Annotated in this window: 45 protein-coding genes; 27 read left to right on the top strand and 18 right to left on the bottom strand. The window is 36.5% G+C overall.

Annotated features, from left to right (window positions below):
* Positions 1-112 precede the first annotated feature (112 nt).
* The 10 genes from JF259_RS11635 to JF259_RS11590 form a co-directional block, all read right to left on the bottom strand.
* Positions 113-1,822: an amino acid permease gene (locus tag JF259_RS11635; protein ID WP_199115501.1), complete on the bottom strand. Its 1,710-nt coding sequence runs from the start codon at positions 1,820-1,822 to the stop codon at positions 113-115.
* A gap of 104 nt (positions 1,823-1,926) precedes the next feature.
* Positions 1,927-2,538 carry a hypothetical protein gene (locus JF259_RS11630; RefSeq protein WP_233164236.1) on the bottom strand — a complete coding sequence of 204 codons (612 nt, stop codon included), beginning with the start codon at positions 2,536-2,538 and terminating at the stop codon, positions 1,927-1,929.
* A 381-nt stretch (positions 2,539-2,919) separates the two neighbouring features.
* The gene (locus JF259_RS11625; RefSeq protein WP_199115500.1) at positions 2,920-3,372 is read right to left on the bottom strand and encodes a pyridoxamine 5'-phosphate oxidase family protein; all 453 of its coding nucleotides are present in this window, start codon (positions 3,370-3,372) and stop codon (positions 2,920-2,922) included.
* Between the two features lie 66 nt (positions 3,373-3,438).
* Positions 3,439-5,127: a hypothetical protein gene (locus tag JF259_RS11620; protein WP_199115499.1), complete on the bottom strand. Its 1,689-nt coding sequence runs from the start codon at positions 5,125-5,127 to the stop codon at positions 3,439-3,441.
* A gap of 27 nt (positions 5,128-5,154) precedes the next feature.
* Entirely contained in the window at positions 5,155-5,679 is a 525-nt protein-coding gene (locus JF259_RS11615; RefSeq protein WP_199115498.1) for a hypothetical protein, read from the bottom strand.
* A 66-nt stretch (positions 5,680-5,745) separates the two neighbouring features.
* Positions 5,746-6,981, bottom strand: a complete 1,236-nt coding sequence (locus tag JF259_RS11610) for a DUF6638 family protein (RefSeq protein ID WP_199115497.1) — start codon at positions 6,979-6,981, stop codon at positions 5,746-5,748.
* Between the two features lie 85 nt (positions 6,982-7,066).
* Positions 7,067-7,654 (bottom strand): NUDIX domain-containing protein, encoded by a 588-nt coding sequence (locus JF259_RS11605; protein ID WP_199115496.1) that lies wholly within the window; start codon positions 7,652-7,654, stop codon positions 7,067-7,069.
* Complete coding sequence (locus JF259_RS11600; RefSeq protein WP_199115495.1) at positions 7,635-9,608, bottom strand: AAA family ATPase; 1,974 nt, start codon at positions 9,606-9,608, stop codon at positions 7,635-7,637. The genes JF259_RS11605 and JF259_RS11600 overlap by 20 nt, the downstream gene beginning before the upstream one ends.
* A gap of 71 nt (positions 9,609-9,679) precedes the next feature.
* Entirely contained in the window at positions 9,680-10,732 is a 1,053-nt protein-coding gene (locus JF259_RS11595) for a hypothetical protein (protein WP_199115494.1), read from the bottom strand.
* Between the two features lie 37 nt (positions 10,733-10,769).
* The gene (locus JF259_RS11590; RefSeq protein ID WP_199115493.1) at positions 10,770-12,110 is read right to left on the bottom strand and encodes a microtubule-binding protein; all 1,341 of its coding nucleotides are present in this window, start codon (positions 12,108-12,110) and stop codon (positions 10,770-10,772) included.
* A gap of 508 nt (positions 12,111-12,618) precedes the next feature.
* Here JF259_RS11590 and JF259_RS11585 point away from each other — a divergent pair.
* A complete protein-coding gene (locus tag JF259_RS11585; protein WP_199115492.1) occupies positions 12,619-12,861 on the top strand; it encodes a hypothetical protein in 243 nt (80 codons plus the stop codon).
* A gap of 39 nt (positions 12,862-12,900) precedes the next feature.
* On the opposite strand, the gene ettA is transcribed toward JF259_RS11585, so the two are convergent.
* From ettA to JF259_RS11565, 4 genes are all read right to left on the bottom strand, one after another.
* Entirely contained in the window at positions 12,901-14,592 is a 1,692-nt protein-coding gene (gene ettA / locus JF259_RS11580; RefSeq protein ID WP_199115491.1) for an energy-dependent translational throttle protein EttA, read from the bottom strand.
* 59 nt (positions 14,593-14,651) lie between these two features.
* The gene (locus JF259_RS11575) at positions 14,652-14,834 is read right to left on the bottom strand and encodes a CAL67264 family membrane protein (RefSeq protein ID WP_199115490.1); all 183 of its coding nucleotides are present in this window, start codon (positions 14,832-14,834) and stop codon (positions 14,652-14,654) included.
* A 208-nt stretch (positions 14,835-15,042) separates the two neighbouring features.
* On the bottom strand, positions 15,043-16,389 hold the full coding sequence (locus JF259_RS11570; RefSeq protein ID WP_199115489.1) for a sulfatase family protein: 1,347 nt from the start codon (positions 16,387-16,389) through the stop codon (positions 15,043-15,045).
* Positions 16,390-16,596: 207 nt separating this feature from the next.
* Positions 16,597-16,950: a 4Fe-4S dicluster domain-containing protein gene (locus JF259_RS11565; protein WP_199115488.1), complete on the bottom strand. Its 354-nt coding sequence runs from the start codon at positions 16,948-16,950 to the stop codon at positions 16,597-16,599.
* 188 nt (positions 16,951-17,138) lie between these two features.
* Between JF259_RS11565 and JF259_RS11560 the strand changes: the two genes are divergently transcribed.
* The 5 genes from JF259_RS11560 (at position 17,139) to JF259_RS11540 (ending at position 22,764) form a co-directional block, all read left to right on the top strand.
* Positions 17,139-18,200: an acyl-CoA reductase gene (locus tag JF259_RS11560; RefSeq protein ID WP_199115487.1), complete on the top strand. Its 1,062-nt coding sequence runs from the start codon at positions 17,139-17,141 to the stop codon at positions 18,198-18,200.
* Between the two features lie 73 nt (positions 18,201-18,273).
* Positions 18,274-19,338 (top strand): 3-phosphoserine/phosphohydroxythreonine transaminase, encoded by a 1,065-nt coding sequence (serC, locus tag JF259_RS11555; protein ID WP_199115486.1) that lies wholly within the window; start codon positions 18,274-18,276, stop codon positions 19,336-19,338.
* Between the two features lie 22 nt (positions 19,339-19,360).
* The gene (locus JF259_RS11550; RefSeq protein WP_199115485.1) at positions 19,361-20,311 is read left to right on the top strand and encodes a D-2-hydroxyacid dehydrogenase; all 951 of its coding nucleotides are present in this window, start codon (positions 19,361-19,363) and stop codon (positions 20,309-20,311) included.
* A 108-nt stretch (positions 20,312-20,419) separates the two neighbouring features.
* Positions 20,420-21,058: a DUF937 domain-containing protein gene (locus tag JF259_RS11545; protein ID WP_199115484.1), complete on the top strand. Its 639-nt coding sequence runs from the start codon at positions 20,420-20,422 to the stop codon at positions 21,056-21,058.
* Between the two features lie 137 nt (positions 21,059-21,195).
* A complete protein-coding gene (locus JF259_RS11540; RefSeq protein WP_199115483.1) occupies positions 21,196-22,764 on the top strand; it encodes a sulfatase family protein in 1,569 nt (522 codons plus the stop codon).
* 94 nt (positions 22,765-22,858) lie between these two features.
* Here JF259_RS11540 and ppdK read toward each other — a convergent pair whose 3' ends face one another.
* A complete protein-coding gene (ppdK, locus tag JF259_RS11535) occupies positions 22,859-25,588 on the bottom strand; it encodes a pyruvate, phosphate dikinase (protein ID WP_199115482.1) in 2,730 nt (909 codons plus the stop codon).
* 356 nt (positions 25,589-25,944) lie between these two features.
* On the opposite strand from ppdK, the gene JF259_RS11530 reads away from it, so the two are divergent.
* The 12 genes from JF259_RS11530 to JF259_RS11475 all read left to right on the top strand — a co-directional run bounded on the left by JF259_RS11530 (position 25,945) and on the right by JF259_RS11475 (position 42,836).
* Positions 25,945-27,714, top strand: a complete 1,770-nt coding sequence (locus tag JF259_RS11530; protein ID WP_199115481.1) for an AMP-dependent synthetase/ligase — start codon at positions 25,945-25,947, stop codon at positions 27,712-27,714.
* A 192-nt stretch (positions 27,715-27,906) separates the two neighbouring features.
* Positions 27,907-28,302, top strand: a complete 396-nt coding sequence (locus JF259_RS11525) for a DUF1761 family protein (protein ID WP_199115480.1) — start codon at positions 27,907-27,909, stop codon at positions 28,300-28,302.
* Positions 28,303-28,436: 134 nt separating this feature from the next.
* Complete coding sequence (locus JF259_RS11520; RefSeq protein WP_199115479.1) at positions 28,437-28,892, top strand: MarR family winged helix-turn-helix transcriptional regulator; 456 nt, start codon at positions 28,437-28,439, stop codon at positions 28,890-28,892.
* Position 28,893: 1 nt separating this feature from the next.
* Entirely contained in the window at positions 28,894-31,299 is a 2,406-nt protein-coding gene (locus JF259_RS11515) for a 3-hydroxyacyl-CoA dehydrogenase/enoyl-CoA hydratase family protein (protein ID WP_199115478.1), read from the top strand.
* A 42-nt stretch (positions 31,300-31,341) separates the two neighbouring features.
* Positions 31,342-31,668, top strand: a complete 327-nt coding sequence (locus JF259_RS11510) for a four helix bundle protein (protein ID WP_199115477.1) — start codon at positions 31,342-31,344, stop codon at positions 31,666-31,668.
* Between the two features lie 69 nt (positions 31,669-31,737).
* Entirely contained in the window at positions 31,738-32,928 is a 1,191-nt protein-coding gene (locus JF259_RS11505; RefSeq protein WP_199115476.1) for an acetyl-CoA C-acyltransferase, read from the top strand.
* Between the two features lie 85 nt (positions 32,929-33,013).
* Positions 33,014-34,816 carry an acyl-CoA dehydrogenase family protein gene (locus JF259_RS11500; RefSeq protein WP_199115475.1) on the top strand — a complete coding sequence of 601 codons (1,803 nt, stop codon included), beginning with the start codon at positions 33,014-33,016 and terminating at the stop codon, positions 34,814-34,816.
* A gap of 616 nt (positions 34,817-35,432) precedes the next feature.
* Positions 35,433-35,909, top strand: a complete 477-nt coding sequence (locus JF259_RS11495) for a DUF6265 family protein (RefSeq protein ID WP_199115474.1) — start codon at positions 35,433-35,435, stop codon at positions 35,907-35,909.
* Position 35,910: 1 nt separating this feature from the next.
* Complete coding sequence (locus JF259_RS11490) at positions 35,911-37,245, top strand: M28 family peptidase (protein ID WP_199115473.1); 1,335 nt, start codon at positions 35,911-35,913, stop codon at positions 37,243-37,245.
* Positions 37,246-37,323: 78 nt separating this feature from the next.
* Positions 37,324-38,967 carry a M1 family metallopeptidase gene (locus tag JF259_RS11485; RefSeq protein ID WP_199115472.1) on the top strand — a complete coding sequence of 548 codons (1,644 nt, stop codon included), beginning with the start codon at positions 37,324-37,326 and terminating at the stop codon, positions 38,965-38,967.
* Positions 38,945-39,538 (top strand): YdeI/OmpD-associated family protein, encoded by a 594-nt coding sequence (locus JF259_RS11480; protein WP_233164234.1) that lies wholly within the window; start codon positions 38,945-38,947, stop codon positions 39,536-39,538. Before JF259_RS11485 ends, JF259_RS11480 begins: the two co-directional genes overlap by 23 nt.
* Before the next feature lie 112 nt (positions 39,539-39,650).
* Positions 39,651-42,836, top strand: coding sequence for a VPS10 domain-containing protein (locus JF259_RS11475; RefSeq protein ID WP_233164242.1), 3,186 nt, complete (start codon positions 39,651-39,653; stop codon positions 42,834-42,836).
* A gap of 90 nt (positions 42,837-42,926) precedes the next feature.
* Here the strand turns inward: JF259_RS11475 and JF259_RS11470 are convergent, their stop codons facing one another.
* Positions 42,927-43,604 (bottom strand): Crp/Fnr family transcriptional regulator, encoded by a 678-nt coding sequence (locus JF259_RS11470; protein WP_199115471.1) that lies wholly within the window; start codon positions 43,602-43,604, stop codon positions 42,927-42,929.
* 106 nt (positions 43,605-43,710) lie between these two features.
* Between JF259_RS11470 and JF259_RS11465 the strand changes: the two genes are divergently transcribed.
* The 8 genes from JF259_RS11465 to JF259_RS11430 all read left to right on the top strand — a co-directional run bounded on the left by JF259_RS11465 (position 43,711) and on the right by JF259_RS11430 (position 52,434).
* Positions 43,711-46,107, top strand: a complete 2,397-nt coding sequence (locus JF259_RS11465; RefSeq protein WP_199115470.1) for a heavy metal translocating P-type ATPase — start codon at positions 43,711-43,713, stop codon at positions 46,105-46,107.
* A 117-nt stretch (positions 46,108-46,224) separates the two neighbouring features.
* Positions 46,225-46,410, top strand: coding sequence for a cbb3-type cytochrome oxidase assembly protein CcoS (ccoS, locus tag JF259_RS11460; RefSeq protein WP_199115469.1), 186 nt, complete (start codon positions 46,225-46,227; stop codon positions 46,408-46,410).
* Between the two features lie 10 nt (positions 46,411-46,420).
* Positions 46,421-48,613, top strand: a complete 2,193-nt coding sequence (gene ccoN, locus JF259_RS11455) for a cytochrome-c oxidase, cbb3-type subunit I (protein ID WP_199115468.1) — start codon at positions 46,421-46,423, stop codon at positions 48,611-48,613.
* Positions 48,614-48,631: 18 nt separating this feature from the next.
* Positions 48,632-48,817, top strand: a complete 186-nt coding sequence (locus tag JF259_RS11450) for a CcoQ/FixQ family Cbb3-type cytochrome c oxidase assembly chaperone (protein ID WP_199115467.1) — start codon at positions 48,632-48,634, stop codon at positions 48,815-48,817.
* Positions 48,814-49,698 (top strand): cbb3-type cytochrome c oxidase N-terminal domain-containing protein, encoded by an 885-nt coding sequence (locus tag JF259_RS11445; RefSeq protein WP_199115466.1) that lies wholly within the window; start codon positions 48,814-48,816, stop codon positions 49,696-49,698. The genes JF259_RS11450 and JF259_RS11445 overlap by 4 nt, the downstream gene beginning before the upstream one ends.
* A gap of 30 nt (positions 49,699-49,728) precedes the next feature.
* Complete coding sequence (gene ccoG / locus JF259_RS11440) at positions 49,729-51,153, top strand: cytochrome c oxidase accessory protein CcoG (protein ID WP_199115465.1); 1,425 nt, start codon at positions 49,729-49,731, stop codon at positions 51,151-51,153.
* A gap of 131 nt (positions 51,154-51,284) precedes the next feature.
* The gene (locus tag JF259_RS11435; protein WP_199115464.1) at positions 51,285-51,731 is read left to right on the top strand and encodes a FixH family protein; all 447 of its coding nucleotides are present in this window, start codon (positions 51,285-51,287) and stop codon (positions 51,729-51,731) included.
* Position 51,732: 1 nt separating this feature from the next.
* Positions 51,733-52,434, top strand: a complete 702-nt coding sequence (locus JF259_RS11430; RefSeq protein ID WP_199115463.1) for a sulfite exporter TauE/SafE family protein — start codon at positions 51,733-51,735, stop codon at positions 52,432-52,434.
* 165 nt (positions 52,435-52,599) lie between these two features.
* On the opposite strand, the gene JF259_RS11425 is transcribed toward JF259_RS11430, so the two are convergent.
* Both JF259_RS11425 and hemN read right to left on the bottom strand, forming a co-directional pair.
* On the bottom strand, positions 52,600-53,433 hold the full coding sequence (locus JF259_RS11425) for a universal stress protein (RefSeq protein ID WP_199115462.1): 834 nt from the start codon (positions 53,431-53,433) through the stop codon (positions 52,600-52,602).
* A gap of 170 nt (positions 53,434-53,603) precedes the next feature.
* Positions 53,604-54,968, bottom strand: coding sequence for an oxygen-independent coproporphyrinogen III oxidase (hemN, locus tag JF259_RS11420; protein WP_199115461.1), 1,365 nt, complete (start codon positions 54,966-54,968; stop codon positions 53,604-53,606).
* Positions 54,969-55,100: 132 nt separating this feature from the next.
* Here hemN and JF259_RS11415 point away from each other — a divergent pair, with 132 nt between their 5' ends.
* Complete coding sequence (locus tag JF259_RS11415; protein ID WP_199115460.1) at positions 55,101-55,727, top strand: YceI family protein; 627 nt, start codon at positions 55,101-55,103, stop codon at positions 55,725-55,727.
* Positions 55,728-55,761: the final 34 nt, after the last annotated feature.

The following is a 55,761-nucleotide window of genomic DNA, read 5'->3' as shown; positions in this document are numbered from 1 at the left end:
TTATCGCTTTAATAGAAGCTTCATGAAAGAAAACATTTTTGACAACCTTTTGAACAGAATGGTGAATACCGAACCATGCTTTATCAAAAATATTAGTAGTTAAATGCCTAAGTCAATAATTTAAATTTGAGGTAGTCGTATCTATGCTTACAAAAATTATATTTGGCTTAAAAAAAGCAGCATTTAATGACTGCATACTTACATTTACAGTGGTATTGAAATCAGTATTGTCAATAGTAGTGTAAGAAACTGACAATTCACTTTCCTTAAACTTTTTTACTGCATTTTTAAGAAAATTTTCCAAATTTTTTTGTTCAATTTCATTTTCATGTCGCAAAGCCAATATTTTTATAGATCCTTTAGGATAAATTATTGAATGAATAAGTTTAAATGAGCTTCGAAGTTCTTTGGGCATGCTAACGGGCATTAATAAATCGGGACGCCATGATCTCACTTCCCTTTCTTGTCTTAAATTGTTTGTTTTTTTTGTAGCCCACTCGGCCAATGCTGTAAATAGCCCACTTCTAGAATCTCCTGCAATAGATTTTATATTCATTTTTACCAGATATAGGTAAAACAATACAATAAAACCTAATGAAAATAAAGCTACAATTACGTTAATTACAAACATTATTGTAATGGAACCCAAAGCTCCGATAGCCGGAATAATAATTGGAATCTTAAGCGTTGGTCTGTAACTTGGCAAACCTAATGATTGCTCAACCAGTGCAACAATATTTACCGTTGCATATGTAATCATAAAAAACATGGTAAGAATAGGTGCAACGGTGTTCAAATTTCGTAAAGAAATACCAATAATTACAATTACTGCTGTGATTAGCATGGCGTTAACAGGTTCCCCTCTTTTTGATAATTTAGCTAGCTTTTGGCTTTTTGGCAAAATTCTTTTTTCTGCAAGTGCTGATAAAATTCTCGGAGCCCCCACAAACGAACCTAGTGCAGAAGAAAGAGTTGCTCCTAACAATCCCGCTAATACAATGGGTGCATATAATGATTTGTCTATAAATATATTGTAATTTCCAGCCAATTCACCAGGTGAAGCAATTAGTGCTGCCACAAAAATCAGACTAATATATATTATAGTTGTAATAATAACAGAAGATATTGTTCCATAGGGAATACTTTTTCGCGGGTTCGTTAAATCACCAGACATATTTGCTCCTGCCATTACGCCCGTTACAGCAGGAAAGAAAACTGCAAAAACAATCCAAAAAGACGAGCCATCAAAATTATTCTCTATCGAACCTGGGTACTTTCCAAACCATTCAACACTATAATTCAATTCATTGGTAAAAAGTGCCCCATAAATTGATACTAAAGAAAGGACTATAACACCAAGAATGACATACTGAATTTTAAAGGCAAAACTTGTACTTATAAAAGCTATAAGCATGACAAAGAAAAAAATACTTACATCAAGAATAAAAGGATCTATATCTGGGGTTAGAGTTTGTAGGCCTTCACGAAATCCGAAGATATACATAGCAACTGCAATTGCCTGTGCAAAATAAAAAGGAACCCCAATTGCACCGCCTATTTCTAAACCAAGTGATTGTGAAATAAGACTAAATGCGCCTCCACTTCCTATCCTTACATTAGTTGTGATAGAAGATAAACTAAGTGCAGTTGTAAGCGTAATGGTTACAGATATTAAAACTATGGCTAAAGCCCCTATAACACCTGCATTGCCTACTACCCATGGTTGTCTGATGTACATAATTACACCTAGGATTGTGAGTGTTGTAGGTGTAAATACGCCTGCAAGAGTCCCAAAAGTTTTCTTTTTATGTTTTGCTTCCATATTCATTATAGTAAAAAAAAATTACAATTATGAAATTATATCTCTACTCACTTATACGCTTGCACATAACTACTTAATAAATACAATCAAATATACGTAAATGCTTAGAGACTGTTTAAAATTCGTTTTTGAAATTTGTTAGCCTTTAAAGAATCCAATTGCCGTTGTAGGCGTTCTATGGCTTTGGTTCTCTCATCAGTTTCAGTAAGTGCTTGTATGGAATCGCTTTTTTGCGTTACTAGATCTATATGCTTTGTTGTTTCTATATAGTAATGGTCAATCCCTTCACTGGCTCTCCATGCTTCGTTTAATTGATCGTACACAGTCTTGTCCCAGTTGCTCGGGTGTTTTACATCGATCCATACTACATCGCGATATTCGCTGTCTATTAGGGCAAGATCGGGTGTTGCCGAGCCGTCAAAATTATCAGAGTCATCACGAATGGCTGAGATCGTTCCAAGAAAGAACATACGTTTACGGCCTGCTATATTTTTTATATATGGTCTAAACTCTACGGGCTTGTTTACCGACCAATCAAATTCTTTACGGGATTCGATTACCTTTAATGGCATGGCAGAAACACCGGCATAGCCTTGTTTTTTCGCAGCATGGTCGTAATAATACAAGCTATTAGTGCCATCGGCAGGAATAAATACACTAAAGGTTAAACTGGTACGCTCATCCCCTACCGGTTCCAGACCGAACCAATGGTACAATCCACTGTAGGTATCTACATCGGTATCGGAGAAATCGAAATCGGTTACAAAAGGTTGTTGGTTTTGGTACTAAATTAGTTAAAAAGTGTAGCCCATCGCTTACCCCATAAGTGGTTTTTAGTTTTACCCTAGTACCAAACTCTACAAGTTCTTGTGAAAAACTGATTATTTCTATCGCATCAATGGTCGATGGTTTTAATGATGTAAAAGCATCAGATCGTTTTCAATTACCAGTTCTTTCAAGAAAAATTCTTCGTTATTCACTTAATTGCTTGTAAATACTGTTTTTTGGTTAAGTAAAGATGTTAGCATTTCCGAGTGGATCCTGACGCAGTTGAATACACCATAATTGAGGCTATGAGTAGGTTTTATATTCCTTGTTCATAGTCCATAGGCTTTTTTTGCACTCTCTATTTGTTCTTTTTCGGTAGTTTCGGGATATAGTAAATATTTTGGTGCGATTATTGGCTTTACCTGTTTAACCTTGATTTTTGTTATGGTTGCAAAGGGAAATTTTCTTCCAGTCATTTTAGTCAGTATTTTTTCCATCTCTACAAATTCAGAATCTTTTTTGCCTATTATTTCAGCTCTTCCTTTTATCTGATATCCCTTTTGTACCAAAATATCTATAAAACTCACGCAAACATTTTTGTTTTGTTTGATATTCTGGACGGTTTGCGGTGAAGAAATATTCGCGATAATTATTTTGTCCGATTCATAATGGTTGAATATTTCTTTAGGCGAAACATTCGGTACGTTTTCGATTGATGCGGTCGCAAGCCAGCACAGAACACTTCTGTTTATATATTCCTTGATTTCTGTTGTCAGTTCCATTTATTCAATTTACGCACAATTACTTAATAAATACAATCAAATATACGTAAATTCTTGCTTAAGGTATCATTCACTAGCATTTAAAGAATCCAATTGCCGTTGTAGGCGTTCTATGGCTTTGGTTCTCTCATCAGTTTCAGTAAGTGCTTGTATGGAATCGCTTTTTTGCGTTACTAGATCTATATGCTTGGTTGTTTCTATATAGTAATGGTCAATCCCTTCACTGGCTCTCCATGCTTCGTTTAATTGATCGTACACGGTCTTGTCCCAGTTGCTCGGGTGTTTTACATCGATCCATACTACATCGCGATATTCGCTGTCTATTAGGGCAAGATCGGGTGTTGCCGAGCCGTCAAAATTATCAGAGCCATCACGAATGGCTGAGATCGTTCCAAGAAAGAACATACGCTTGCGGCCTGCTATATTTTTTATATATGGTCTAAACTCTACGGGCTTGTTTACCGACCAATCAAATTCTTTACGGGATTCGATTACCTTTAATGGCATGGCAGAAACACCGGCATAGCCTTGTTTTTTCGCAGCATGGTCGTAATAATACAAGCTATTAGTGCCATCTGCAGGAATAAATACACTAAAGGTTAAACTGGTACGCTCATCCCCTACCGGTTCCAGACCGAACCAATGGTACAATCCACTGTAAGTATCTGCATCGGTATCGGAGAAATCGAAATCGGTTACAAAAGGTTGTTGGTTTTGGTCATCTGGCAATACAGGGATCTTAACCGCCGTTTCCATATTCCAAGGTAAGGGATCACTAAAACCTCCCAGGAACTTTAAGGATTCGGCCTGTAAGCGCGATACCTTTTCGGCTAATGTATTTTGACGGGTTAAGTACGGATGGTTTTTAATGTTTTCGGGACTTATGTACGTGCCTTTTCCTATGAGTATACGTTCTATATAATCCTTAAAGGTGTGTTTCCCACTGTCAATTACCATAACACCTCCAAAGGTTGGATAGGGAAATAAAAAGCCTTTCCATTTTATCAGGCTAACTACTTGTACCCAGTGTCCGCTATCGTTTTTCATATAGAAGGTGTCGCTGGGTTCTATAGTGAACAATTGCAATATGTTAAACCGTTGTACCACGGCATTGTAGGTGTTTCTGCTAAACTTTAGGGATTCGCCTATGGAAAATGTCACAGGAATCCGGTTCTCATTTGAAAATCGAGGAAAGGGCGTTGTGCTGGAAACGGCAAAAACCTCTTCGGTATCGTCGGTAATGCCTTGCCAGACGTATTTTTCGGTAGGTTGTATGACCATGGTCCATTTATTCTCATTGTCTACCCTTACAAGATGGGCCAACGATACGTCTTTAGTCTCTCCCACGCTTTCGTTAGCCATGGAGAAAATATTGCGCAGGGGCTGAATGCGCTCGTTTTGTGTAAGCGGCAATTCGTGAATTTCAATTTTGTTTAGGTTATTAAACACATTGTAGGCCTGCATATAATCGTACATCTTAAAATGCCAGCCTATAGTGTACAAACCTCCAAAGAAAATCAATAAAAAAACAAGGATCATAGCGCGTCTTGCTGAACTTGGGGTATTTCTAAATTTTCGTAAACCAAAAAATAAGACAACAAGACTTAACAGAATGATAAAAATGTATTTCCTAATAAATAATAAGGCAGGTTGGTAGTCGTCACGGAGTACAATCAATGCGATGAGTAAAACGAAAGTCAACAGCAGTACTCTTATTTTTTGCTTTCTTCCTTTATTCCAATAGTTTTTTATCATTAGTTCTGTTAATATTAAACGAATACATTATAAAAGGCCTTTATCTTTTAAGCGTTCCCTAGCGCTTTTCTTTTCTTCCTCGGCAGGGGATTCTACTTCAGGTTCATTTATTTCGGGTTCTTTGCTATCTTTACCCTGTAGCTCTTCAATAAGATCTTTTCCTTTTTCAAGGGTTTCGTGTAGTACATCTTCAATCTTATCGGCTTTTTTATCTATAACTTTTTCAGACTTGAAGACAAAGCCTGCTAGGTAGGTGCCAATAAGTGTTCCAACAACCATGGATGCGAAAAGAGAAACGGTTGCAAGATCTATGGGAATTAAAAAGCGGACAATAAGAATTCCAATCAAAAAAAGGGTGCCAATAAATACCAAACGCAACACAAAGGATTGCTGATACACAAACCCTTTTTTGTCATCTGGCTTCATTTGCAATGCCTTGGCATTAAAAATCTTGTTGAAAAAGCGGTATAATCCGTTCCCTCCGGATTCTCTCCAATACAAAAACATCCCGAATAGTATGGCGGCTATAAATATGATAAGTTCTAAGGTCATGTTTTTAAGTTAAAAGTTAAAAGCCTAAAGTTAAAAGTTCATCAATATAAAATGAGTCTAGTTTAACTAAATATTGTTACGAATGGTTTCTATGGTCCAATCTTTAAAAGAGACATCCCAGTTATCATATGCTTTATAAAAAGTTTCTTTGTCATACCAGAACCAGTACAATACATCTTTGGGCGCAATGTTTACCAGTAACTTCCAAATTAAGTCCTGGTGTTTGGCATCTAGAGAAGAGTGAGGTTCGTGTAAGGCTTCAAATAATTTCAAATCAACGATATCTGCTATTTTATATTGGTTGCTTGTTTCGAGTTTTTCCAAATACCGCTCAACACTCATAATTCTTTTTCGTGTTTCTATGTCCAATTTATTAAGGTAGCTCTTAAATAATACGGGGTCGTTCAGAACGTCTTTAATAGAGTGTTGTACGGCTTTTAAATGCTGTGCCATTTCATATTTCTTAATGCGTTCATAACGCTTTGATTTTACAACTGCTTCTAGGTTGCACTCAACAATTACATAATCCCGTAATTTAACCATAAGTTCTGGTTGTTGTATGTGATAAATGAGTACTTCATGATTTGTGTCCTTAATGGCTTCTTTATGCCATGCTTCGTCTTCAAATACAACAATTGGTGTTATAAAATCGCGAAGCACATAAATACCTCCAAAGGCACCAGTGTAAAATGAATCTGTTACATATTTAATGGCTTCTAAATTCAAATCGCGATGGCGTAAATCGCCATAGTTTTTTGCTGAAGTTAATAAGCGTTCATGTATGGATTCATCTATAAAATTATGGCCTCTGTCAAATAACGCTATCAATTCTAGTTGTTCTTTTTGAACTTTATCCAAATCATTAATAAGATGAAAAGTAATGGTGATAGACTTATACTTTAGCACATCCAAAGGTTCATAAAAGACGTCGATACCTTGATCGAAATCAACGCAAATAGCACAATCCCTAGTAATGTCCCGTATCTTATCTCCATGTGTTTTAAAAATGAGTTTCATCATATCACCATCAAAAGAATGAAATGGCACATACACAGGTTTATTACGCTGTAATGGTGTAATTATAATGGCATGGGGATTGGCGCCACCATTATTTAAGTAATGTAATGTTTTCTTTTCTTCAGCAATCTCGGGACTCCACCCTAGACCATCAATGTAAAAAGAGTTAAGTTTTGTTTTTTCAAGCCCCAATTTTACCAGACAGGTATTATAGCGCTCCACTAATTTTCCACTTATGGGAATGAGCTCGCTTCTATATAAATTGGCTGCTTTTAGTTTTTGCATGTTATGCGTTTTCTATAAATTGTTTTCCTATTCAAATTTCAATATTTTATCGATACCTCATAATGCTCGAGTAATAACCCTAGTTTTATTCCAATAACTTATGGATTTGTGCGTATTGCAGCAGCATGATCGTTCGGGCATCATTTATTTCGCCGGTTGGTATCATTTCCACGGCTTGTTTAAAAGGCATTTCCAACACTTCTATCTCTTCGTCTTCAGCATCTACTCCCCCTCCAGTATCAATGCGATCGGAATTCTTATAGGAACAAACAAAAAGGTGTACCCGTTCCTTAACAATACCGGGTGATAAAAATACAGTCCCAACTGACTTTAAATTTGAAACCTGATACCCTATCTCTTCCCTGGCCTCTCTTTTTACAGCTGTTTCAGGGGATTCATCAGGGTCTATGGCGCCACCACACACTTCTATTGAAAACCCAGATCGTGGATCGGCGATATAAGCTGGCATTCTAAATTGCTTTGAAAGAATGACCGATTTTGTTTCGGGGTTGTAAAGTAAGACTGCTACACCGTCGCTTTTACCATAAACTTCTCGGGATAATCGTTTCCAAGTATTGTTCTTGAATCTAAAATCGTAATCAATACGTTCTAATTTTCCCCAAAAGTGTGATAAAACCTTTGATTTTATATTTTTAATAGGTTCGGTTGCCATGTTCAAATGTATTTCTTGCTGCTGTTTCAATATTCAACTGGTTAATACGTTGTTCTACCTTACGCTTAAAGTCAGTATCGGCAATGGTTGCCACATTATCCAAATAGCGAACAACTTCCTGACGTCTTATTTCAGAAAAGTCCAGACCTTTCATGTTAGTACGCATTAACTCTTGAAGCATATTGAATTTTGTATCGTAATCTTGTTTAAAATAGATCTCAGGGTTTTCAAACCAATCTTCTTCCAAATCGAAGTCGGTTAGGCGCAATGATACCGCACTTTGAATATTACGGACATCACGAGATGAAAAGAACGGAAAGATTTCCTGTATATCTTTATAAAGGTTGGCATAAAATAGGTGTTGGTTTGTTTTAAACTGTTTTTCAACCCTATCATATATATCTTGAACACGTGCTTCGATTGGTTTATCTGATATGCTCAGGATGTCTCCCATATTTTTAGCAAGTCCTTGATCTTGCAAGTAGCTGTAATTTTCAGGATCTTGCATGTTCACAAAATCGGACATGGTATCGTCCAATTTACGCCACCATAAATAGTCCTGATCCAAAAAATCGTTTGCTGTTCGCGCGCCATCGATTTTAAATCGACCTTGCACACGAGAAATGACCGCTTTATCCAGCATTTCTGGAAGGTTGGTAAATAAGCCAATAGAGCTATTACCATAATTAACAGCATAAGCACCTTCGGTATATCTTAAAAACACGCCAATTACTTCTTTAACACCTGCAGAAACGCCTTGGGCTGTACGTTCTTGTAGATTGTTCTCGGCATCGTCAATAGGCGCAAATATTAATTTTGTTGGATCTTGTAAGGGTTTCATCCACTCCACCATTTTTTCTGCCGATCCTCCCTGAAAAGTACTAATAAGGGTATCGGGCATGGGATGGAACAAAAATGGAATATCCAAGGTATCGCAGTGCTCTTTTAGTCGGGTTGCGATAGCTGCTATTAACATACTTTTTCCGGTTCCGGGAATACCATAGCCCATAAAAACAGGCATAAAGCCTCCCAATTCCTGAAACGGATTCTTTTTTGCAATAAAATCGTAGCTCAACATACGTTCGGTTAACCTACGCGCAAAATGCTTGGCATCGCGATTCCCTACAATCTGCTCAAACTTAATTTTATTAAACTCGACACTTTTGGCAGCCCCGGCAAACACATTGTTCCAACCCGAAATGGCAAATTCCGATTTCTCCAGTTTATAAGTTCTGTCTTCAATAGTTTCGGTGTATTCTAAAGTACTTTTACGAAGCTGGATTTCATCGATCAATGCTTCAAAGTATACGACCGTAAAATCGATAACATCCTTGTCTGACTTAATGATCTCTGGATGCCCCAAATACTTATCATAGTAAAACAAGCTACAGGCTATCCCTTTTAATGGGGACATGAAGGACACTTCTGGAATGCCTGCAAACTTTTGTTTCATAACGCTTAGGTCATCGGATGCATGGGGTTTTAAATCATGTAAAATTTTATAAGCCGAAGCGAATAACATAAAAGCGGTGGCTGTATGCATTTTACTTTCAAATTCCCGTTTGCCATCAGCATCTAAAGCAGTTTTGTTTTCGTTTAAACTGGATAAACCTGAAGCATCGTAATAGCTGTCCTTAATCCAGATTCCTAGGGTTAATCCTTCCTGGACGGCATATAAGGTTTGATTTAAATAGACAGGAATGGCAATTGAATCTGGCAACAATCGCTTTTTTAAAGCTAATATGGTTTTAGATACCGAGGTAACTTCAGTAGTGTTAGTACCATTATTAGCGCGTGACAAATACAGCAAAATAGATTCGTCTTTTGCGTTTTTATCCCTGCTCTTTGCGCGCTGTCCTTGCTCCCATTGTATACTTTTTAAATAAGAAGCGGCTTCGTCGCGAAGCATGTCCAGTTCGGTTTGTTTTATAGGAAATGTTGAGTTGTGTTCCATTTGTTTTTGTTTTCAATCATAGCCGTAGCTAGGAGTTCTGTATGCTGAGAGTGTGACTGTTCTCTTTTTAATCAATTTTCAATGCTGCTTATTTCAATAGGTGCTTTAGCTAATTTATTAAGCATGTCAGGTGTCTTATTATACAAAAGTTGTATGATACGGTGCGGAGCAAACACATAACGTTGTTTAATTACTTCATTCCACTTTTGCAAGGTTTGTTTGGTGAAAAAACTACCTTCCTTAAATTCACTGCCTGAAGTAACTTCATCCATTTTTAAAGAAATGGCATACGATTCTAGTGCAATGTCCTTTTTACCTATTCCTTCTAAAATAGCATGGGTTATAACATTCTCATCTTTTGCAAACACATTGTGTAAAGGTCCTAGATCAATACGTTTTATATATTTTGGTGATACTTTGGGAAGTTTCCTGTCAATCGTATACCCCATCGTGTCTAAGGCCATATCCCTATCGGCTGTTGCTTTTAAGACTTCGTAAATAGTGTCTTTATAATCATTAATGCGCGTACCGTCATAATCGAAGTACATAAAGCATATGAAGGGGCGGTTAAGCGATACATCAAAAAAACTCCAGCTTACTAACAAATCGGCTTTGGAACCTTTAGGAGCGGATACAACTTTTCCTTGTACAAAGCGATTAAATATGTATTCTTTCTTTACTGAAGAATAGTATACTATAGAAGCTGCCTGAAATAATCTATTCTTTTTAATTGGCTGCTTTTTATGCATTAGGGTATTTAGGAATTCTTCTTTCAAGGATTCTATACTTGTTAATTTCCCTATGTATTCATCCCGCAATTCCAAATCGTTAAACAGATACCTAAATTCTAGATAGTTCGGAAATCCAGAGTGCGTTAAATCCACTTTCATATTGTCTTCATCATCATACATATACTTAATACGCATGGCCTCGATGGAATATAGCAGCAAGTCACAATATTGTTTAAACAAATTTACTTCAATGGTATTGCAAAGTCCTTGCTGTTGAACGGCAACAATAAGTTCTTTAAATGCAAAATCCACCATTTTATGATAAAACACATAATGCTCCTTGGAATCAAGAATTGCAGAATCTAATGGTGTTGCTATGTGGTTTACAGACATGTAATATATTTAAAACAGTAATAAGCCTAACTAAATTTTAGCTTAATAAGTCTTCTTCACTAGTATCAGACTTTGGTTTTTCTTCTGGGGTAGCCCCATCAGCAGCCTTATTGGGGTCTGCCTTATAGTAATCTTCAAAAATCTCTTTCATATCGATACCGTAACGCTCGGCAAAGTTCTTTTGGATATCATTGTCCTTAGCGCGAATTTCCTGTAAGGCCTCAGCATAGCTACTGTAAACGCCTTGCATTACTTTTTCATGAACGGGTATGTTATCCATCATTTCTTGACGGGCCTTGGCACTAGCAGTATGCATAGAGGCTAAGGTCTCTCCAATGTGCTCATCGGTTTTAACGCCTAAATGCTCTAAGATGGCAGCAAATTCTTGGTCTGTACGTGCTTTTAAGGCAACTACATAGCCATCGTAGTATTTAAGACGTTCTTCTGTATCACTCTTTAGCTTGGCACGGTGTGTTTGCAAATTGCTACGTAGCGATGTAAGTACCTTAATGGTTAAGTTATGTTTGTGTACAAAACTATCCTTACTGGCTGCTAATGTGGTATAGGCATTTTTTAGTCCTTCAAGTTCTTCTACTTTTTGCTCCAAAGCTGTTACTTTGCCTACGGCTTGAGCGTATTCGGCGGATTGCTTATCGGCTATATCTTCCAGTTCTTGACGTGCTTGTTTTAAAAGGGCATACTGTTCCTCTAACTTGTCCTCTACTTCTTTTTTCTTCTCTAAAGCCTTTGTGTGGTTTTTGGTCGCTTCAACGATGGCATCTTGTAGCTTGTCTTCAACCTCTTTAATTTCTACTTCTCGATCCTTTAAGCGGCTAACGGCTGCTTGACTTTTATATGACAATTCACTTAAAAGTGTTTGTATATCAGCTTTTTCAATACGCTCTTGAAACATAGCTTTGGCCTTGTTATCGGCAGCGGCTCTTACTTTTTCGGTTTCTTTTAACGCTTCTTGGGCATTTTTGATTTTGCTTTTTCTGCCCCAAAGGTTATTCCACCAAGTGTCTGGTTTATTTTCGGCATCCTCTAATTCTATTCTTGCACGCTCCAAAGCTTTTTGGGCATCATCAATTACCTTTTGTTCTGTTGCGTTGAGTGAGGAAAACTTTTCAAAAATAATGCCCACTTCTTCTTGGTAGTCGGTTAGATCCTTAATAGCATCCAAAAGGGTTGTTCTGTCCTTCTCTGCCATGTGTACCACATCATCTAGTGTCGCATTCAATATTTTTTGTCTTACTTCGGGATCGTCCTCTTGAGACAATTTAGACTTCATAGTATCAATGGCCTTACCCCAATTGACATCTACTTTTTCAGTTTTTTCGTTAGAACTTGTTTCCAATAAATCAAAATCATCTGACATTTCTTTGTGGTTTTAAGTTGAATAAAATATGTTCGTTAAGCAATTTCGCTAAAAATTATCAATGAAGTGATTTAAACTTCTAGAAATTGGTTGAAAATCGCCATTTTCGCATTATTATTTTGTTTTCATATTATCGCTTAAGCCTGCTACGAGGCTAGAAAAAGCTTTCATCTTGGCACAAATTCAAAAAATTTAAAGTTCTTCAACGTATAAATTAATATTGCTTTAATTATTTGTACATAAAACTAATGAAATGTTACAGCTTTACGAAATATTTCCATAAAGCTTTACTTACACCTTAGTAATGAAGTGAATACAAGTGTTAAAAACATGAAAAGTACTTTTAAACCATTAATTTGTTAGCTTAAAACAGTGTAAGTTTAACAGTATCATTATTTTAAATAGCAGTTGTCTTTTTATTAAATGGCAAGTTGTCATAGCATTTTTAGTTGCTTAGTGAATAAAAAATGATATCTTTGGGGTAGTATTTACCCAAAATGAACAACCTATGCTTTTCATTCTCAAACTTTTTATTTCATTAATAATTCCTTTGGTAACACAAAATGAAATTGTTACCGTACTGTCTATAGTGGTTGTTTTTTTCTTGATTTTATTAATTCTTGGTGTTAGAAAGTCGTACAAGCTTAAAAAAGAGAATGAGCGTTTAAACAACATTAACACGTTACAATCTGAAGAAGATAACAAAACGTACAAGGACTTTACCGAAGGCCATATGTATGACAATAATTAAAACGCCCACTAAATTAGCAGGCGTCTCAGGATATTATTTTTATCGTACTAATTTTTTATACTTAATTCGTTTTGGCATTAAGTCACCACCAAGGCGTTTCTTTTTGTTTTCTTCGTAATCCGAAAAACTACCTTCAAAGAAGTATACTTGACTGTCGCCTTCAAAAGCTAGTATATGAGTACATATTCTGTCTAAAAACCACCTGTCATGAGAGATTACCACGGCACAGCCTGCAAAATTCTCTAAACCTTCTTCCAGTGCTCGCAATGTATTAACGTCTAGGTCGTTCGTTGGCTCATCTAAAAGCAGCACGTTACCTTCTTCTTTAAGCGTCATGGCTAAGTGGAGTCTATTACGCTCTCCCCCAGACAGTAAATTAACTTTTTTATTTTGTTCGCTGCCACTAAAGTTAAAACGACTTAAATAGGCTCTTGAATTTACCTGCTTTCCTCCCATCATTACCAACTCTTGTTCGTCACTAAAATTTTGCCAAATGGTCTTTTCCGGATCAATATTGGAGTGGCTCTGGTCTACATAGGCAATTTTAGCTGTATCACCTACATTAAATTCACCTTTGTCGGGTGTCTCCTCTCCCATAATCATTCTAAAAATAGTAGTTTTCCCTGCGCCATTAGGACCAATAACCCCAACAATACCTGCTTGTGGTAAACTAAAATTTAAATCTTCATATAACAGCTTGTCACCATAAGCCTTGCTAACACCTATAGCTTCAATAACATTGGTGCCTAAACGTGGGCCATTAGGAATGTATATTTCCAGTTTTTCATCCAACTGCTTTTGATCCTGACTTAACAATTTATCGTAATTCTTTAAACGTGCTTTTTGTTTTGTTTGACGTCCTTTAGCACCTTGACGCACCCATTCCAATTCGCGTTCCAAGGTCTTTTGACGTTTGGAAGCTGCTTTTCCTTCCTGAGCCATACGCTTTGATTTCTGATCTAGCCATGAGGAATAGTTGCCCTTCCATGGAATACCTTCCCCCCTATCCAACTCTAAAATCCAACCTGCTACATTATCTAAAAAGTACCTATCATGGGTTACTGCAATTACAGTTCCTTTATACTGTGCTAAATGATGCTCTAACCAATGTACCGACTCTGCATCCAAGTGGTTGGTTGGCTCATCCAACAATAATACGTCCGGTTCTTGCAACAACAAACGACATAGTGCAACACGACGACGTTCTCCTCCGGAAAGTACACCAATCTTTTTATCACCTTCAGGGGTTCGTAATGCATCCATTGCTATCTCCAGTTTAGTGTCTAGTTCCCAAGCATTGGCTGCATCTATCTGATCTTGAAGTTCGGCCTGTCTGTTCATAAGCTTTTCCATTTTATCTGGATCGCTATAGACTTCTTCTAAGCCAAACATATCGTTTATTTTATTGTATTCATCCAGAATGGCAACTGTTTCGGCTGCACCTTCCTTTACAACTTCCAATACGGTTTTGTTTTCATCCAGTTTGGGTTCTTGTTCCAGATAGCCAACGGAGTAATCTTGAAGAAATACCACATCCCCTTGATAATTTTTATCAACACCCGCTATAATTTTAAGCAAGGTCGATTTACCTGAACCATTAAGTCCTAAAATCCCAATTTTAGCACCGTAAAAAAAACTTAAATAAATATTCTTCAATACAGGTGTGTTGGCACCTTGAAATGTCTTGGTTAATCCAGACATCGAAAAAATCACTTTTTTATCGTCACTCATTTTATTGTATAACTTTTATTGCTATTCAGTCTTTGTTGTCAATTAAATAGTAGTTGCCTTTATACGCGTCCTTTTAAAGCATTAAACACCCATGCGTTAGCGAAAAAGCCAAAACCTACTGCTGCAAATCCCCATCCTGCTACTTCGTCGTACCTAAATGCTCCCAGAGCAATTAAAGCGAGCCCTACAAATATCATTATCCAGGTGGCCCAAGCTAACACCGTATTTTTATTCATTGCCATAATCTTAATTTTATTTATTTATGATAGTTAGTCAAAAAGCAAATATCGTATTTTTAAACACAAATGTAACTATATATCATTTGTTAAAATGCGCACAGAGCTATTTTTATACCCATTCGATTTTAAATTTGATTGAAAGAAAATGATTGATTTTTGCATAGTACAAAAAGATACATGTTATGTGGGTAAACTTGGAATTGAATTAGTATTACTGCCAGGGAACCCTACCTGTTTTTCTTATATGATCCTGTAGTTGGGATCTTAATTCGTTATAAACTTCTACCCCTGATGTATTTAATGGCTGCGTTTCATATTCATCATTTTTAAGATTAAAAAGTTGAATAGGTTCGTAGGGGGTATTTTGTACTATTTTAAAATCCTTATACCGCGCTGCATAATAAGCCTGCCCACCATATTTTCCGCCTTCTCTCCTTACCCAGTAGACATATCGGTTATCCGTTTTTTGGACTCTACCCAATAATATAGGAAGTATACTAATGCCATCAACATTCTTAGAAGTTTGAATTCCTGCTACATCACAAAATGTTGGGAATAAATCCATGAGCATGGCAAAATTACTGGTTTTAGTGTTGGGAGCAATTTTGTTTTTCCAGTAAAAATAAGTCGGAACACGAATTCCGCCCTCATACATGTCTTGCTTACCCCCACGTAATTTGCCATTGCTTTGGGCATACCAAAGCGCCCCTCCGTTATCCGACGTAAATACAACCAAAGTATTATCGTCTAGACCAGTCTCTTTTAAAGACTGCATAACTCTTCCTATATTAAAATCCAGGTGTTCTATGAAGGCAACGTTTTTAGCTCTCTTTTCTGATATATTTGGCTCACGGGCAATGACTTTCTCCAACCATTCTTTTGGTGGTTGAATTGGAAAATGAGGAGCATTGTAAGCAAGGTACATGAAAAAGGGTGCTCTATTTTCTTTATGTTCATTCAAATAATCAATTGCCCAATTTGTAAAAATGTCGGTTGCATGTCCTTTTGGATCGATTTCTTTTTCATTGTATCGCATCCAATTGATTCCGCCTCTCCGATGTGTCCAATAATCATCCATCATATCACCCAAAAAACCTTTAAAGTGATCAAAACCTTTATCGTTTGGGGTATCTGGATTTCCTAGTCCCAAATGCCATTTTCCAATGATAGCCGTTTGGTAGCCTTTGTTTTTTAACACTTCAGATATTAGTAATGAATTATCTGTAAGGTTTCCCCAAGAATCCTTGGAAACTTGTCTTATAACTCCAGGAACACCTACCATCTCTGGATATTTGCCAGATAATAATGCCGCCCTACTAGGTGAACAAACCGTACTGTTGGCATAAAAATTTGTAAAAGTAATCCCTTGACGAGCTATGTTATCTATATTGGGTGTTTGCATATCGGTAGCTCCTTGAATGGACAAATCGCCATAACCCAAGTCATCAACAAGTATGCATAAAATGTTTGGTGCTTTTAAATTTGTTGTGGTTTGACCAGTTGCGTAAAACCAAATCAATATAAACAAAACAGACTTATAAATATAGTTTTTCTTCACGGTTAAAGTTTTAGTTGGTTATTAGATACTTAGCTAATAGCTTCGCTATAAATCACAGTCTCATAAAAATATGAATTATTTATATTACTAATCAGTTAAACAGAAGTTATCATGACTTTCGTGCTCTATTATGATGACCGAATAGGCCTTAAACAACAAATCCCAAGCAAAAGCTTGGGATTTAAATAGTATTTAAAATTTCAATTATTAACCTTCAGGATGCATAAAACGCTGTTTTCCTAACAGTTCTTCCTCAGTTTCCACATGATCTTCATCGGGAACACAACAATCTACAGGACAAACTGCAGCACATTGTGGCTCATCATGAAAGCCTTTACACTCCGTACATTTATCTGGAACAATGTAGTAAATTTCGTCACTTATAGGTTCTTGAGGCTCATCGGCGTCCACTTCGGCACCATTTGTTAAAACAACTTTTCCGTTTAAGCTGGTACCATCTTTATAGCGCCAATCGTCTGCACCTTCATATATAGCAGTATTAGGACATTCCGGCTCACAAGCCCCACAATTTATACACTCGTCTGTTATTATAATTGCCATAGCATTTGTTTCTTGTTAAATAGTTTTTGTCAAAACTAAAAAAATGTGAACAACCTGTTGCATTACACTTTGAAAAATTTATTTTAAAACCAACCCAACAAAAAGTAATTTTAAAAAAATCGTTTGCTTCATTTTTCTAACTTTGCAAAGCAAAAATAACGCCAAAACCGTTCATAACCAAATACAGAATGAATTTACAACAAAGAATTGATGCTTTTGTAAAATTAGGAGATTTTTTAGGTCAATTTTCTAATGAAGTTATCCAAAAAAAAGATAATATTGAACACAACGATTTATTCTTTGATGGCTTCAAGCATCAATTAAAATTAGCCAAAGAACATAACGGCTGGTTTACTCAGGAGAACATGGCATATGCAATTAAAAGTTGGCATGAAGCCCTTACCGAAGCCAATTTAAAAAAATGGCTTAGCGCATACCAAATAAATGAACTTACGCCTAAAACCATTGCAGTTATTATGGCCGGCAACATTCCGTTGGTTGGTTTTCATGATTTTCTTTCTGTATTAATAAGCGGTCATAATGTGCTTGTTAAGCAATCCTCCAACGACAAGCAATTGCTTCCTTATTTAAGTAAATACCTAGAATATATAAATCCTAACTTTAAGGAACGTATAGCCTTCATTGAAGGAGAAATGAAAGGGTTTGATGCTGTTATTGCCACAGGAAGCAATAATACAGCACGTTATTTTGAATATTATTTTAAAAACAAACCTGCAATTATAAGGAATAGCAGAAATTCGGTAGCTGTTTTAACTGGAAATGAATCTGAAGAGGATCTTAAAAAGCTATCTGAGGACATTTTTAGGTACTATGGTCTTGGATGTAGAAATGTATCTAAACTGTTTGTTCCGAAGCACTACAACTTTGATGCATTTTTTAAAGCTATTTACCACTGGCACCCCATTATTGAAGAGGCAAAATATGCCAATAATTATGATTATAATAAGGCTGTCTATCTAATGAGTGAATTTGACATGCTTGAAAATGGTTTTTTAATGATTAAAGAAGATAGTAGTTATGCCTCACCCATTGCAACGGTCTTTTATGAATTTTATGACACCCATTTTCAATTAAAGGAAAAGCTAAACAACGAAAAGCAACAAATTCAATGTATTGTAGCAAAAGGATTCACCGAAAATGAAATTCCCTTCGGAGGTTCACAAAAACCCCAACTTTGGGATTATGCAGATGGCATCGATTCTATTGAATTTTTATTATCAATTCAATAAAAAAATTATTGAATTTACAACGCTTAATACCTAATTAATTAGCAACTTTGTATCTTTAAATTCAACAACACAAATGAAAAAACACAACTTTAGCGCAGGACCATGTATTTTACCACCAGAGGTATTATTAAAAGCTTCACAGGCTGTTGTCGATTTTGACAACAGCGGCTTATCGCTTATTGAAATTTCACACAGAAGCAAGCCTTTTGTTGATGTAATGGAAAAAGCAAGAGCTTTAGCTTTAGAACTTCTTGGCTTGGAAGGCAAAGGATACAAAGCTTTATTTTTACAGGGTGGTGCGAGCACACAATTTTTAGCTGTAGCCTATAATTTATTAGAAAATAAGGCGGGGTATTTAAATACAGGAACTTGGAGTAATAAAGCATTACAGGAAGCCAAATTGTTTGGTGATGTACAAGAAGTAGCCTCCTCTAAAGATGCTAACTTTAATTACATTCCTAAAGGGTTTGAGATTTCTTCAGATTTAGATTACTTTCACTGTACTTCTAACAACACTATTTTTGGTACCCAATTGAAGTCGTTTCCTAAATGCGACATTCCTATGGTATGCGATATGAGTAGTGATATATTTTCACGTGAGTTAGATTTTTATCGATTCGATTTAATATATGCAGGAGCCCAAAAAAACATGGGTCCAGCAGGTACAACACTTGTAGTTGTTAAGGAAGATATCTTAGGCAAAGTATCACGTCAAATCCCATCAATGATGGATTACAAAAAACACATCGGTAGCGGTAGTATGTTTAACACCCCTCCGGTATTCCCTGTTTATGTATCAATGTTAACCTTGGAGTGGCTAAAAAACCTTGGCGGAATCAAGGCTATTGAAGAAATTAACAATAAAAAAGCCAGTTTAATTTATTCTGAAATAGACTTAAACCCATTGTTTAAGGGGTTTGCTTCCAAAGCAGACCGCTCAACAATGAACGCAACTTTTACTTTAGAGAACGACAACCTTAAAGAAACTTTTGAAACCATGCTTAAAGAAGCTGGAATTAATGGTCTTAATGGACACCGAAGTGTCGGGGGCTACAGAGCTTCAATGTACAATGCTTTAAGCCTAGATAGTGTAAAAGTATTGGTTGAAGTAATGAGTGAATTAGAAAGCAAAGCTTAAAAACATAATAAAATTTAAACGAATGAAAGTATTAGCAAACGACGGTATTTCTAAAAGTGGTATTGAAGCACTGGAAAAAGGCGGTTTTGAAGTTATTACCACTACCGTTGCTCAAGAACAATTAATAAATTACATTAACGAAAACGAAATTAGTGTACTACTAGTACGTAGTGCTACTACTGTACGTAAAGATCTTATCGATGCTTGCCCAAGCCTAAAGATAATTGGTCGTGGTGGTGTTGGTATGGATAATATTGATGTAGAATATGCAAGAGGAAAAGGGCTTAAAGTCATTAACACCCCTGCTGCATCGTCACACTCGGTTGCTGAATTGGTATTCGGACACTTTTACGGTTTAGCTCGTTTCTTGCACAATTCGAATAGAGACATGCCTTTGGAAGGTGATAGCAATTTTAAAGGTTTAAAGAAGGCGTATGCTAAAGGAACCGAATTAAAAGGAAAAACATTAGGAGTTTTAGGTTTTGGTCGTATTGGCCAAGCTACTGCCAAAGTTGCTTTAGGGGCTGGTATGAAAGTGGTTGCATTCGACCCATTTATTGAAAAAGTTAATTTAGAATTAGACTTTTTTGATGGACAAAAAGTAAGCTTTGAAATTGAAACCATTTCTAAAGAAGACGTTTTAAAACAGGCAGACTTTATTACCTTACATGTGCCAGCACAAAAGGATTATGTTATTGATGAGGCCGAATTCAATATTATGAAAGATGGTGTTATACTTGCCAATGCTGCCCGTGGAGGTGTAATTAATGAAGTGGCTCTTGTAAAAGCAATCGAGAATGGTAAAGTATCTAGAGCTGCTCTTGATGTTTTTGAAAATGAGCCAAAACCAGAAATGCAGTTATTAATGAATCCTTCATTATCGTTAACTCCGCATACCGGTGCAGCTACCAACGAAGCACAAGATAGAATCGGTACCGAATTAGCCGAACAAATAATTAATATTTTGGGATAAGCAAGTTAAATTGTGACCAAAAACGTATAATTGAGTCCTAACTATAAATGTTAGGACTTTTTTTATATATTATCATGCTTAAACGTATTTAACTAGAAAAACAAAACTATGTCTGGAATATTAGATTTACTGAACAGTGACTTGGGAAAAACAATAATTAATGGTGTTTCCAATCAAACCAATCAGCCGCAAGATAAAACCCAAAATCTATTAACAATGGCACTACCTGTCCTCATGGCTGCTATGAAACGTAATGCTTCAACTCCACATGGTGCCGAAGGCTTAATGAATGCAATAAACGGTAAGCACGACGGTAGTATTTTAGACAACATTGATGGCTTATTTAGTGGAGGTGTAAACGATACAGTTATAAACGATGGCGGTAAAATCCTTAATCACGTATTAGGAAATAAACAGCAAAATGTGGAAAATGTTTTAGGAACGAAAGCTGGTATTGATTCCAGTACGGTTGCACAAATATTAAAGATAGCTGCACCTATTTTAATGGGAGTTTTAGGAAGTCAAGCGAAAAAACAACAGGTAAATACTCCTACTGGTGTTGAAAGCTTGTTAGGCGGCTTGTTAAAAGGAAATTCACCTCAGCAAGAACAGAGCTTTTTGGAATCGATTCTTGATGCAGACGGCGATGGAAGCGTTGTAGACGATGTTGCCAATATTGTATTGGGAACTAATAAAGAAAAAGGTGGAATTGGGGGCTTGTTAGGCGGGCTTTTTGGAAAAAAATAAAATGTTTTCAAATATATTTCTCAACCCTGTCTTATTCTAGACAGGGTTTTTTAATATAAATACTTTTTTATTATTGCTCTTGCTTACTGAACATTAAACTATTACTTTTAGGCCTCATACAATTTAACAACAAAAAAATGGACCGTATCAATTTAAAACGTATTTTCTATTTCCTTCTTCTGTTGTGTTTTTTTGGCTGCTCATCGTCCAAAAAAGAGACAACTCCCAAAAAACCTAATATCCTTTTTATCTTGTCTGATGACCATACCTCACAGGCTTGGGGTATTTACGGAGGCCCGTTAAAAGAATATGCTCAAAATAAAAATATTTCTAGGCTCGCTACTGAAGGTGCTGTTCTAAACAATGCTTTTTGTACTAATTCCATTTGTGTTCCCAGTAGAGCAACGATTCTTACAGGCCAGTACAGTCATAAAAATGGTGTGTATACATTAAGTGATGCCCTAAATCCAGACAGCCTAAACATAGCAAAAGTATTGCGTAATAATGGTTACCAAACCGCTATCATTGGAAAATGGCACTTAAAAAAGGAACCTTCTGGATTCGATTATTATAATGTACTCCACGACCAAGGACGCTATTGGGATCCAATATTGAGAACTCGGGAAAACTTCCATAAACCTTCCGAAGAATGGGATGTACACAAAGGTTTTTCAACAGATGTTATTGCTGACCTCTCTGTGGATTGGTTAAAGGAAAGAGATACCACAAAGCCGTTTTTGTTGATGACTCATTTCAAGGCTACACACGAACCCTTTGATTATCCAGAACGATTTAATGACCTTTATAAGGATCAAGACCTTCCTGAACCAGAATCACTTTATGATTTTTCGCCCAGTACAACCGGAAGAAGCTTTGTAGGTCAAAAACTTGAAAATCTGGCATGGCGCTACGAACAAGCATCTAACGATCCGGATAAGTGGTGGTGTAAGTATCCGGGATTACCATTTTATACAAATGAAATGGATAGTATTGAAGCTCGTAAGGCTACCTACCAAAAATTTGTAAAAGACTTTTTGCGATCAGGAGCAGCTATAGATGATAACATAGGAAAACTTCTAGATTATTTAGAAACCTCTGGTCAAGCAGAAAATACTGTAGTAATTTATACTGCCGATCAAGGTTACTTTTTAGGAGAACATGGCTTTTTTGATAAACGCTTAATATATGACGAATCGCTACGTATGCCATTTGTTATTAGATATCCAAAAGAAATTCATGGAGGTCAACGTATTGATGATATTATTTTAAACATTGATTTTCCTGCTTTATTTGCGGATTATGCAGGAATTGAAAAACCAAGTTCTATGCAAGGAAAAAGCTTTAGGGAGAACCTAAAAGGAAACACCCCTAAAGATTGGAGAACAGCAGCTTATTACAGGTACTGGCAGCACTACCCTATTAGACCGGGTCATTTCGGTGTACGGAACGATAAATACAAATTAGCATTTTTCTACGGACAATCATTAGACATGACAGGGTCTTCTAAAGAGACTTCCCCACCGGCATGGGAGTTCTATGATCTTACCAAAGACCCAAAGGAAAACCACAATGCATACAACGATCCCGAATATCAAGGAATCATTAAAACAATGAAGGAAACCTTAAAACAGGAACGGGAAGCTTTAGGTGATACTGATGAGAATTATCCTTTGATGCAAGACATCTTTAAGGAACACTGGAATTAATTATTTAGCGATAAGCTTAAAAACTAAAATTCCCGAAGTATGCTCTTATACTTCGGGAATTTTATTTCAAATAACATTAAAATATATGACTAAATTATAAACTGGTTTTAATTGCTGCCTGTGCTGATACCAATCGGGCAATAGGCACTCTGTATGGTGAACAACTAACATAATCCATACCCGTACGATAACAAAATTCAACTGAACTTGGCTCGCCTCCGTGCTCACCACAAATACCTACTTTTAAGTTGGGTTTGGTGCTACGACCTCTTTCTGTTCCTACTTTAATTAATTGTCCAACACCTTCCTGATCCAATACTTCAAATGGGTCTACTTGTAAAATGCCTTTATCTATATATACAGGCAAGAATTTACTAGCATCATCACGTGAATAACCAAAGGTCATTTGAGTCAGGTCGTTTGTTCCAAAAGAGAAGAAATCGGCATGTTCAGCAATGCGGTCTGCCATTAAGGCTGCACGGGGAATTTCAATCATAGTCCCCACTAAATACGCTATAGAGTCATTTCGCTCTTTAAATATTGCTTTGGCTGTATTCCTGATTATCTCTTCTTGGTACAGAAACTCTTTAACTGTTCCTATTAAAGGCACCATGATTTCAGGTTTGCAAATAACACCTCTCTCTTTTAAATTAAGAGCAGCTTCAATAATAGCACGTGTTTGCATTTCGGTAATTTCTGGGTACGTATTACCCAATCGACAACCCCTGTGTCCCAACATAGGGTTGAACTCTTCCAACTCGGCAACTTTATTCTTAACGGCCTGTAAAGGGATGTGCATTTGCGCTGCCAATTCTTTTTGTGTTGCCAATTGATGTGGCACAAATTCGTGTAAAGGGGGATCTAATAAACGAATTGTAACCGATTTACCTTCCATAGCCTCAAAAATGCCTTCAAAATCGGCTCGCTGCATTGGTAGTAAATCTTCTAAAGCTTGTTTTCTTTCTTTTAAGGTATCGGCTAAAATCATTTCCCGCATTGCTTTAATACGATCTAATTCAAAGAACATGTGTTCTGTTCGTGTTAAACCTATACCATCTGCTCCAAAATTACGAGCTATTCTAGCATCTTTAGGAGTATCGGCATTCGTTCTAACCTTCATAATAGCATATTTATCCGACAGAGCCATAAGTTCTCCAAATTCACCACTTAATTCGGGCTCTACGGTTGCTACTTTTCCTTCTATAATGTTTCCTGTTGAACCGTTTAAAGAAATCCAATCGCCTTCATGGTATTCATGGTCTCCCACTTTAAGTGTTCTTGTCTTGTAGTTAATCTTTAATGCTCCAGCACCAGAAATACAACATTTTCCCATACCACGTGCTACAACAGCAGCATGCGATGTCATGCCACCACGAGCTGTTAAAATTCCTTTGGCTATGTTCATGCCTTCTAAGTCTTCTGGAGACGTTTCTATACGGACTAAAATACTACTTTTATACTTAGAAGCCTCGTCAGCAAAGAATACAATTTTACCAGTAGCTGCCCCTGGTGACGCTGGCAAACCTTGTGCTATAACATTGGCCCGCTTTAGAGCAGAAGGATCAAAGACAGGATGCAGAAGTTCATCTAATTTATTAGGTTCAATCTGTAGTAAGGCCTCTTGTTCGGTAATTAAACCTTCTTTAAGTAGGTCCATAGCTATTTTAACCATAGCTGCACCTGTGCGTTTTCCGTTTCTAGTTTGTAATATCCAAAGCTTTCCGTCCTGAATGGTAAATTCCATATCTTGCATATCACGGTAATGATTTTCAAGTATTTGTTGGTAACCATTAAGTTCGTCGAAAATATCAGGCATTAGCTCTTCTAAAGAAGGGTAATTGGCTATACGTTCCACTTCATCAATTTTTGCCAGTTCGGCCCAACGCTCCGACCCTATTTTTGTAATTTGTTGTGGGGTTCTTACCCCTGCAACCACATCTTCTCCTTGGGCATTGATTAAATATTCTCCGTTAAATTTATTTTCTCCCGTTCCGGCGTCACGGGTAAAGCACACGCCTGTTCCCGAATTATTTCCCATATTACCATAAACCATAGCCTGTACATTAACTGCAGTTCCCCAATCGGCAGGATAACCATGCATGTTTCTGTAATAAACGGCCCGGTCGCCATTCCAACTATTAAAAACAGCCATAATAGCTCCCCATAGTTGTTCCCACGGATTGGTAGGGAAATCATGACCAGTTCGTTTCTTAACAGCATCCTTAAAATCATATACAAGATCTTTTAGATCTTGAATTGTGAATTCTGTATCTAATTGAATTCCTCTTTTTTCTTTGAGGTGTTCCATAATTTCCTCAAACGGATCGATATCGTCTTTCGATTCTGGTTTCATTCCTAAAACCACCCCGCCATACATTTGAATAAAGCGACGGTAAGAATCCCATGCAAATTGTTCATTATTGGTTTTTTTAGCCAACCCAAGCACTACTTCGTCGTTCATCCCCAAGTTTAATACTGTATCCATCATTCCAGGCATGGAAACTCTTGCTCCCGATCGTACAGAAACTAGTAAGGGATTGTCTTTATCACCAAATTTGGCAGCCATTAAGGATTCTATGGTTGTAATGGCATCTTCCACCTCATCTTTAATCAAATCTACAACAGCATCTCTTCCCAATAAATTATATTCTGTACACACTTCTGTTGTAATAGTAAACCCAGGCGGCACTGGAATACCAATGGCACTCATTTCGGCTAGATTAGCTCCTTTACCACCTAAGAGGTTTCGCATTTTACTGCTACCATCGGCAATCTTGTTTCCAAACCTGTAAACCCGATTTTTTACGTTGTCAAGTATTTCCATAATATCTATATTTTATATTTCATCCTTAAGTTGTAGAGTAAAAATAGCTTCAATATTGGAGTATTTTCATGACATAAATCATATACTTTACATTAAATAACTTAACACAATGGGAACAATTCGGAAGTAGCCTTTAGACCTATATAATTTACAAAAAAATCATGAAATCTTATCGAAAACAAGTGTTTAACTATGTAAACTTTAACCTTTTATCACTTTTTTACATGCTTGTGAAATCGATCGTTTCATCTGTAGGAATTTTCAAAAAACCTTTATTAACTTACTATATTTCTAATGTCATATTTGTAAATCCTATTTAATTTCATACTTTGCATCATCCGTTTTAAAAAATAGAAATGACAAACATTACTCGAATTTTTGATATTCCGTATTACCAGCTGGAAACCTATAATTTACAAAAATCCCTGACCACAAAATATGAAGGTGAATGGCGATCTATCTCAACAAAAGAGTATATAGATCAAGCTAATGCCATTAGCAGGGGATTACTTCGTTTGGGAGTACAACCTAACGATAAAATTGCTGTTATTTCTACAAACAATCGTACCGAATGGAATATTCTTGATATTGGAATCCTTCAAATAGGTGCGCAAAATGTACCCATATATCCTACTATTGCTTCCGAAGATTACGAGTATATTATAAATCACTCGGAAGCTGTATATTGTTTTGTCTCCGACACCGAAGTCCTAGAAAAAGTAAATTCAATTAAAAGTAATACCAAACTTAAAAATGTATATACGTTTGATGAAATCGAAGGGGAAAGCAATTGGAAAGAAGTCCTAAATTTAGGAAAAGATGCAGATAATCAAAAAGACGTCGAAGCAATAAAAGAAAGTGTAAAACCGCATGATTTAGCAACTTTAATATACACTTCGGGAACAACAGGAAGACCTAAAGGTGTGATGCTATCCCATAATAATTTAGTATCAAATGTTTTAGATAGTGAAAAACGTGTACCTTTTGATTATGGAAAATCCAAAGCATTAAGTTTTCTACCTGTATGTCATGTGTTTGAGCGTATGGTATTATACTTATACCAATATTGTGGTGTAGAAATTTGTTTTGCCGAATCCATCGAGAAAATGAGCGATAACTTGAAAGAGGTAAAACCAATGGTAATGACAGCTGTTCCTAGGCTTTTTGAAAAAGTTTACGATAAAATTGTGGCTAAAGGATCGGAACTAAGTGGTATAAAAAAAATGCTCTTCTTTTGGGCGATTGATTTGGGGCTTAAATATGAACCTTACGGAAAAAATGGCTGGTGGTATGAGTTTCAATTAAAGATTGCCAGAAAACTAATCTTTAAAAAGTGGCAAGAAGGTTTAGGAGGCAATTTAGAGCTTATGGTTTCGGGAAGTGCACCTCTACAAACTAGGTTGGCACGTGTGTTTGCTGCTGCTAAACTACCAATTATGGAGGGTTATGGATTAACAGAGACCTCCCCTGTAATTTCGGTTAACGATCAACGTGATTTTGGTTTTAAAATAGGGACCGTTGGAAAAGTAATAGACAATGTAGAGGTTAAAATTGCTGAAGATGGTGAAATTCTCGTTAAAGGTCCTAATGTCATGATTGGTTATTACAAAGATCCTGAAAAAACTGCCGAAGTAATGAGCAACGGTTATTTTCACACCGGAGATATTGGTGAATTATGTGATGATGGTTTCTTAAAAATTACAGATCGAAAGAAAGAAATGTTCAAAACTTCTGGAGGAAAGTATGTTGCCCCAGCATTAATAGAAAATAAATTTAAACAATCACGCTTTATAGAACAAATTATGGTTATTGGCGAAGGTGAAAAAATGCCTGCAGCCCTAATACAAATTAGCTTTGACTTTGTTGAAGAATGGGGCAGGCGCCATAACATAATTTTCAAATCTAAAGAAGACATGATAACCAACCCTAAGTTATTAGATCGTATTCAAGAAGAAATAGATATAGCTAATAAAAGTTTTGGTAAATGGGAACAAATTAAAAAGTTTGCTATTACTCCAGATATATGGAGTATTGAAGCCGGTCATTTAACTCCAACAATGAAAATGAAGCGAAAGGTAATTAAAAAGATTTATGCTGATCTTGTTGAAAAAATTTACAGGAATTAGTTGAAAATTAAGACTTATGCTTTATGTTGATATTGGTACTTTCAATGAAATCCTTTCCAATAAGTAACCTTTGACTAATTTTAATGATCGATTGAAATTATAAGCTTATTCTTGCACTTTAACACGATTTCATTGTTGTTTTCATCATTTTTTCAATATTTTTAACTTATTAACCAATTAAAAATCAAATAGATGAAAACAAAAAAGTTATTAGTTTCCGGAATTATTGGAGGTATAGCCTCGTTTCTTCTTGGCTGGCTCTTGTACGGTATGCTCTTTAAAGACTACTTCCCTGGTCCCTCCGAGGAAAGTACTGAAAGCTTAGTTCTTATATTTTTAGGATCACTTACTTTCGGATTATTAATCAGTTACATCTTTGTACACTGGGCTCAAATTTCAACAGCCGCAACTGGTGCCAAAGCCGGAGCCATACTAGGTCTTCTATTGGGTTTATATTTTAATTTTTTTAATATGGCCATGAATACTGAAGCAACATTCCAACTATTTGCATTAGATGTTGGATTATCCATAATCCTTACAGCTATAGTCGGGGCCATTGTTGGTATTGTTAATAGCAAAATGGAATAAACTCTAATTTGAAATAATACTTTAGACCACCTTTATTACTGAGGTGGTTTTTTTGTGGCAGTATGTATTATTTTTGAAAATATATTATGCATGCATAATATATTTTCATATATTTGACTTGCCAACATAAAACTATGAAAGATAAGACTATTGATTACGTACTAAGAACTACTTGGCTTGCTGTTCAAAAGATGTACAATGAGGAAGCTGCTAAGTTTGATAGTACCATGGCCACAGGGTTTACGCTGCTGAGTATCGATCCAGAAAAAGGAACACCATCAACAGCTTTAGGACCAAAAATGGGCATGGAAGCTACCAGCTTATCTAGAATACTAAAGACCATGGAAAAGAATGGTTTGATTGAGCGGCAACCAAACCCAGAAGATGGCCGTAGCGTTCTAATCCATTTAACCGACTTTGGTAGGGATAAACGAGACCAATCTAGGGAAAAAGTACTTACATTTAATGATACCGTTAAAAGTCATATTTCAGAAGAAAAACTAAAACATTTTTATGAAGTTGCCGAATTAATTAATGATTTAGTCTCCAATAAAAAGATATACAATGCTAACGATAGTAGTTTAAAATAAAATGAGTAAACGTAGAATAAAAAAAGTTGCAATTATAGGTTCTGGTATAATGGGAAGTGGCATAGCATGCCACTTTGCAAACATAGGAGTGCAAGTGCTGTTACTCGATATTATACCAAAAGAATTAACCGATGCCGAGCAAGCGAAAGGTTTAACTCTTAATGATAAGACCGTAAGAAATCGCATTGTAAACAATTCGTTAGCATCAGCGTTAAAGTTAAACCCCTCACCTATCTACCATAAAAAGTTTGCTAATAATATTGCTACAGGAAATTTAGAAGATGACATATCTAAAGTTGGCGATGCAGATTGGATAATGGAAGTCGTTGTAGAACGCTTGGATATTAAAAAACAAGTCTTTGAAAAACTTGAACAATATAGAACCCCTGGTACATTAATTACCAGCAATACATCGGGTATTCCTATTAAATTTATGAGTGAAGGCCGTAGTGAAGATTTTCAGAAACATTTCTGTGGAACACACTTCTTCAACCCTGCTCGTTACTTAAAATTGTTTGAAATTATCCCGGGACCAAAAACAGATGCTTCGGTTATGGAGTTTCTAAATAATTATGGTGAGCAATTTTTAGGAAAAACCTCTGTAATAGCCAAAGATACCCCTGCATTTATTGGTAATAGAATTGGGATTTTCAGTATTATGAGCCTGTTCCACTTAGTTAAGGAACTTGATTTAACCGTAGAAGAAGTTGATAAGCTTACAGGTCCCGTTATAGGCCGACCTAAATCCGCAACGTTTAGAACTGTAGATGTCGTTGGTCTGGATACACTCGTACATGTAGCCAAAGGAATAGCTGATAACTGTAAGGATGATGAAAGTTTGCCCCTCTTTGAGTTACCTGATTTTATCAATACCATGATTGATAATAAATGGTTAGGAAGTAAAACAGGACAAGGTTTCTATAAAAAGCATGTAGCTAATGGCAAAAAAGAAATTCTGTCTTTAGATCTTAACACCTTAGAATATCGCAGTGCACAAAAAGCAAAGTTTGCTACCTTGGAACTAACAAAATCCGTTGATAAAGTTATCGATCGTTTTAAAATATTGATTTCGGGAAAAGACAAAGCTGGTGCTTTTTATAGAAAGAGCTTTGCGGCATTATTTGCCTACGTATCGTATCGCGTTCCCGAAATAACCAATGAATGGTATAAAATTGATGATGCTATGAAAGCGGGATTTGGATGGGAACACGGCCCCTTCCAAATATGGGATGCCATTGGTGTTGAAAAGGGTATTGAAATCATGAAGGATGAGGGCTTGGAGCCTGCAAACTGGGTGCATGAAATGTTGGCATCAGGCAATGCTTCCTTTTATTCCGTTAAAGATGGTGCCACCTATGGTTATACAATAAAAAGTAAAGAGCAAGTAAAAATTCCGGGGCAAGATGCCTTTATTATCCTTGATAATATCCGACAATCTAACGAAGTTTGGAAAAATTCGGAAGTCGTTATCGAAGATTTGGGCGATGGTATCCTAAATTGTGAATTCCAATCTAAGATGAATACCATTGGAGGCGATGTACTTGCCGGTATAAATAAAGCAATCGATCTAGCAGAGAAAGATTTTGAGGGATTAATAATTGGTAACCAAGGCGCTAATTTCTCAGTTGGCGCCAACATTGGAATGATTTTCATGATGGCCGTAGAACAGGAGTACGATGAGCTAAATATGGCGATAAAGTACTTCCAGGACACCATGATGCGCATGCGCTACTCTGCCATTCCAACAATTGCCGCACCACACGGGATGACCTTAGGTGGAGGCTGCGAACTCTCAATGCATGCCGATAAGGTAATTGCAGCAGCCGAAACCTATATAGGTTTGGTCGAATTTGGGGTTGGTGTTATTCCAGGTGGTGGTGGTTCAAAAGAAATGGCATTGCGTGCACAGGATTTATTTAGAAAAGGCGATGTAGAACTGAATATTCTTCAGGAGTATTTCTTAACCATTGGCATGGCCAAAGTAGCGACCTCTGCATATGAAGCTTTCGATATGGGCGTTCTGCAAACAGGTAAAGACATTGTAGTTGTTAATAAGGGACGTCAGATAGCCACAGCAAAGGCACACGCAAGGTTAATGGCCGATGCTGGTTACACACAACCTGTAAAGCGTAAAGACATAAAAGTGCTCGGGAAACAAGCTTTAGGAATGTTTCTGGTAGGAACCGACTCCATGGAAGCCGCAAATTATATTAGTGAACACGACCACAAGATTGCCAATAAATTAGCCTATGTAATGGCTGGTGGTGACTTGTCTGAACCTACTCTGGTAAACGAACAATACCTATTGGATTTAGAACGTGAAGCCTTCTTGAGCCTATGTACAGAACGTAAAACCTTGGAGCGTATCCAGCATATGTTAAAAACAGGAAAACCCCTTCGCAACTAAAGTTGCTAATAGTATTGAGATATTAGTATTAAGTAGTTAGAAATGCATAAAGTAGAAGATTTAAAAATATGGCAAAAATCAATAAATTTAGCAAAAGCAGTATATCTGCTTATTTCCGAATTACCCTCGGGTGAAAAATTTGGACTAACATCTCAAATAAAGAGAAGTGCCATCTCAATTCCTTCAAATATAGCTGAAGGATCTGGTAGAAACTCACGAAAAGAATTCAAACACTTTTTGAGTGTTGCAAATGGTTCAGCATACGAACTTCAAACGCAATTACTATTAGTCATTGAATTGAACCTAATAAATAAAGATAAAGTACAACCTATTATAGAATTGTGTATTGAAATACAAAAAATGAATTAAGTCTTACAAAAAAAGTTAATTGTATGAATACTCATTTCTCAATACCCAATACTCAATACTCAAAATAAAATGAAACAAGCATATATAGTCAAAGCATATAGAACGGCCGTAGGGAAAGCTCCTAAAGGTGTTTTTCGCTTTAAAAGAACAGATGAATTGGCAGCCGAAACCATTCAGTATATGATGAAGGAACTGCCTAATTTAGATACAACCCTTATCGACGATGTAATCGTTGGCAATGCTATGCCCGAGGGCTCACAAGGTTTGAATATGGCACGTTTAATTTCTTTAATGGGATTGAATTCTGTCGATGTTCCCGGTGTAACCGTTAACCGGTTTTGTTCTTCTGGAATAGAAACCATTGGTATCGCAACTGCCAAAATTCAAGCGGGGATGGCCGATTGTATTATTGCCGGTGGAGCCGAAAGCATGAGTGCGGTTCCAATGACAGGTTTCAAGCCAGAATTAAATTATGATATTGTAAAAGCCGGACATGAAGATTACTACTGGGGTATGGGAAATACGGCAGAAGCTGTGGCCAACCAATTTAACGTGTCCCGGGAAGATCAAGATGAATTTGCTTTTAATTCACATATGAAAGCCTTAAGAGCACAGGCAGAAGATCGATTTAAAGATCAAATCGTGCCCATTGAAGTAGAACAAACCTATATCAACGATCAAGGTAAAAAAGCGACTAAAACATATACAGTAACTAAAGACGAAGGACCACGTGCCGGAACCAGTCTAGAGGCACTAGCTAAATTACGCCCTGTATTTGCGGCCAATGGAAGTGTTACCGCTGGGAATTCTTCCCAAATGAGTGATGGGGCTGCCTTTGTAATGGTAATGAGCGAAACTATGGTTAAGACTTTAAACCTAGAGCCTATTGCCCGTTTAGTTAATTACGCAGCAGCTGGTGTCGAACCCCGTATTATGGGAATAGGCCCTGTAAAAGCAGTTCCAAAAGCATTAAAACAAGCAGGTTTAAAACAGGATGATCTGGAACTCATAGAGTTAAATGAAGCCTTTGCATCTCAATCCCTAGCAGTTATTAGAGAACTTCATTTGAACCCAAATATTGTTAATGTAAATGGTGGAGCTATTGCTTTAGGACATCCACTTGGTTGTACGGGCGCTAAATTATCTGTGCAACTATTTGACGAAATGCGTAAGCGTAATATGAAGGGGAAATATGGTGCTGTAACCATGTGTGTTGGTACTGGTCAAGGAGCCTGTGGCATTTTTGAATTTCTCAATTAAAACATTTTGTGTAGTGAAATACCATCGTTTCTATTAAACTATAACCTTATCTCCACCTACTTAAATCTAAAATATAAACTTAAATATGAATACAATAGAAAATAACATCCTTCGAGGCGGACAGTTTTTGGTCAAGGAAACCAACTGTGATGATGTATTTACTCCAGAAGATTTTTCGGAAGAACAAAACATGATGAAAGATGCGGTTATGGAGTTTAATGACCGTGAGATCATACCCAATAAAGCGCGTTTTGAAGCAAAAGATTATGCTTTTACTGAAGCTTGTATGGTAAAAGCCGGAGAACTAGGCTTTTTGGGTGTTGGCGTGCCCGAAGCTTATGGTGGTTTAGGAATGGGATTTGTTTCAACCTTACTTACATGCGATTACATTTCCAGTGGTACAGGATCTTTTAGCACGGCGTTTGGTGCACATACAGGTATTGGCATCATGCCAATAACGTTGTACGGCACCGAAGCTCAAAAACAAAAGTATGTTCCAAAATTAGCCACCGGCGAATGGTTTGGAGCCTATTGTTTAACAGAACCAGGAGCAGGTAGTGATGCTAATTCAGGAAAAACAACCGCTACCCTATCTGATGATGGTAAGACCTATAAAATTAACGGACAAAAAATGTGGATATCCAATGCAGGATTCTGTAAATTATTTATCGTATTTGCCCGTATTGAAGACGATAAAAACATTACAGGTTTTATTGTTGAAAACGACCCTAGCAATGGAATTACACTAGGCGAAGAAGAACATAAATTGGGAATTCGTGCTTCTTCAACACGGCAAGTATTCTTTAATGATACAGTAGTTCCCGTTGAAAATATGTTATCCGAACGGGGTAATGGTTTTAAAATAGCGATGAATGCCTTAAACATAGGACGAATAAAATTAGCAGCAGCCTGTTTAGATTCACAAAGGCGTATTACTACATTAAGTGTTCAGTATGCAAACCAACGTAAGCAATTTAAGACCCCTATCATAGACTTTGGAGCCATTAAGATCAAATTGTCAGAAATGGCAACCAATGCCTATGTATCTGAGTCTGCAACGTACAGAGCCGCCAAGAATATTGAGGATCGTATTGCCTTGCGCATAGCTGCTGGTAACAGCCACCAGGAAGCCGAATTAAAAGGTGTAGAAGAATATGCTATAGAATGCTCCATCCTAAAAGTTGCCGTTTCTGAAGATATCCAGAATTGCTCCGATGAAGGTATTCAAATTTTTGGAGGTATGGGCTTCTCTGAAGATACCCCCATGGAAGCTGCTTGGAGAGATGCCCGTATTACGCGTATATATGAAGGAACCAATGAAATAAACCGCATGTTATGTGTTGGTATGCTAGTGAAAAAAGCAATGAAAGGGCATGTGGATCTATTAACGCCAGCCATGAAGGTTCAAGAAGAACTAATGGGAATACCATCATTCGAAACGCCTGACTATTCAGAGCTATTTTCTGAAGAGAAAGCCATGATAGCCAAACTTAAAAAGGTTTTTTTAATGGTTGCAGGAGCAGCTGTACAAAAATTTGGACCTGATCTGGAGGAGCATCAGCAATTACTCATAGCTGCTTCCGATATATTAATAGAGATCTATATGGCCGAATCGGCAATATTAAGAACAGAAAAAAACGTAAAACGCTTTGGTGAAGCAGCGCAAGCCATTCAAATTGCTATGGCTAAACTCTACTTGTATCATGCTGTAAGTATCGTTGAGAAAAACGGAAAAGAAAGCATTATTTCTTTTGCAGAAGGCGACGAACAACGTATGATGCTTATGGGGTTAAAACGTTTTACCAAATATACTAATTACCCTGATATTGTTGATTTAAGATTGGCCATAGCTGAAAAATTAAAAATCGAAAATAAATATTGTTTTTAATGTGACTAATTCTAAACAATTTGTGACTAGCAAATGTAGAAACGCCTCAAATTAAAATGAGGCGTTTTTTATTTTCACTAACTTAGTAAACTGCCTCTGTGTAAGATCACGAGGTATTTACAGGAATTAATTTTTTACAGCTTATTCTAAAAATCTTAAGCACATGAAACGAGCATTAACAAAATTTAAGCATTTTTTCACAAAAGGGAATGTTTAAAATTTTTAATGTGAGAGCGTAGCGATTGCATACGTTCTCAATTTTATAATTAATATAAAATCAATGAATTATCAAAATTTAAACGTATGAAATGAGCATAAACAAATTTCATCATTGCATACCCACCAACATGATTAATTTTTTTATGCGAATTCCTGAATGTGCAGAAATTTTTAGTTTCTTCATTTTCAGAAAACTATAAAATTTTAAACAGATGAAATGAGCCATAACAAATCTTGATACCCACCGAAACCGAAGGTTCAACGACTCCATAAAAAAATAAAAGTGGAGTTAAATGATTATTGGCGAAATCGAAGATTCACGAACACCTTTGAAAAACAATTATTAACGATGTGAATAATTACATCTAATCTATGAAAAACAATAAAATTTAAACAGATGAAAACACTCTTATTCATTTTCACCCTTATCTGCTTACCTGCAAGCTTATTTGCTCAATTATCTCAAAAGCTGGAACCTAAACTCGAAAATATTTCTTGGATAGCAGGTAACTGGAAAGGGGCTGCATTTGGTGGTATTGTCGAAGAAAATTGGAGCGAACCTTCAGGAGGTTCTATGATGGCTTGCTTTAAACTAATCAACAACAACAAGGTATCCTTCTATGAAATTGAAATAATACGCGAGGTAAATAACACCTTAATACTTCAATTAAAACATTTTGGAAATGACCTTAAAGGCTGGGAAACCAAGGATGAAACGGTAGACTTCCCTCTTAAAGAAATTACACCGACCAAAGTCCTGTTTGAAGGTATGAGTTTTGAAAAAATAGGTGACAAAGAAATGAATGTTTACGTAGATATAAAACAAAAGGATGGATCGGTAGAAATCATAAAATTTAATTACAAAAAAGATTAGGATGAAGCATCTGTTTATAATTTTATTGGCTATACCAAGCATATTTATCAATGCACAGAATCACCAGCAGATTTACGATATCATTGAATCTGTTTCTGCGAAACGTATTGAAAAAGATATCCAAACCCTTGTTAATTTTGGAACAAGGAATACTTTTAGTGATACCATTTCAAGCACAAGGGGCATTGGAGCAGCACGCCGTTGGATAAAATCTGAATTCGAAACTATTTCAAATTCATGTAATAACTGTTTGGATGTCTTTTACCAAAAGGATTTTGTAACAAAAGCAGGTAATAGCAGAGTCCCTCATGATGCTTGGGTTGTTAATGTAGTAGCTATACAGCGAGGAACCAAATATCCCAATCGCTACATTATTATGAGTGGTGATATAGACTCCAGAGCCAGTGATACCATGGATTTCACAACTGATGCTCCCGGTGCTAACGATAACGCCTCCGGTATGGCGGGAACCATTGAAACTGCCAGAGTTTTAAGCCAATACACCTTTGAAAGCAGTATTGTTTATGTAGGCCTGTCGGGTGAAGAACAAGGTCTGTTTGGGGGAGCCGGACTAGCAAAGTATGCACAAGAGAATCAATGGGAGATAATTGGTGTCCTCAATAATGATATGATTGGAAACATAAAAGGGGTTGACGGTGTTATAGACAATAGAAGCTTTAGAATTTTTTCTGAAGCAACCCCTCCCACCGAAACTGAACGTGAAAGGCAAAGCAGACGCTATTATGGTGGTGAAGTAGATGGTATTTCCAGACAACTAGCTCGTTATGTTCATAAAACAGTAAAAACGTTTATGCCAGAAATGAACCCGATGCTCATCTATCGTTTAGATCGCTTTGGTCGTGGCGGACACCATAAACCGTTTAACGACCTGGGGTATGCTGGCATTCGTATTATGGAAGCCCATGAAAATTACACACAACAACATCAGGACATTCGAGAAGAAAATGGTGTTAAATACGGTGATGTTATTGAGCATGTTAATTTTAACTACGCAAAAAAGTTAACAGCTGTCAATGCAATTAACTTGGCGAGTCTCGCTGCTTCACCTCCTGCTCCTAAGCAGGTAGCGATTGGTGGTATTGTAGAGCCTTCTGTAAAATTAAAGTGGAATAAAGTAACAGGAGCCAAAGGTTACAAAATCTATTGGCGGGATACCACTTCCCCAATTTGGGAACATAGTAGGTATGTTGGAGATGTTTCTGAATTTACCTTAAAGGGTATCGTTATTGATAATTACTATTTTGGTATTGCATCTGTTGGTGAAAACGGTTATGAAAGTATTGTTGCTTTTCCAAATAAAATAATTAGGGATTGAAAACCGAAAGATGAAATTTAACCAGCCTCTAACAATCCATTAACAACCTTTTGCTTAAATTAGGCAAAAATTAAACTAATGAATTGTAATCCCAAGTTCTTATTATTCTTATTATTCTTTCCTGTTATTATTCAAGCGCAGGGTTTAATGTCTGAAAAAGAAAACTTTACCAGACAGGACACCTTAAGAGGTTCTATAACACCCGAACGTTCCTGGTGGGATTTAACGTATTATCACTTAGAGGTTTCGGTGGATCCTGAAACTAAATTTATAAAAGGAAAAAATACCATTACGTATAAAGTATTAAAACCCTATTCGGTTTTGCAAATTGATTTACAACCGCCTTTAAAAATAACTAAAGTGATTCAGGACGGTGCCGATTTAAGGGTTAAACATGATGGCAATGCACATTTTATATCCCTCAATAAAGTACAAACTGTTGATGTAATTAATAATCTGGAAGTATTCTATGAAGGCCTGCCTAAAGAAGCGGTTCGTGCTCCTTGGGACGGTGGCTTTTCATGGAAAAGGGATAACAAAGGGAATCCGTTTGTAGCCACTTCTTGCCAAGGCCTTGGAGCCAGTGTTTGGTGGCCAAATAAGGATCATATGTACGATGAAGTAGATAGTATGCGCATTAGTGTTACGGTTCCCAAAGGATTAATGGATGTCTCTAACGGACGTTTGCTGAACAAAACAGAACAGCAAACAACCACAACATATGATTGGTTTGTTGCCAACCCCATTAACAACTATGGTGTAAATGTAAATATTGGCGATTATGTGCATTTCTCCGAAAAATACAATGGTGAAAAAGGCGTCTTGGATCTAGACTATTACGTATTAAAGGACAATCTGGAAAAGGCAAAAGAGCACTTTAAAGATGCCCCTAAAATGATGAAGGCTTTTGAACACTGGTTTGGACCGTATCCATTTTATGAAGACGGCTTTAAATTAGTAGAAGTACCCTATTTGGGTATGGAACACCAAAGTAGTGTAACTTATGGCAACCAATATAAAAAGGGCTACCTCGGAAGAGATTTATCAGGTACCGGATGGGGACTTAAATTTGATTTTATTATCATTCATGAAGCAGGTCACGAATGGTTTGCAAACAATATAACCAATAAAGATATAGCCGACATGTGGATTCATGAAAGCTTCACGGCCTATTCCGAAAGTTTATTTTTGGATTATTACTACGGCAAACAAGCTTCGGCCGATTATGTTATTGGGACACGTAAACTTATTCAAAATGACCGCCCACTTATAGGAAAATACAATGTAAACAATGAAGGTTCTGGCGACATGTATTACAAAGGTGCCAATATGTTACACACACTGCGCCAACTTATTAATGATGACGAAAAATGGCGTTCTATTTTACGTGGCATGAACAAAACCTTTTACCATCAAACGGTTACCACCAAACAAATAGAAAATTTTATAATCGAAAAAAGTGGTATCGATCTAACGGCATTTTTTGATCAATATTTGAGAACTGTGAAAATTCCAACTTTAGAGTATTCGGTAAATAACAAAATACTAAAATACCGATGGACAAACACCGTAAGTGATTTAAACATGCCCGTTCAAGTCTCCATAAACAATAAAGAACTTTGGTTGTCCCCCACATCTAATTGGTCAACAATAACTTTAGACTCGAAATTAGAAAGTTTAGAAGTAGACCGCAATTTTTATGTTAATGTTAATCCTATTTAATACCTTGGAAATTCCTGAGTTCTATTTTAAAACAGCTACGCAATGGCGAACTTGGTTACACGATAACCATAATACTTATAAAGCCGTATATTTAATCTTCTACAAGGTAGACCACGATAAGGAATCCATGCGTTGGGAAGATGCAGTTAAGGTCGCTTTATGTTACGGATGGATAGATTCCACGGTAAAAAGTTTGGGTAATGGCAAACGGCGTCAGTATTTTACCCCCAGAAAACCCAAAAGTGTTTGGAGTGCACTAAACAAAAAGTATATTAAAGAACTCACAGACAACAATTTAATGCATGAAAGTGGTCTTAAGGTTATTGAAACTGCTAAACAAAATGGTAGTTGGGTTGCTCTTGACGCTATTGAAAAAGGCATCATTCCCAAAGATTTGAAAGCAGCATTTAATAAAAACCCTCAAGCATTTTCAAACTATAATAACTTTGCCCCGTCTTATAAAAAAAGTTACCTCTATTGGTTGAGTCAGGCCAAGCGGGATACGACCCGATTAAAGCGAATTACTGAAATTATTCAATTATGTACCAATAATATTAAATCAAGAGGATAACCGCAAAATACTTCTTAACATACTTTTAAGACTCTCCTAGCAACTTTTGCATAAATTTAGTTCCGAAAACTAATTAAAATTTAAACGAGTGAAGAATATTTTTACCTCTATAATGTTATTGTGCATTACACTACTTTCGGCACAAGAATTTACAATGGATCTACTAAAAAACTATCACCCCCGGAGCATTGGTCCCGGAGGTATGTCGGGACGCGTTACGGCTATTGATGTTGTACATTCCAATCCAGATATTATGTATGTTGGAACGGCATCGGGTGGTTTATGGAAATCGACTTCCGGAGGTATAAAGTGGGATCCTATATTTGAAAAGGAAGTAACAGCATCTATTGGTGCTGTTGCCATTCAGCAATCCAATCCTAGTGTTATATGGGTAGGTACCGGCGAAGGAAATCCGCGCAATAGCTTAAACGGAGGCTATGGTATTTACCGCTCGTTAGACGGCGGTAAAAGCTGGGATCTCATGGGCTTAGAAAAGACAAGGCATATTCACAGGGTTATTATAGACCCGTCTAACCCCAATGTTATATATGTCGCCGCAATTGGTTCTCCTTGGGGAGAGCATAAAGAACGTGGTATTTTTAAAACAACCAACGGCGGTAAAACATGGGAGCAAATATTATTTACTAATAACAAAACCGGTGCTGCCGACCTTGTTATGGATCCGACAAACCCTAACAAGCTAATTGCAGCTATGTGGGAACACAAACGTGATCCTTGGTTTTTTAAATCGGGTGGTAAAGGATCTGGGCTTCATATAACCCATGATGGTGGAAACACATGGAAAAAATTAACCGAAGAGGATGGTTTGCCAAAAGGTGATTTGGGGCGCATAGGTGTTGCAATAGCAGCCAATAAACCCAACATTGTTTATGCGCTAATCGAAGCTAAAAAGAATGCATTGTACAAAAGTGTAGATGGAGGTTTTAAATGGAAAAAAGTTAACGATAAATCAGATATAGGTAATCGGCCGTTCTATTATTCAGAAATATATGTAGACCCCCAAAATGAAAACAGGGTCTATTCGGTATTTACCTATATAAATGTTAGTGAAGATGGCGGTAAGAGCTTCTCACAACTCATGCCTGCATACGGAACAAGCAATGGTGTCCACCCCGATCATCATGCATGGTGGATACATCCGAAAAATGGGGATTTTATGATAGATGGTAACGACGGTGGTATGAATATAACCAAAGACGGAGGCAAAACATGGCGCTTTATAGGAAACTTACCTGTTGCTCAATTTTATCATATAAATGTAGATAACGACATTCCTTATAATGTATATGGTGGCATGCAAGATAATGGCTCCTGGAAGGGGCCGGCTTACGTATGGCGCGATCAGGGAATTCGTAATTCCTACTGGCAAGAAATATCATTTGGTGATGGTTTTGATGTTGTTCCCGATAATGAAGATACACGTTTTGGATGGTCTATGAGTCAGCAAGGTTCTGTAAATCGCTACGATTCAGAAACTGGCAATAACTACACCGTAAAACCAACACATCCAAACCCAGATGTTAAACTACGATTTAACTGGAATTCGGCTATAAATATTGATCCTTTCGATAGTAGTACACTTTATTTTGGAAGTCAGTTTGTACATAAATCACCCGATAAAGGTTTAACATGGTCTCTTATTTCTGAAGACCTGACTACTAATGATCCCGAAAAACAAAAACAAGATGAAAGTGGTGGTTTAACTCTCGATGCTACTGGTGCAGAAAACCACTGTACAATCTTGGTTATTGAGCCCTCACCCGTCGAAAGAGATATGATTTGGGTAGGTACGGATGATGGCCGTGTCCACATTACCCAAAATGGAGGTGCCTCTTGGACAGATGTTACCAAAAACATTAAAGGTCTACCTGCTGGTAGTTGGATTCCACAGATAAAAGCTTCCAATAAAAACAAAGGAGAAGCTTTACTAATTGCCAATGATTATAGACGCTTTAACTACACACCATATGTGTACAGAACTAAAAATTATGGAAAAACTTGGCAACGTATTGTAGACGAAAATGATGTAAAAAATTACGCTCTATGCATTGTAGAGGATATTGAAGAACCTAATCTTTTGTTCTTAGGAACAGACGATGGTTTATATCTATCGCTTGACGCGGGGAACAAATGGACGAAATGGACAGAGGGCTTTCCAACAGTTTCGGTTAAAGATTTGGTAATTCACCCTAGAGAGCACGATTTAATAATAGGAACCTTTGGTCGTGCAGCATGGATTCTGGACGATATTCGGCCATTACGTGCGTTAGCTAAAAACTCACAAATACTTACTAAAAAATTAACTCTGTTCGAACCGCCAACAGCATATTTAGCTGCCTACCAACAACCAACAGGAAGTCGCTTTGGAGCCGATGCAATGTTTAATGGAGAAAACAGAGGTCAAGGTGCTAGGATTTCATATTTTATTAGTGTAGAAAAAAATAGCAAACCCGACACTAACAATGATGAAGATGAGGAGGAGAATACCAATGCCGATAAGGAATTAGATGGTATCAAATGGGATTCGCTTTACATGAAAATTTACGATGGAGATCGTTTGATAAGAACATTGAAACAGAAAGCACCCAAAGAGACCGGTTTTCATAAATGGACATGGTATTTGAATGAAAAAGGGGTTGATCGTGCCTCACGAACTATCCGCAAGAATAACAGCGAACCAGGAGGTGGTCTTAGAGTAAAACCAGGCTCTTATAAGTTGGTCTTAAACTTTGGAGACCAAACCGCCGAAACATTTATTACGGTAAAAAATGATCCGCGACTAAACAAGTCAAAAACGGCAATAGATGCAATTTACAACACGTTAAAGGAGATTGAATCCATGCAGCAAACAATGGCCGATGCCGTAACGCAATTAAACGAAAGTAAGCAAATCGCAAAAAAACACCAATCAGATTTAAATGACTTGGATAAAGAAACCTTCAAAGAAGGTATTAAACTATCAAAAGACATTATTAAACAAATCGATGAACTAATAGATATTTTCCTAGGTAAAGAAGATAAAAGACAGGGTATTACGCGTAATTCAGAACCACATGTTAACAAACGTTTAAATACAGCAAGCAGTTATGTGAGATCGAGACCTAACGGATTGACTTCAACAGAAGAAGCTTTGATAGATCATGCCAAACATGCCCTAAATGAAGCATTAAAGAAGACCAATACATTTTTTGACACGGAATGGAAATCATACAGAAGTAGTATGGAGGCATTAAAGACAAACCCGTTTAAGGAGGTGAAGATCTTTAACCATTTTTAAAAATAATAAGAGAGGCTATCTTAAAATATTTTTTTTAGATAGCCTCTCGCTTATTCGATCATTATATATCGAAGTCACTCAACTGTACTACTACTCTACGCGCCTTAAGCCTTCAATGTTTTCAATCTTAATTTGCTTTCCAATAGTAGTTATCAGACCATCCTTTTTAAACTGGGATAATACACGAATAGCCGATTCAGTTGCTGTACCAACTATATTTGCAAAATCCTCTCGGGATAGTAAAATACTTAAAGTGCCATCAGGATTGGTACCAAACGTATCATGAATGTAAATTAAAGATTCGGCCAATCGTTGGCGTACCGATTTTTGAGCCATATTTACAATAACATCGTCGGCCTCCTTTAGATCTTTTGCCATATCTTGTAATACATCAAATGAGAATTTTGGATTACTTTGTAAGTCCTTAATAATCTCACTCCTTGGTATAAAACAGACCTCCATGTCATTTAATGCTGTTGCTTGTAAATTAGAGCTTTCACCATTAATTAGTGATCGTTGTCCCAACAACTGCCCCTTAACAACCATCTTTACAATTTGGTCTTTACCATTTTCACTTAATTTAGAAAGCTTACAAATACCATCCTTAACACAGTAAACGCCATTTATGGATTCACCTTCTTCAAAAATGACTTCTCCTTTCTTAATAATCCTAGATGTTTTACATTTAGAAATACGCATCAATTCATCTGTAGTCAAGGACTTAAGAGAATTAAATTGCTTAATAATACATTGCTCACACTTGCCCATAATACTTTTTTGTAAGTGCTGTAAAAATAATTAAAACATGACAAATATCATATTTAAATCATGAATAACTTTCAACCTTTGCACCAGGTATAAATGAGCAAATATTATGGAACATAGCACATGTTTCCACTGTGGTTTAGATGCAACACTTTCTAATATCACATACGATGATAAACCATTCTGTTGCAATGGTTGTAAGACTGTTTACGAAATTTTTTCTGTAAACGATTTAACTTGTTATTACGATTTACAACAAGCTCCTGGAGCTACTCCAAAAGATATTGAAGGGAAGTATAACTTTTTAGAAAACCCTAAAATATTGGACAAATTGCTGGAGTTTAATGATGAAAGCGTTCAAATAGTTTCGTTGTACATTCCACACATCCATTGCAGTTCATGCATTTGGATTTTAGAAAATTTAAACAAATTAAACGCAGCAATCAATTCGTCTATTGTAAATTTTGGAAAAAAGACGGTAAGGGTTACTTATAATTATAAATTGCTTACAGCAAAGGAATTAGTTACCTTATTGAGTAGCATAGGCTATGAACCCTTTATTAGTTTAGATGATTACAGTATTGGAAAAAAACAGACGAACCGTTCCCTTATATATAAATTAGGTATAGCCGGATTTGCCTTTGGCAATGTCATGTTTTTATCCTTTCCAGAATATTTTGATCTATTTTCAAATAAAACTGGGACTGGTGAATTTTGGCTCGAACAGTATAAGCATTTGTTTAGGTGGCTTATGTTTGCCTTTTCCCTTCCAGTGGTGTTCTACTCTAGTCAAGATTATTTTATTTCTGCCTATAAAGGACTGCGTTCTAAGATACTGAACATTGATGTTCCTATTGCACTAGGGGTTGTTGTTTTGTTTTTGCGAAGTACATTGGAAATTGCTTTTGATATAGGCTCAGGCTTTTTTGATAGTTTAACAGGTCTTATTTTTTTCTTGTTATTAGGCAAGTTCTTCCAACAAAAAACATATGCTTTCTTATCCTTTGAGCGCGATTACAAATCGTATTTTCCAATAGGTATTACCAAAATAACAGATGTAGGATCTGAAAGTGCCATTCAAGTATACGATATTAAAAAAGGAGATCGCTTACTCATTAGAAACGAAGAATTAATTCCTGTAGATTGTGTGCTTATAAAGGGGTCGGCACGAATAGATTATAGTTTTGTTACGGGAGAATCTAAAACCGTTTCAAAACAGTCCGGCGACAAATTATTTGCAGGGGGTAAACAATTAGATGGCAGTATTGAAGTAGATGCCTTAAAATCTGTTGAGCAAAGCTACCTAACACAACTTTGGAGTAACGAAGTCTTTAAAACAGACAAGCAAGCAGCCTTTACAAACCTAACCAATCGTATTAGTAAACATTTTACTATTGCTATTCTAAGTATAGCATGCATAGCAACAACCTTTTGGCTGTTTACAGATAATAGCAAGGCTTTAAACGTATTTACATCGGTGTTAATAATTGCTTGTCCCTGTGCCATTGCACTTGCTGCCCCTTTTACTTTTGGCAACATACTACGTATTTTGGGAAAGAAGAAATTCTACCTTAAAAATGCAAGTGTCATTGAACAACTATCAAAAATCGATACAATAATTTTCGATAAAACAGGCACCATAACTGCCAATAAAGAAAGCACTATAAACTACGAAGGCATTGAACTTTCCTTAGAAGAAGCTGCTTTACTAAAAAGTACACTTAGGGGTTCTAACCATCCACTAAGTCGGTCTTTATACAACTTATTAAGTGAACACAACATTGTACCGCTTGATACCTATGAAGAGTCTATTGGAAAGGGTATTGAGGCGCAATATAATAACCAACAAATAAAGGTTGGATCTGGTGATTTTGTTGGGTGTACCACCGAAACATCTACCCTTAACACTACGGTTCATATTAGTACAAATAAGCATTACAAAGGAAAATTCACTTTTTATAATGCCTATCGAAAAGGACTTTCACAGTTGTTTAATACCCTAAATAAAGAGTATGACTTGGCTATTATTTCTGGCGATAATGAAGGTGAAAAGACCAATCTAACAAAACTCCTTCCAACTAAAACAAAACTACTTTTTAATCAGAAGCCAGAAGATAAGTTAGAATATATTAAGCATCATCAAGGAGAAGGCGCCAATGTCATGATGGTGGGTGACGGATTAAATGATGCAGGAGCTTTAGCTCAAAGTAATGTAGGCATAGCGATATCGGAAAACGTGAATGTGTTTTCGCCTGCTTGTGATGCTATTTTAGATGCATCAAAATTCAATCAAATATACAACTATATAAATGTGTCCAAATCGGCTATAAAGATTATTAAATGGAGTTTCGTATTATCATTTATATATAATGTTATTGGCTTGTGTTTCGCTGTTACTGGACAGTTATCCCCAGTAGTAGCTGCAATACTTATGCCTTTAAGTTCCATTAGTATTGTTGTATTTACAACAATAACAACTAATCTTTTGGGGCGCAAACTAAACTAATCAAGCTTATTAGAAACAAATAATGACAAATAATTTAAACGAATCAGGTAAACATGATTTTTGTCATGTTTTAAAAACCGACATAGCTGTAATTTTGAACCGTAACTTCAGGTAGGTATGAGTGTTATTTATGTTTTACTGGCAATAAGTATTATTGTTGCTATTGTCTTTTTTATAGCCTTCATTATGGCTGTTAAAAAAGGGCAGTATGATGATAGCTATACACCTTCTGTACGCATGTTGTTCGAGGACGAACTCATAAAAGACAAATCCGATAAATCAATTCTAACCAAAAAACAATAATAGTTTAATTATGGAAATGCAACAATTTCATTACGATAACAAAATCGTTAAAAATTTCATCTATGCTACGATGCTATGGGGTGTTGTGGGGATGTTGGTAGGGCTACTATTGGCCTTTATGTTTTTATTCCCAAATCTTACCGACGGTATTTCATGGCTAAGTTTTGGTAGGTTAAGACCCCTACATACCAACGCTGTTATTTTTGCCTTCGTGGGAAATGCCATTTTTGCTGGTGTCTACTACTCGACCCAGCGCTTACTTAAAGCCAGAATGTTTAGCGATTTACTTAGTAAAATAAACTTTTGGGGATGGCAACTTATTATAGTTGGAGCCGCCATAACCTTACCACTTGGCTATACAAGTTCTAAAGAATATGCCGAATTGGAATGGCCATTCGATATAGCCATTGCGGTTGTGTGGGTCGTTTTTGGTTGGAACTTAATAGGAACTATTTTAAAAAGAAGACAACGCCATTTGTATGTTGCCATTTGGTTTTATATCGCAACTTTTGTTACGGTTGCCGTACTTCATATATTTAATAGTTTGGAATTACCAGTAAGTGCTTTAAAAAGTTATTCCGTTTATGCAGGTGTTCAAGATGCGCTTGTACAATGGTGGTATGGACATAATGCTGTAGCATTCTTCCTTACAACACCGTTTTTGGGATTAATGTACTATTTTGTACCTAAAGCAGCTAACAGGCCCGTATATTCATACCGTTTGTCTATTGTACATTTTTGGTCTTTAATCTTTATATACATCTGGGCCGGACCACACCACTTATTATATACCGCACTACCAGAATGGGCACAAAATTTAGGTGTAGCGTTCTCTGTAATGTTATTAATGCCATCTTGGGGAGGCATGATTAACGGACTATTAACATTACGGGGTGCCTGGGACAAAGTACGTACCGATCCTGTTCTTAAATTTATGGTAGTAGCCATTACCGGGTATGGTATGGCAACTTTTGAAGGACCTACTCTATCACTTAAAAACGTGAATGCCATAGCGCATTTTACCGACTGGATTATTGCGCACGTACACGTTGGTGCTTTGGCATGGAACGGTTTCCTAACCTTTGGTATGATTTATTGGTTAATACCGCGATTGTTTAAAACAAAATTATTCTCTACAGCATTAGCGACCCTGCATTTTTGGATCGGGACATTAGGTATCATTATGTATGCCCTACCAATGTACGTGGCAGGCTTTACACAAGCGAGTATGTGGAAACAATTTAATCCGGATGGGACTCTAACTTACGGTAACTTTTTGGAAACCGTAACCGAAATCATCCCAATGTATTGGATGCGTGCTATAGGAGGAACTTTATTTATTACGGGTATGCTTATTATGGTATACAATGTAATTGTAACAATAAAACAGGGCAGTAAAGTTGAAAATGAGCTTGCCGAAGCCCCTGCTTTAGAACGCGTGACCAAAAAACGTACTTCTGGTGAAGGTTGGCATACCTGGTTAGAGCGTAGACCCATCCAATTAACTATTGGTGCCACTATAGCAATTCTTATCGGTGGTATTGTTCAAATTGTTCCAACTATTATGGTGAAATCTAACGTTCCAACAATAGCAAGTGTTAAACCTTATACGCCATTGGAATTAGAAGGACGTGATATTTACATTCGTGAAGGTTGTGTTGGCTGTCACTCGCAAATGATACGCCCATTTAGAAGTGAAGTAGAACGTTATGGTGAATACTCTAAGGCAGGTGAGTTTGTTTACGACCATCCATTTCTATGGGGTAGCAAACGTACCGGACCAGATTTACATCGACTGGGCGGAAAGTATTCCGATAACTGGCACTTTAACCATATGTACGATCCGCAAAGTACCTCTTCCGGATCTATCATGCCGCGTTATCCTTGGCTAATAACTGGTAGCAGTAGTAAATTGGACAAATCACAAACAGAAGCAAAAATGGAAGCTATGGTTACTTTGGGCGTACCATATACCGAAGAGGATATTGCTAATGCACAGGCTAGTATGCTAGAACAGGGAGCGCAAATTGAAGAAAACCTGCATAGTGATCCTGATTTTGCTAATACTTATGCAGCAGACAAAAAATATGCTACTGAAAACGGTGAAGATTTTGTTGAAATGAAAAACAGGGAAATTGTTGCCTTGATAGCCTATTTGCAACGTTTGGGGACCGATATTAAAGTTGAAACAGCGCAGCAATAACCATTAAAATTTGTAATCATGTTAAAATTTGTAAAAAACCATATGGAGAGCATCATAGGAGTTGAAATCTACCCGATCATTTCCTTACTCATCTTCTTTACATTTTTCGTAGTGCTTTTTTGGTGGGTGTTTACCGCAAAAAAGGACTATATAAAAACTGTTAGTAACTTACCATTAGACAACCAAAACGATACTATATTATGAGACATTTAATTCCTTCTTGGGTAAGAGTACCTGTTATATTCTTCTTCATATTCGGACTAACGGAATATTTCATAGACTCCGGAGATAAACCAGCCTTTGTTGAGTACCCTATCGTTTTGGGATTCCTTTTGTTGGTACTATTAATAATAATTGCGATAGAAGCTATTATAAGCGCCTTAGAAAATGTAATGCTTCAAAAATTGGATGATGAAGCCAAAGCACGTTTTCTTGAAGATAGAAACAAGACGTATCAATTTATGTGGTTAAAAAACACCTATATCAAACTATTGGGCCAAAAACCAATTGAAGAGGAAGGTGAAATAATATTGGATCACAATTATGATGGTATAAAAGAGTTAGATAACAACTTACCTCCTTGGTGGCTATATGCCTTTTATATTTCCATCATTTTTTCAGTTGTGTATTTACTAAGATACCATGTATTTAATGGACCTACGCAGATCGATGAATTAGAAACCGAATTGGCCGAAGCTAGAACGGCTATTGAAGCCTATAAAAAAACAGCAAAAGACTTGGTAGATGTTAATACAGTAACCCTACTAACAGATGCATCAGATCTCAGCGCTGGAAAAACGGTTTTTGAAACAAATTGTGTAGCCTGTCATATGGCCGATGGTGGCGGTGGTATTGGTCCTAATCTAACCGATACGTATTGGATTTTAGGAGGTGGTATAAAAAATGTATTTAAAACTATTTCCGAAGGAGGACGTTCTGGAAAAGGGATGATTGCATGGAAACAACAGTTAAAACCCATAGAAATGGCACAAGTTGCTAGTTATGTGTTAAGTTTTCAAGGAACTACACCGGCAAACCCAAAAGCACCGGAAGGTGATATCTGGGAAGCAGAGACACAAGAATAAATAATTTTTAAGCATAAAAGCATTACTTTTTTGAAAACACCCGAAAACGAAATATTTAGAGATTCAATTAGCACGGTTACCGAAGAAGGTAAACGCGCTTGGGTGTTTCCAAAAAAGCCTAGTGGTGCCTTCTATAATTATAGAAAATGGGTGAGCTATGGGTTGTTGGCTTTCTTTATTTTTTCACCTTTTATAAAGATTAATGGAAACCAATTTTTGATGTTCAATGTTCTGGAGCGTCGTTTTAATATTTTTGGTTTTCCATTTTGGCCACAAGACTTTCACTTATTTGTTATATCCATGCTCATAGGTGTCGTCTTTATCACGCTCTTTACAGTAGCTTTTGGCAGAATTTTTTGTGGTTGGATTTGTCCCCAAACCATTTTTATGGAGATGGTATTCAGACGTATTGAATACTGGATTGAAGGAGACAGAGGAAAACAAATACGCTTAGCAAAGCAACCTTGGAATGCAGAAAAAATAAGAAAAAAGGGCTTCAAATTTTTCATTTTTGCGCTTATCTCCTTTTTAATTGCCAACGTATTTTTGGCTTACTTAATAGGTAGTGATAAACTTTTTGAATATATAGCAGACGGCCCTTTAAGCCACATAAGCAACCTTGTTTCGTTACTTATTTTTACAGCGGTGTTCTACTTTATATTCGCTTGGTTTAGAGAACAAGTGTGCATTATTGCCTGTCCATATGGACGTTTACAGGGCGTACTTCTAGACAATAAATCTATTGTAGTGGCTTACGACCATAAGCGTGGTGAAGGTGATAGTGGTAGAAAGAAATTCCGCAAAAATGAAGACCGAAAAGCCCTAGGTCATGGCGATTGTATTGATTGTTTTCAATGTGTAAATGTATGTCCCACAGGTATAGATATTAGAAATGGCACACAATTAGAATGTGTAAACTGTACAGCTTGTATAGATGAATGTGACCATATTATGGAAAGCATCAACCTTCCTAAAGGTTTAATTCGCTATGCAAGTGAAGATAATATTGAGAAGAAAGCACCTTTTAAGCTAACGGCCAGGCTTAAAGGTTATATTGCTGTACTAACCATATTAACAGGACTTTTAATAGGGATGCTCTTTTTGCGAAACGATGTTGAGGCTACTGTTTTAAGACTGCCAGGGCAGCTATACGAGCATAAGGAAAATAACATTATTAGTAATGTGTTTACTTATAAACTGGTAAACAAAACCACAAAAGACATTACCAATGTTAGCTTAAAATTGTTATCCCATAAAGGCTCTTTAAAGTTAGTAGCGACTAAAGACAATTTTATAGTACCCAAACAAGGGATAGCCAAAGGCACCTTATTTATTGAAATTAATAATGCCGCCCTTTCGGGTGATAGAAATAAAATAAAGATAGGCGTTTACGAAAATAATGAACTTATTGAAACGACGAGTGCCAACTTTTTAGGGCCTAGAAGTTATAAATAAGTTAGAAGTTAGAAGAATACTTTTAACAACTATTAAAAACAAATATTCGAGGGCTTAACCTCAAACAATAGTGAGAATAGAAAAGTAAGAATTAATTAAAAACGAGGTTCTGTTTATACAGAAAAAAGCATATGAAATTTAATTGGGGAACTGGAATAGTAATGGCGTTTATGGGCTTTATAAGCTTTATTATGTATTTTATAATTACTATGAACGTTAATGACAAATACGATCATGATTTAGTAACCGAAGATTATTATAAAGCAGAACTAGAATATCAAAATGACATAAATAAACTAACAAATGCAAAAGATCTAAGCCAAAACATTAGTTACAAAAAAACGAATGAAGGCTTGCTTATTTTGTTTCCTAACAATATTGAATCTAAAGACATTACAGGAAAAGTGTTCCTATATAGACCATCTAACAAACAATTAGATTTTGAAACTAACATTTCAATTTCTAAACCACATTTGCTCATACCTGACAAACGTTTGGTAGATGGTCGCTGGAACATTAAAATTGATTGGCAATATAAAGGAAATTCTTATTTATATAAGGAATCCATAAATTATTAATATGCTAGTTTCTGCATTGGCGTTAGGTTTATTGGGAAGTTTTCACTGCATAGGCATGTGTGGCCCTATAGCCTTTATGTTACCTGTAGATCGAAGCAATGTTTACAAGAAAACATTTCAAATTGTCATTTATCACGTCGGGCGATTACTTGCCTATAGCTTGATAGGAGGTGTTTTTGGACTGGTTGGTAAAAGTTTATATCTATTTGGGTTCCAACAACAATTATCCATCGCCATTGGCATTTTAATGATCGTTTTGGTAATTGTTCCTGAAACAACCTGCAATAGATATAATGTATCTAAACCCATTTACAAACTAATTGCTAAGGTTAAAACGAGATTGGGTAAAGCTTTAAAGAGAAAAACAACCGATACGTTTTTAACCATTGGTTTTCTTAATGGCTTTTTGCCTTGCGGTTTGGTATATATGGCCTTGTTTGGAGCCATTGCCGGAGGCAATGCTTTACAGGGAAGTATTTATATGGCTACTTTTGGAATCGGAACGATACCTTTAATGACTACTGTACTTTATTTTAGTCATTTGTTAAAAGGGACCACGAGACAAAAAATCCAAAAGGCTATCCCTGCTTTCGTAATTCTTATTGGCATGCTATTTATCCTTCGCGGTCTTGGATTGGGTATCCCCTACCTCTCTCCCGCTCCCGTTTTAGATATGGTTAATGGTACTATGGAATGTCATTAACCCTTGTTTAATTAAGCGTTTCTGGAAATAACGATTTTTTTGAAACGAACTATCCTCGAGACTAGCCGTCGCGGAATTCTTTTGATTAAAAAAAGAGCAATTTAACATCAAATTGCCCTTTTATCGCTATTAATCAACACTAATAAGCTGTGTTTATTCAGCTTATTATATTTTAAACGTCATAACAGGAAGCTTTGCATGATTCGTGATATCTTCACCTATACTGCCTTCAAAAAAGTGAGACAGGCCTTTTCGTCCATGGGTTGGTATTGCAATCAAATCAGCACTAATTTTATTAGCAAAATTCAAAATACCATCTTCGGCAGTATAATCAGAGACATAGTTTACATCTTGGAGCCTGTTTAAATCTACATCGGCTTTTTTTAGGAAATTAGTAACATCAGCTTCTATCTCAGCGGTATTCTTAAAACGTTCGTTAGGAAGGTTTACATATACCAAATGCATTTTCGATCCCATCTTCTCAAACACCTTTACTGCGTTAATATAAGGCCTAATGGACTCTTCGGAGAAATCACAGGCAAAGACTACTTCCTTAAAGTTAACTTCTGGAATATTGTTTTTAATCACCAAAACAGGAATATCGGCATGTCGCACTACGCGCTCTGTGTTAGAACCGATAAAAAATTCCTTAACACCACTAACCCCATGCGAACCCATAACAATAAGATCGGCGTCGTTCTTTTTTGCAACATCGTTTACCTCGCTAAACACTTTAAAGTGCTTTACAATTGGAATTATATTAATACCTTTTAAATAATCCTTATCAAGAAACGCCTCAAATTTTTGTTCTGCCAGTTTAAAAAAATAGGCTGCTTTCTGATTTTGAAGTCCTTCAGAAGCCGTTAACATAATATCGGACATTTCTAACATATGTAAAGCCAAGACTTCCGCATCATATTGCTTTGCCAATTGCGCAGCCGTCTTTAAAGCATACTCAGAATGTTCAGAGAAATCTATAGGTACAATAATTTTTTTCATGAGTTTAATTTTAATTATTAAAAAATAACTTGTTTAAAATTAAAGAATATACGATTGTTTCGCTTCCTTTCATCTTATATTCAAATTACTTTAATACTATTCGCATAGTAAATATATCAATTAATATCAAAACTATCGATCAACATAGTCCCTATCTTACTTTTATTAGGTTAAACCGTCATAGAAAACAACTGTACATCAGGTTGTTTACGTTGCAATAACAAATCGAAAGCCATACATATATTTCTAACATAGGGTTGACCTTTTTCAGTTACTTCTATGGTTTGTGAACCAATATGAAGCAGTCCATCTGTTTCCATTTCCTTTAATCGTATTAAAACTTCAGGTAGCTCATTAAAATATAATCGACCATCTGTCCATGCTGTCTTAAAACGACACATTAAATTAAGGATATGTTTACGTATAACCAGATCTTCATCATTTAAAATATGCCCACGGTAAACTGGTAATATGTTTTCTTTCAATAAATGATAATAGGATTCAAGCCCTTTAACGTTCTGGGAGAACCCATACCAACTATCACTAATCGAAGAAACCCCCAAGCCTATCATCGCTTGTGTTTTTGATGCTGTATACCCCATAAAGTTTCTGTGCAAACTACCATTGTGCATCGATTTGTATAACGAATCGGTTGCTAACGCAAAGTGATCCATTCCAATTTCATGGTAGCCAACTTCGGTAAGTAGTGCTTTCCCAAATTCGTATTGTTCCCTTTTTAATGCTGCCGATGGTAAATCCGAATCTTTAAATCCGCGCTGTCCGTTACCTTTTATCCAAGGCACATGCGCATAACTATAAAATGCCAGACGATCGGGCAATAGCACCTTTGTTTTTAAAATGGTTTGCTTTACATGTTCTAAAGTTTGAAACGGCAACCCAAAAATAATATCATGACCTATCGATGTGTAACCTATCTCCCTTGCAAGTTCTGTGGCGCGTTTAACATTTTCGAAAGGTTGTAATCTATGTATCGCCTTTTGAACCGTTTCATTATAATCCTGAACACCGTAGCTCACACGTCTAAAGCCAAGATCGTAAAGTGCTTGTAAATGCTCTCTTGTCGTATTATTGGGATGGCCTTCAAAACTAAATTCATAAGCTTCAGCTAATACAGACTTATTTAAGATGCCCTGTATTAAGCGCTTTAAATTGTCCGGACTAAAAAAAGTGGGGGTTCCTCCCCCAAGGTGCAGCTCTTTTATAATCGGTTTCTCATTAAACAATGCCAAGTATAAGTCCCATTCTTTTAAAACTGCACTAATATAAGGAGACTCAACGCTATGTTGCTTTGTTATACGCTTATTACAGCCGCAAAAAGTGCATAAACTTTCACAAAAAGGCAAATGGATATACAAACTAATCCCCTCTTTGGAATTACTTTCCTTAAAAGAAGTGATTAACGACGATTTCCAATGTTTTAAGGAATAGGTGTCTTTATTCCAATACGGCACTGTTGGATAACTGGTATAGCGAGGCCCCGCTACATTATATTTATTTATTAACGTTTTTAACATACCTAACAATTTGGTGTCAAAAGTATGGCATAGCTATATAAAAAAACATGATATTTATCAGTCAGAAAATAGTGATTCACATATTAGTTAATTAAATTTGGGACATTATTTAATAAACAATAAAACAAAACAATGAAGAAAGTAACATTCCTTTTATCTGCCTTATTACTAATTTCTACAATAAGTTGTAAAAAGAAAGCATCCAAAACAGAAACCGAAACAGCTGTTGAAACTGTAGCTGTGGAAAAATTTGTTGTTAAACCTGAAGCTACAGCCGTAAAATGGACTGCTTACAAAACCACTGAGAAAAAACCTGTTGGCGGTGAGTTTACCGTTTTAAAATTTGACAATAAAGAAGGTGCTTCCGCTCAAGAAGCTTTAAATAATTTAAATTTTTCTATTCCCGTTAGTAGTTTATTTACTAAAGATGAAAGTAGAGATACTAAATTAAAGGCCTCATTTTTTGGTGCTATGCTTGATACGGATATCTTAAAAGGCACTATTAAATACACTAATAACTCTTGTGTAGCCAGCATTACCATGAACGGTGTAACGCACGATTTACCATTGGACGTTAAGATCACAGAAGAAAGACGTGTAACCATGACTGGGACAATGAACCTTGCTGATTGGGATGCACTAGGAGCATTAGAAACCCTAAACAAAGCCTGTTTCGATCTTCACAAAGGTCCTGATGGCGTGAGCAAGACCTGGGAAGATGTTGCCATAGAAGTGAGTACTTTTCTCCGTAAAAGCTAAGAGCTATATAACCTAAATAATATAGGCTACATAA

The organism is Snuella sedimenti, from assembly GCF_016428595.1.
GTDB lineage: Bacteria > Bacteroidota > Bacteroidia > Flavobacteriales > Flavobacteriaceae > Snuella > Snuella sedimenti.
This window is presented reverse-complemented; position numbering and strand designations above follow the sequence as displayed.

Bases quoted from the DNA above. Each gene is read 5' to 3' on its own strand.
- JF259_RS11470 (WP_199115471.1), bottom strand. From the start codon at position 43,604: ATGGGCAAGTGTGAGCAATGTATTATTAAGCAATTTAATTCTCTTAAG.
- JF259_RS11435 (WP_199115464.1), top strand. From the start codon at position 51,285: ATGAAATTTAATTGGGGAACTGGAATAGTAATGGCGTTTATGGGCTTT.
- serC (WP_199115486.1), top strand. From the start codon at position 18,274: ATGAAAAAACACAACTTTAGCGCAGGACCATGTATTTTACCACCAGAG.
- JF259_RS11425 (WP_199115462.1), bottom strand. From the start codon at position 53,433: ATGAAAAAAATTATTGTACCTATAGATTTCTCTGAACATTCTGAGTAT.
- JF259_RS11560 (WP_199115487.1), top strand. From the start codon at position 17,139: ATGAATTTACAACAAAGAATTGATGCTTTTGTAAAATTAGGAGATTTT.
- JF259_RS11610 (WP_199115497.1), bottom strand. From the start codon at position 6,981: ATGCAAAAACTAAAAGCAGCCAATTTATATAGAAGCGAGCTCATTCCC.
- JF259_RS11540 (WP_199115483.1), top strand. From the start codon at position 21,196: ATGGACCGTATCAATTTAAAACGTATTTTCTATTTCCTTCTTCTGTTG.
- JF259_RS11445 (WP_199115466.1), top strand. From the start codon at position 48,814: ATGAGACATTTAATTCCTTCTTGGGTAAGAGTACCTGTTATATTCTTC.
- JF259_RS11510 (WP_199115477.1), top strand. From the start codon at position 31,342: ATGCATAAAGTAGAAGATTTAAAAATATGGCAAAAATCAATAAATTTA.
- JF259_RS11595 (WP_199115494.1), bottom strand. From the start codon at position 10,732: ATGTCTGTAAACCACATAGCAACACCATTAGATTCTGCAATTCTTGAT.
- JF259_RS11450 (WP_199115467.1), top strand. From the start codon at position 48,632: ATGTTAAAATTTGTAAAAAACCATATGGAGAGCATCATAGGAGTTGAA.
- JF259_RS11575 (WP_199115490.1), bottom strand. From the start codon at position 14,834: ATGGCAATGAATAAAAATACGGTGTTAGCTTGGGCCACCTGGATAATG.
- JF259_RS11505 (WP_199115476.1), top strand. From the start codon at position 31,738: ATGAAACAAGCATATATAGTCAAAGCATATAGAACGGCCGTAGGGAAA.
- JF259_RS11465 (WP_199115470.1), top strand. From the start codon at position 43,711: ATGGAACATAGCACATGTTTCCACTGTGGTTTAGATGCAACACTTTCT.
- JF259_RS11495 (WP_199115474.1), top strand. From the start codon at position 35,433: ATGAAAACACTCTTATTCATTTTCACCCTTATCTGCTTACCTGCAAGC.
- JF259_RS11485 (WP_199115472.1), top strand. From the start codon at position 37,324: ATGAATTGTAATCCCAAGTTCTTATTATTCTTATTATTCTTTCCTGTT.
- ccoN (WP_199115468.1), top strand. From the start codon at position 46,421: ATGGAAATGCAACAATTTCATTACGATAACAAAATCGTTAAAAATTTC.
- JF259_RS11415 (WP_199115460.1), top strand. From the start codon at position 55,101: ATGAAGAAAGTAACATTCCTTTTATCTGCCTTATTACTAATTTCTACA.
- JF259_RS11590 (WP_199115493.1), bottom strand. From the start codon at position 12,110: ATGTCAGATGATTTTGATTTATTGGAAACAAGTTCTAACGAAAAAACT.
- JF259_RS11430 (WP_199115463.1), top strand. From the start codon at position 51,733: ATGCTAGTTTCTGCATTGGCGTTAGGTTTATTGGGAAGTTTTCACTGC.
- JF259_RS11545 (WP_199115484.1), top strand. From the start codon at position 20,420: ATGTCTGGAATATTAGATTTACTGAACAGTGACTTGGGAAAAACAATA.
- JF259_RS11625 (WP_199115500.1), bottom strand. From the start codon at position 3,372: ATGGAACTGACAACAGAAATCAAGGAATATATAAACAGAAGTGTTCTG.
- JF259_RS11500 (WP_199115475.1), top strand. From the start codon at position 33,014: ATGAATACAATAGAAAATAACATCCTTCGAGGCGGACAGTTTTTGGTC.
- JF259_RS11565 (WP_199115488.1), bottom strand. From the start codon at position 16,950: ATGGCAATTATAATAACAGACGAGTGTATAAATTGTGGGGCTTGTGAG.
- JF259_RS11550 (WP_199115485.1), top strand. From the start codon at position 19,361: ATGAAAGTATTAGCAAACGACGGTATTTCTAAAAGTGGTATTGAAGCA.
- JF259_RS11585 (WP_199115492.1), top strand. From the start codon at position 12,619: ATGCTTTTCATTCTCAAACTTTTTATTTCATTAATAATTCCTTTGGTA.
- JF259_RS11520 (WP_199115479.1), top strand. From the start codon at position 28,437: ATGAAAGATAAGACTATTGATTACGTACTAAGAACTACTTGGCTTGCT.
- JF259_RS11530 (WP_199115481.1), top strand. From the start codon at position 25,945: ATGACAAACATTACTCGAATTTTTGATATTCCGTATTACCAGCTGGAA.
- JF259_RS11480 (WP_233164234.1), top strand. From the start codon at position 38,945: ATGTTAATGTTAATCCTATTTAATACCTTGGAAATTCCTGAGTTCTAT.
- hemN (WP_199115461.1), bottom strand. From the start codon at position 54,968: ATGTTAAAAACGTTAATAAATAAATATAATGTAGCGGGGCCTCGCTAT.
- JF259_RS11635 (WP_199115501.1), bottom strand. From the start codon at position 1,822: ATGGAAGCAAAACATAAAAAGAAAACTTTTGGGACTCTTGCAGGCGTA.
- JF259_RS11615 (WP_199115498.1), bottom strand. From the start codon at position 5,679: ATGACCTTAGAACTTATCATATTTATAGCCGCCATACTATTCGGGATG.
- JF259_RS11475 (WP_233164242.1), top strand. From the start codon at position 39,651: ATGTTATTGTGCATTACACTACTTTCGGCACAAGAATTTACAATGGAT.
- ccoS (WP_199115469.1), top strand. From the start codon at position 46,225: ATGAGTGTTATTTATGTTTTACTGGCAATAAGTATTATTGTTGCTATT.
- JF259_RS11605 (WP_199115496.1), bottom strand. From the start codon at position 7,654: ATGGCAACCGAACCTATTAAAAATATAAAATCAAAGGTTTTATCACAC.
- ettA (WP_199115491.1), bottom strand. From the start codon at position 14,592: ATGAGTGACGATAAAAAAGTGATTTTTTCGATGTCTGGATTAACCAAG.
- JF259_RS11600 (WP_199115495.1), bottom strand. From the start codon at position 9,608: ATGGAACACAACTCAACATTTCCTATAAAACAAACCGAACTGGACATG.
- JF259_RS11515 (WP_199115478.1), top strand. From the start codon at position 28,894: ATGAGTAAACGTAGAATAAAAAAAGTTGCAATTATAGGTTCTGGTATA.
- JF259_RS11525 (WP_199115480.1), top strand. From the start codon at position 27,907: ATGAAAACAAAAAAGTTATTAGTTTCCGGAATTATTGGAGGTATAGCC.
- JF259_RS11620 (WP_199115499.1), bottom strand. From the start codon at position 5,127: ATGATAAAAAACTATTGGAATAAAGGAAGAAAGCAAAAAATAAGAGTA.
- JF259_RS11490 (WP_199115473.1), top strand. From the start codon at position 35,911: ATGAAGCATCTGTTTATAATTTTATTGGCTATACCAAGCATATTTATC.
- ppdK (WP_199115482.1), bottom strand. From the start codon at position 25,588: ATGGAAATACTTGACAACGTAAAAAATCGGGTTTACAGGTTTGGAAAC.